The following is a 53,964-nucleotide window of genomic DNA, read 5'->3' as shown; positions in this document are numbered from 1 at the left end:
TCAGCTTCCGCGCGACGGCGACAAGGTGCATGTGGTCGGCCAGGTTGGTCGCGATGTCACATTGGAGGAGGCCAAGCGGGGCGCGCGGCTGGCGCTGATCCGCGGATTGGCCGCGATCAAGGCGCACCTGGGATCGCTCGATCATGTCACGCAGATCCTGAAGCTCACCGTGTTCGTGCACAGCGCAGCGGATTTCAAAGGTCAGACCGCGGTCGCCGACGGCGCATCGGAGCTCATCATCGAGCTGTTCGGTCCGGAACGGGGACTGCACACCAGGACGAGCGTTGGCGTCGCGCAGCTTCCGCGCAACGCATCGGTCGAGGTCGAATTGATCGCGGCGCTGGCGCGTTAGTGCATGATCCGGAACAGTGCGAAGCGGTTTTCCGAAAAGATCATGCTCAAAACAACAAGCTAAAGCGCGATGACGATTCAACTCAATCTCATCGCGCTTTAGGCCGAAGCGCGTCTTCCTCTTCCCATGCCAATTTCGCGGAGCAGCTCAGCCAAAAGCTGCACACTTACGCGTCTGTGTATTGACGGCTGCTGAACTTCGGGACGACACTGATGCCAACAAGCAAAGAGCTCGTAGGCATCTGGTCTAAGTTCCCGGAGAGGACACCATGTCGAAACGCAGCGACTCGCGCCGCACAGGCGCGCTCGATCCCGGCCGCCGAAATTTCCTGAAGGGCGCAACCGTCGCCGGTGCGGCGGCTCTGGCGGCCCCTGCCGCCGCCAACACCGTGCCGCCAGGCATTTCCGAACAACGTCCCAAAGCCGCGCCCCCGGGCCCGAGGCTTGCGGCTGCGGATGCGCTGCCGCCGCCGGCCGATCCGGTCAATCAGACCTCGAGCGGCGGCGACTTCATGGTCGACGTGCTCAAGACGCTCGACATCGATTACCTCGCGATGAACTGCGCCTCGAGCTTCCGCGGATTGCACGAGGCCGTCATCAATCACGGTGGCAACAAGAAGCCGGAGATTATCTCCTGTCCGCATGAAGAGATCGCGGTGCATATGGGCCAGGGCTACGCCAAGATCGAGGGCAAGCCGCTCGCCATGATCTGCCACGGCGTAGTCGGCCTGCAGCATGCATCGATGGCGATGTACAACGCCTGGTGCGACCGCGTCCCCGTCATCGTGATGGGCGGCAACATCATGGAGGCCGACAAGCGTGCGCCGGGCGCCGAATGGCCGCATTCGGCGATCGATCCCGCGGCGCTGACACGGGACTTCGTCAAGTGGGACGACCAGCCGGCCTCGCTGCAGCATTTCGCGGAATCGGCACTGCGCGCCTACAAGATATCCACCACGCCGCCGATGGCGCCGGTGATGCTGTCGCTGGATCAGGAGCTGCAGGAGAACCCGGTCGAGAATCGCGACCGCCTGCGCATCCCGAAATTCGCTCCGGCGCTGGCGCCGCAGGGCGACGACGCAGCACTGGCCGAGCTCGCGATGATGCTGGTCGCGGCAGAGAATCCGGTGATCCTGTGCGACCGCATGGCGCGCACGCCCGCCGGCATGCCGCGCCTGGTGGAGCTTGCGGAAACCCTGCAATGTGCCGTGATCGACAATTACGGGCGGATGAATTTTCCCTCGCGCCATCCGTTGAACCAGTCGTTCCGCCGCTCCATCCTGTCGCAGGCCGATCTGATCCTGGCGATGGAGGTCAACGACATCTGGGGCTCGCTGAGCGATTTCCACGATCGCATCGTGCGGACGTCCGAGCCGCGCTACAAGAAGACGGCCAAGATCGTCACGCTCGGCACCCGCGGCCTTTACATGAAGGCCAACTACCAGGACCTCGGTCGCTATCAGGAGGTCGATCTCGACATCGCCGGTGACGCCGAGGCGAGCCTGCCGGCCCTGACCGAGCAGGTCAAACGCCGGATCGACGAGGGACGCAAGGCCGCGTTCGACGCGCGCGGCAAGAAGCTCGCGGCGGCCAAGCTCGCCGCCGTCGAGCAGGCGAAGCTTGACGCCACGATCGGCTGGGACGCGAGCCCGATCACCACGGCGCGGCTGTGCGCCGAGCTCTACAGCCAGATCAAGGATGAGGACTGGTCGCTGGTCGGCACCTCGATCGGCCTGTCATGGCCGCATCGGCTGTGGAATTTCACCAGGCCGTATCAATGGAACGGCGTGTCCGGCGGCGGCGGTGTCGGCTACACCCTGCCGGCCTCGCTCGGGGCTGCGCTCGCCAACAAGCGGCATGGCAGATTGACGGTTGCGATCGGCGGCGACGGCGACTTCATGTTCGTGCCGTCGACGCTCTGGACGGCCGCTCACCATCAGATCCCGATGCTTTATATCGTGCACAACAACCGTGCCTATCATCAGGAATACATGTATCTGCAGGCGATGGCCGCACGCCATGGCCGTGGCATCACCAACGCCGATATCGGGACCACGATCAAGGATCCCTCCGTCGACTACGCGACCGTCGCGAAGGGGTTCGGCGTCTATGGCGAAGGACCGATCAGCGATCCGACTGCGCTGGCGCCCGCGCTGAAGCGCGCCATCGCCATGGTCAAGAGCGGCCAGCCGGCGCTGCTCGACGTCGTGATGGATCAGCGGTGAAGCGGAGATGGCGATGATGAAGATTTCCGTAAAGCATCTTGCCGCCGTCGCAGCGATCGCGGGGGCTTTCGCGACTGGCAACGTCGTTGCATCGCGCGCCGAGGACGCGCCGGCCGGCGATGCCATCAACGGCAAGCGGCTTTATCTCGCCGATGGCTGCTTCGAATGCCACGGTCGCGCCGGGCAGGGCGGCCGCTTCAATTATCTGACGCCTGCGCTGGCGCAGATCGCGCTGCCGGTGGAGTCCTTCATCGCCTTCCTGCGCGAGGCGCCGAACGACATGCCGTCATTCTCCGCCGACGTACTGTCGGACAAGGATGCCGCCGACATCCATGCCTATCTCAGCTCGCTGCCGGGACCGAAGGCGGCCAAGGACATTCCGCCGATCCTGAATCAGTGAGGGAGTTCGCGAGGCGCTGGATCGTTCCGTCCGCTCTCGCGCGCTCTGGCTTCACCGGACGCGCTTCGCGCTTGCAGCCCATGCGTGGCGGCAGCACGCGAAGCAATACACGCCTGTTGATCAGCCTCCGCAATCGGCTGCGTTCGATAGCGTTCGCCTTGCTTTGACGAGGTGACGCGAAGCGAGCAGGGCGGTCGTCAAAGCGCTGAACGTTCAGTAAAATGGTCCACTAAACACCAGGCGGAGCCAGGCGCTGGGCGTTGTCGGCTATCAGCGTTGGTGCACTGCAGCGATTTACCTGCGAATAAGAGCGCAGCTAGCTCTTCCTCAAGCTCGCAAGAAACCCGCTTGACGGGTTCCTGAATTTAGTAATACGTTTAGTATTACAAAAACGATAAACATCGCGCATCGAGCTGATGCGTGGGAGGAGCCCCGCCATCCGGACCCCCGATGTCCGGACGCGTTCAGTCTCGCTCTCCGTCATCGCTCATCAACTCGGTTTTCGAAGTCTCGGCGTCAATCCGGCACCGGATACGGCGGGCGAGTTAGGTGCTTCAACGATAGGGAGGAAATGGATATGCGAAGATTGGGATGGTTACGCAGTACGGTGGCGTCCGCGGTCGTTGCGGCCGCAGCACTCGGTGGTCTCGGCGGCGGGCAAGCCGCAGCACAAGGCAAGCAGCTCACACTGTGCTGGGCGGCATGGGATCCGGCCAACGCACTGGTCGAACTGGGCAAGGACTTCACCAAGCAATCCGGCATCGAGATGAAATACGAGTTCGTCCCATGGACGAGCTACGCCGATCGCTTCCTCAACGAGCTAAACTCGCACGGCAAGCTCTGCGACCTGATCATCGGCGACAGCCAATGGATCGGCGGCGCCGCCGAGAACAAGTGGTACGTCAAGCTCAACGACTTCTTCGACAAGGAGAAGATCTCGATGGACGATTTCGTCCCGGCGACCGTCGTCGGCTACTCGCAGTGGCCGAAGAACACGCCGAACTACTGGGCGCTGCCGGCCATGGCCGATGCGGTGGGCTGGACCTACCGCAAGGACTGGTTCTCGCGGCCCGAGATCCAATCCGCGTTCAAGGCCAAGTACGGCCGCGACCTGGCGCCGCCGAAGACCTATGACGAGCTGAAGCAGATCGCGGAGTTCTTCCAGGGCCGCGAGATCGACGGCAAGAAGGTCTATGGCGCCTACATCTTCACCGAGCGCGGCTCGGAAGGCATCACGATGGGCGTGACCAACGTGCTCTACAATTACGGCTTCGCCTACGACAATCCGAAGAAGGCGTACCAGATGCAGGGCATCGTCAATTCCGCCGACGCGGCCAAGGGTCTCGAGTTCTACAAGGAGCTCTACAAGTGCTGCACGGCGCCGGGCATGACCAACGCCTACATGCAGGAAGGGCTTGATGCCTTCAAGTCCGGCCAGGTCGCGATGCAGATGAACTGGTTCGCCTTCTTCCCCGGCCTCTACAAGGACCCGAATGTCGGCGGCGACAAGATCGGCTTCTTCGTCAATCCGGCCGGTCCCAAGGGGCACTTCACGCAGCTCGGCGGGCAGGGCATCTCGGTGGTGGCAACCTCCGACCACAAGGACGACGCACTCGCCTACATCAAATGGTTCGCGCAGCCCGCCGTGCAGCAGAAGTGGTGGCAGATCGGCGGCTACTCGGCGCTCAAGGCGGTGGTCGACGCGCCCGACTTCCCGAAGAGCGCGGCGTTCGCGCCGCAATTCCTGGAGTCGATGGGTATCGTCAAGGACTTCTGGGCCGAGCCGTCCTACGCGCAGCTGCTGCTCGACATGCAGAAGCGGGTGCATGACTACGTCGTCGCCGACAAGGGCACGTCACAGCAGGCGCTCGATCTCCTGGTCAAGGACTGGACCAAGGTGTTCAAGGAGCAGGGCAAGGAAGTCGCCTCGCAATAGCGTCCGCCCACACTCTGAACTGGATTCCCCGAGGGCTGCCTCGGGGAATCCGAACCAGCCCAGCCCCGCTGATGGACACGATGACGACGATCCTCCAACCCGATCATGCTACGATCCCAGGCGTGAGCAAGCCTGTAAAATCCCGCGCCGCCCGGCGTGTCCACGGACTGTCGGACCGGGCGATCGCCTGGCTGTTCGTCGCGCCGACGATCGCGCTGCTGCTCGCGATCAACATCTTTCCGCTGATCTGGATGATCCGGCTGTCCTTCACCAACCTCAACCTCAGCATGTCCTATCTGCCGCTGCGGTTCGTCGGTCTCGACAATTTCAGGGACATCCTCACGGACGAGGACGTCTGGTTCCGGCTGCAGACCACGGCGCAGTTCGTGATCTCGTCGGTGGCGTTGCAGGTGGTCGTCGGCTTCGGCCTGGCGCTCTTGATCAACCGTCAGTTTCGCGGCCACAGCTTCTGGACCACGATCATCCTGCTGCCGATGATGCTGTCTCCGGCGGTGGTCGGCAATTTCTGGACGCTGCTGCTGCAGCCGCAGATCGGACCGTTCAACTATCTGATCAGCCTGTTCACCGGCGTGCCGACGAGCTCGTTCAGCATGACCGGGCAGGTGTCGCTGGCGCCGTGGACCATCGTGCTGGTCGATACCTGGATGTGGGCGCCCTACGTGATGCTGATCTGCCTCGCCGGGCTGCGCTCGATCCCCGATTACATCTACGAGGCTGCGGAAGTCGATCGCGCCTCGCCCTGGCGGCAGTTCTGGTCGATCACGCTGCCGATGACGGTGCCGTTCCTGATGCTCGCGGTGCTGTTCCGAGCCATCGAGAACTTCAAGATGTTCGACATGGTCAATCTCTTGACCTCGGGCGGGCCGGGCTCGACCACCGAGCTGGTGTCGATCTCGCTGAAGCGCGCGGCGTTCGAGAAGTGGCGCACCGGCTATTCCTCGGCGCTCGCCATCATCCTGTTCGTGACCGTATTCGGCGCCGCCAACATCTACGTCAAGACGCTCAACAAGGTGAAGCAACGATGACCGCTGCCGCCACCAGATCCACCGCGCATTCGATCGTCGAGGCCTCGCCGCGCACCAAGGCGTTCGCCGGCGGTCTCGTCATCCTGTATGCCGTGATCACGATCCTGCCGCTGCTGTGGATCGTCGCCACCGCATTCAAGTCGCAGAGCGACGCCATCGCCTATCCGCCCAAGGTGATCTTCGAGCCGACCCTCGAAGGCTATGTCAACCTGTTCACGGTGCGCACGCGCCAGACGCCGGACTTCATCGCCAAGCTGCCGCCGCCGGAGACCTGGTACGACAAGCTGGTCCGCAAGCGGGACATGGTGATCGCAGGTCCCTCCAAGGTCGTGCCGCGCTTCGTCAACTCGCTGATCATCGGCTTCGGATCGACCTTCCTCGCGGTCTTCCTCGGCACGCTCGCGGCCTACGCGTTCTCGCGCTTCCGCATTCCGCTGGCGGACGATCTGCTGTTCTTCATCCTGTCGACGCGCATGATGCCGCCGGTCGCGGTCGCGATCCCGATCTATCTGATGTACCGGCAGCTCAATCTGACCGACACGCGGCTTGGCATGATCCTGCTCTACACCGCCGTGAACGTCTCGCTCGCGGTCTGGCTGCTCAAGGGTTTCATCGACGAGATTCCGCGCGAGTACGAGGAGGCGGCGCTGGTCGACGGCTATACGCGGCTGCAAGCGCTGCGCAAGGTGGTGCTGCCGCAGGCCGTCACCGGAATCGCCGCGACTGCGATCTTCTGCCTGATCTTCTCCTGGAACGAGTACGCCTTCGCGGTGCTGCTGACCAGCGGCGAAGCGCAGACCATGCCGCCCTTCATCCCCTTCATCATCGGCGAGGGCGGGCAGGATTGGCCGGCGGTTGCCGCCGCGACCACGCTGTTCGTCGTCCCGATCGTCATGTTCACCGTGCTGTTGCGCAAGCATCTGCTGCGCGGCATCACCTTCGGAGCGGTGCGTAAATGAGCGGGTCTGCGGTTGCCAGGAATGGCGTAACTCGGAGCGGCGCAGCGCGCTGGTTTCGTCGCGGGCCGTGGGAGGCCATCGCGATGACCCTGATCGGAGGCGGCATCATCATGCTGGTGCAGCCCTGGTCGATCGATCTCTACAGCTACTCCTTCGTGACGATCCTGGCCGGCACGGTCGGCTTCGTCATCGTCAGCCATTTTCCGGAATAGCGCCATGGCACAGATCCGCATCGAAAACCTGCGCAAGTCGTTCGATCAGTTCACCGCGGTGGAAGGCTCGACCTTCACGATCGACGACGGCACGTTCTTCGCGATGCTCGGGCCGTCCGGCTGCGGCAAGACCACCACCTTGCGCATGATCGCCGGCCTCGAGCTGCCGACCGAAGGCAAGATCCTGCTCGATGGCGAGGACGTCACGTTCCACCGTGCCGCCGCGCGCGATATCGCCTTCGTGTTCCAGCTGTTCGCGCTCTATCCGCACATGAATGTCGGGGAGAACATCGGTTTTCCCCTGAAGTGCCAGGGCATGGCGAGGCGCGAGATTCGCGAACGCGTGCAGGAGACCGCGCGAATGCTGCGGATCGAGCACCTGCTGTCGAGCAAGACCTCGAAACTCTCGGGCGGCGACCGGCAGCGCGTCGCGCTCGGGCGCGCCATGGTGCGGCGGCCGAAGGCGTTCCTGATGGACGAGCCGCTAGGCGCGCTCGACGCCGAGTTTCGCCATCTGATGTGCGGCGAGCTGCGCGACCTGCACGATCGCATCAAGGCGACCACGGTCTATGTCACGCACGACCAGCTCGAGGCGATGTCGATGGCCGACCAGATCGCCGTCATGAACAAGGGACGTGTCGAGCAGATCGGCACGCCGCAGGAGGTCTATGACCGGCCCGCGAGCATGTTCGTCGCCGATTTCATCGGTTCGCCGCCGATGAACTTCCTGCGCTTCGAGGGCGGCCTGCGGTCCGGCGACCGCGCGATCAGCTTCCACGACACCCGGCTTGCGGTGCCGGAGATCCGCGAGGACCGCGCCAGCGCGCCGCTGGCGCTCGGCGTTCGTCCGGAGCATATCCGCTTCGCCGACGCGGGTGCCGTGCGCGGCGAGGTGTTCGGCGCGGAATATCTCGGCACCACCCAGATCGTCACCGTCGACACGGCCTATGGAAGAGTCGCCGCGCGGCTGCCTTCCAGCGCGTCGGTGCAGATCGGTGAAACCATCGGTCTCGACTTCGCTGCCGAGCGACTGGCGCTGTTCGACATCGGCAGCGGCCGTGCGATCCGGACCGCCAGTGCGGAGGGCGTGCGCCATGGCTGACGTCACCCTGCGCAACGTCAACAAGCGCTTCGGCGCGATCGAAGCCGTCCGCGACCTCTCGCTGACGGTGAACGACGGCGAGTTCCTGGTCCTGCTCGGGCCGAGCGGTGCCGGCAAGACCACGACGCTGCGGCTGATCACCGGACTGGAGAGCCCCGATACGGGCTCCGTGATGATCGACGGGCGCGACGTGACGCAGGATCCGCCCGGCTCGCGGGATATCGCCTTCGTGTTCCAGCAATATTCGCTGTATCCGCATTTGACGGTCTACGACAATCTGGCGTTTCCGCTGCGCTCCCCCGCCCGTCGGGTGGCGGAGCCGATCATCCGCAAGCGCGTCGAGCAGACCGCCGAGCTGCTGCATATCGCAAGCAAGCTGAACAACCGCGCCACCCGGCTGTCCGGCGGCGAGATGCAGCGCGTGGCGATCGGCCGGGCGCTGGTGCGCGATCCCTCGATCTATCTGATGGACGAGCCGCTGTCCTCGCTCGATGCAAAGCTCCGCGCGGAGCTGCGGCTCGAACTGAAACGGATCCAGATCGAGCTCGGCGCGACCATCCTCTACGTCACCCACGATCAGGTCGAGGCGATGACGATGGCCTCGCGCATCGGCGTGGTCAGGGACGGCCAGTTGTTGCAGCTCGGCACGCCCCGGGAGATCTACGAAAGCCCGTCCAGCAGCTACGTCGCCTCGCGGCTCGGCACGCCACAGATCAACTTCCTGCCGGCGCGCCTGCTCTCCGATGTCGCGATGCCGGCTGGAACCGAGACGGTCGGCATTCGCACCGAGCACCTGCAGCTCGCCGCGCGCAATGGCGGGCAGATGGTCGGCCGCGTGCATCGGGTCGAGCACCTCGGCGAGCAGAATCATATTCATCTGGACTATAAGGGCGAGACGCTGGTGACGCTGGCGGATCCGCATCAGCCGCTGCAGGCCGGCCAGGAGGTCGACTTGCATCTGGTGCGTCCGTTGTGTTTCGACCGCGCCGGGCAGCGCATCGCCGCGGCGGTTCATTAGAGGGGCGAGAGGATCGAGGAGATGTCGGTGCCATCAGAGACATTGAAGTCGTTGGTCAAGGCGGCCGCAGAGCAGGTCATCGCCAGCGCACCGGAGCTGACGAGCCTGGATCAGGCGATCGGCGATGGCGACCACGGGACCAACATGAAGCGCGGTTGCGAAGCCGTGCTCGGCAAGCTTGATGCGATCTCGGCGCAGCCGCTCGACGAAGCGCTGAAGATGATCGGCAAGACCCTGGTGATGACGGTCGGCGGCGCCTCCGGGCCGCTCTATGGCAGCTTCTTTCTCGCCGCGGGCGAGGCGCTGTCGCACGACAAGCAGTTGCCCGACGATCTCGCCGATGTGTTCGGCAGCGCCGTGAACGCGGTGAGCGCGCGCGGCCGCTCGCAAGTCGGCGAGAAGACGATGCTGGACGTACTGGTTCCCGTGCTGGAGACGTTGAAGACGGCGGCCGGCCAGCCGGATCTGATCGCGCGGGTGCGCACCACCGCGACCGAGGCGGTCGAACGGACGGCGCCGATGCAGGCCACAAAGGGGCGCGCTTCGTTCCTCGGCGCGCGCAGTGTGGGCCATGTCGATCCCGGTGCGCGGTCGAGCTGCGTGCTGGTGCAGGCGGTGTGCGCCGGCCTGGAGGCACGCCCATGACTGACACTGTGGGGATCGTGATCGTCTCGCATTCCAGCGACATCGCCAAGGGGACCGCCGACATGGTGCGGCAGATGGTCGGCAGCGAGGTCAAGGTGGCGTTCTGCGGCGGCAATCCGGACGGCGGATTGGGCACCAGCGTGCCGCTGATCATCGACGCCATCAATGACGCCTGGTCTCCGAAGGGGGTCGCGGTGCTGGTCGATCTCGGCGGCGCCGAGACCAACAGCGAAATGGCGGTGGAGATGCTGGAGCCCGCGCGGCGCGACCTCGTTGTCGTGTGCAACGCGCCGATCGTCGAGGGCGCCGTGATGGCGGCGACCGAGGCGGCGGGCGGCAGCTCACTGGCCCAGGTCAAGGCCGTGGCCGAGGAACTCTCTGCCGACTGAGAGGTCGGCGAAGCGATGATGGATGATGAGTATGCTTGATAAAGCGGACGGACAGATCTTCACCGGCAATGTGCGGCTGGTGCATGCGGTGGGCATGCACGCGCGCCCGGCGGTCAAGCTGACCAAGCTCGCCAAGAAGTTCGAGGCGCAGATCTCGGTGCGGGTCGCCGGTGCGCCCGAGTGGATCAATGCCAAGAGCGTAGCAAAGATCATGGCGATGCGCGCCGCGCACGGCAGCACGATCGAGATCAAGGCCTCCGGCAGCGACGCCGAAGCCGCCGTCGCGGCCCTGGTCGATCTGGTTGCCAGCGATTTTCCGGATGGAGCAGGCTAGCATGCAGGGCGGCGCTGCAGGATCGGCCTACCGCGGCAGGACCGCCTCGATCGGCTTTGCCCATGGTCCGCTGGTCCGCGTCGATGCGGGCGGCGGCGGCGAGCGGGTGGCCGGCACGCTGGTCGAGGAGGCGCTCGCCCTGCGCAAGGCGATCGATCTCGCGAGCGGACAGATCGCCGATCTTGCCGCCAGCGCCGGCGGCGAAGCCGCGCAGATCCTCGAATTCCAGGTCGCGTTGCTGGAGGATGAGGATCTGATCGAGGCGATCTTTGCGTCGATCGGCGAGGGGCGTCCGGCCGACGTCGCATGGCGATCGACGCTCGACGGGCAGATCGCGGAGTATAATTCGGCGGCGGATGAATATCTGCAGGCGCGTTCGTCGGACCTTGCGGACCTGCGCGACCGCGTGGTCCACATCCTGCGCGGCGACGAGGGCGAGCCGCTGAAGATTCCGAGCGGAGGCGTCGTCTGTGCCGACGACCTGCCGCCGTCGCGCTTCCTGGAGATCGATTGGTCCGGCGGCGGCGGCCTGGCACTGCTGCACGGCAGTCCGACCAGCCACGTCGCGATGCTGGCGCGGGCGCGCGGCATCCCGATGGTCGTGCAGCTCGGTGCTATTCCCGATGCCGGCGCCACGGCGCTGCTCGACGGCGAAGGCGCGACGCTGGAGCTCGATCCCAGCGCCGAGCAGGTGCGCGTCTTCGAGAAGCGGCGCGAGAGCCATCGCAAGAGCCGGGCATCCGCCCGCGCGATCCTGCGGCGGCCAACCGCCTCGTGGCGCGGCGAGCGCATCAAGCTTTTGATCAATATCCAGCGCGTCGACGACCTCGATGATGCGGACGCGCAATATGCCGACGGCATCGGACTGATGCGGACCGAGTTCCTGCTCGCCGGGCGGAGCGACCTGCCGGATGAGGACACTCAATTCCAGGCCTATGACGCGGTATTGCGTTGGGCCGGAGCGCGGCCGGTCACGATCCGCACCTTCGATGCCGGCGGCGACAAGCCGGTCCCCGGCTTCACATTCGACGGCGAGGCCAATCCGTTCCTTGGCGTGCGCGGCTTGCGGCTTTGCCTCGCCCGGCCCGAGATCTTTGCGGTCCAGCTCCGCGCGCTAGCCCGCGCCGCGGTGCGCGGCAATCTCAAGGTCATGTTCCCGATGGTGACGTCGGCGGACGAGCTCGAGGCGGGACGGAAGTTGTTCGCCGACATCGTGCAGCGCTTGCAGGCGGACGGCATTGCCGCGATGCTCCCCGAGCTCGGAATCATGGTCGAGGTTCCGGCGGCGGCCCTGGCGATCTCGAGCTTCAAGGCGTCGTTCTTCTCGATCGGCTCGAACGATCTCGCGCAATACGTGCTGGCCTGTGATCGTTCCAACGGAGCTCTCGCCCCCCTGATGGACCCCTTGCATCCCGCAGTGCTCGAATTGATCGCGCGGACCGCCGAGCATGGCCGCCGCGCCGGCGTCAGTGTCAGCCTGTGTGGCGACATGGCGGGTGATCCGCGCTGCGTTCCCGCGCTCCTGAACTGCGGCCTGCGCGAATTGTCGGTGAACGCATCGGCGCTGGCGCAGATCAAGCAGACTATCGACCGGCTGAGCAGCGGAGGCAGTGTTGGCTGACACGGCGGCCGATGAAGCGCCCGAAGCCGGCGCGGTTGCGGCCTACAAGCGCATCTTCAAGGAAGTGCTGGAGAGCCGCCCGTCCGGCATGCGGCTGCGCCTCGCCCATGCCATGGGCAAGAACCGCAGCTTCGTCAGCCAGATCAGCAATCCGGCCTATCCGGTGCCGATCCCGGTGCAGCATCTCAACACGATCTTCGATGTCTGCCACTTTCCGCCGCAGGCGAAGACCGCCTTCCTGCGCGCCTATGCGCGCGCGCATCCGCGCCGCGTCGGCCGGTTGAGCGAAGGATCGCATGAGCGGACGCTGACATTGCATCTGCCGGATCTCGGCAGCGCCAAGCGCAACGCCGAGCTCGACGCGCTGCTGCAGGAATTCACGCGGCGCCTGATCGGCATCATGCGGGAAAAATAGGCGAAAACGCCAACCAAAGCGTTTTCGAGCGAAGTGGATACCGGTTCGCGTGAAGAAAACGCGTCAAAACAAGAACTTGAAGCTTCGTCCCGATTGATCGGAACGAAGCTTCGGACGAAGCGGGGAGGACATCATGAAGAAGTTCATCAATGCGGTCGACAGTCTGCTGGGCGAAAGCCTCGACGGCTTCGCGGCCGCGCATGCCGATCTGGTCGTGCTCGGTGCCGAGCGCAAATTCGTGCGCCGCCGCGAGTTGAATCGCGGGAAGGTCGCGCTGGTCTCGGGCGGCGGCAGCGGGCACGAGCCGCTGCATGCCGGCTTCGTCGGCCACGGCATGCTGGATGCCGCCTGTCCCGGACAGGTGTTCACCTCGCCGACACCCGACCAGATCGTCGAGGCCGCGCAGGCGGTCGCGGGCGATGCCGGCGTGCTGTTCATCGTCAAGAACTACGCCGGCGACCGCATGAATTTCGAGATGGCCGCCGAGATCGCCGAGGGCCGCACCGCCACCATCGTGACCGATGACGATGTCGCGGTGGAGAAATCGACCTACAGCATCGGGCGGCGCGGCGTCGCCGGCACCTTGATCGTCGAGAAGATCGTCGGCGCCGCCGCCGAGAAGGGCGCCGATCTCAAGGCCTGCGTGGCACTCGGCGAGCGCGTCAACGCGCGGACGCGTTCGATGGGCGTGGCGCTGACCAGCTGCACCGTCCCGGCCGCCGGCACGCCGACCTTCACGCTCGGCGCGGACGAGATGGAGATGGGCGTCGGCATCCACGGTGAGCCCGGCCGCCGGCGCGTCAAGCTCGAAGCCGCCGATGCGATCGCATCGGAAATGACGACCGCCATAGCCGACGATCTCGCCGCGCCCGCAGGCTCGGAGGCGCTGCTGCTGGTCAACGGCTTCGGCGGCACCCCGACGATCGAGCTCTATCTGATGTACAACGCCGCGCGCCGCATGCTCGAAAGCCGCGGCCTGCGCATCGCGCGCTCGCTGGTCGGCAGCTACGTCACCTCGCTGGATATGGCCGGCTGCTCGCTCACCGTGAGCCTGCTCGATGCCGAGACGTCCGCATTGTGGGACGCCCCGGTGCGCACGGCCGCATTGAAATGGTGATCGCCGCCGCGGTCATCGGCATGGGGCTTCGTTGAGCCAGTCCGCCTTCGCCAAGGCTTCGGCGGGGCAGCCTTCGCCGCTTCGCACGGACAGAATGGCGCCTGGCTTGCCAAGCCGTAGCTGCGAAGCAGCGAAGGCTGGTGCCCCTGGCCGGAATCGAACCAGCACTCCTTGCGGAACTCGATTTTGAGTCGAGCGCGTCTACCAGTTCCGCCACAGGGGCATTCGCGATGATCCAGGCCGAGACGGGCCCGGGGTCGCGAAGCGCGGCGGACTATAGCGGGCGGCCCGTCACGGTCAACCCGCGCGGATGTGATTGTCCCGCGCCTCGACAGCGGTATTTTGGCGCGATACGACCCGGGCTGAGCATGGAGCAGGGACCATGACCCTGCCGGACGGTGCTCGCTGGAGGACTGCCGTGACGCTCGCCACCGCCCATCCGTCGGATGCTTCCGCCACCGGCAATCCGGCGCTGACCTCGGCCCTGGCGATTGCCGTGATCGCGGCTGCCACGCTGGCCGGCGCCTGGTTCTTCCAGCTCGTGCTGGAGATCATGCCCTGTCCGCTCTGCCTCGAGCAGCGCTATGCCTATTACCTCGCGGTCCCGCTCGGTGCCGTGGTCGCGCTCGCGGCCGCCCGTGGCGCGGCGCGCCCGGTGCTGCTCGCGGGCCTTGCGATCCTCGGCCTCGCCGCGCTCGCCAACGCCGGGCTCGGCGCCTATCACGCCGGGGTCGAATGGGGATTCTGGCAGGGGCCGACCGATTGCACCGGCCCGATGGTGGATTTCGGCAAGGCCGGCTCGTTGCTGGATCAGCTCGACAAGGTCAAGGTGGTCCGCTGCGACGAGGTGCAGTGGCGCTTCCTCGGCATCTCGCTGGCCGGCTACAACGTGCTGATCTCGCTCCTGATGGCCGCGATCGCCGGCTGGGGCGTGGCGAAGGCAGCCAAGGCTTGACTGAGTGGCCTGATTTACAGGCCCTGACCCAATCGATCTATTTCCTGCGATCTATTTCTTCTTCCCCGGCGTGAAGCTCGGCTGTCCGCCCTTCAGGCTGGGAGCCGCGGCGATCACCTTGATCTTCTCCTTCTTGGGCTTCTTGACCTCGCGGTTGCCGTGTCGCTCGCCTTTGGACATGTCGGTCTCCCTCTGTTTCTCGAGACAATCGACTCGGTCAGAACCCGCCTGCGGAGCGGGTCCGGAACGTCGACGTGGATTTGCTTTGCTTGAAGTGACGGTGATTGACCGTAGGCCGATCGTACCCGAATAGCGAGCGCCAAAGCGGTCTGCGGCGCGCTGCGGCAACAACACGCAGCATGCTGTGAGGAGCGGTCTTTGCGCCTCGTTCGGCGAGAAAGCCAGGAATGCCAGGAAAACCAATAAGAAAGCGGTGGCTATTGCCGCCGAAGCGGCGCATGCTGCCAATGGGGCCGCGCACCGGCGCAAGGCGTTTCGCAAAAGGCTGGCCCATGACCATGCGCTCCCGACGTGAAGTCGTCACCTTCCAGCATCCATTCCGGATCAGAGGCATCGATCGTGAATTGCCCGCAGGCGCCTATGACGTCGTTACCGATGAAGAGGCGATCGAAGGGCTCTCATTCGCGGTGTTCCGCCGTGTCGCCACGATGATCATCGTCCCGGCAGAAGGCTCGCGCGGATTGACGACGGAGATGGTGTCGATCGGCTCGGTCGATCTGGCGGACGCCCAGCGCATCGACGCGAGCGCATCCCATGACTGACGAGCCGCTCGACCTCGATCGCCACCGCGGTATGGCGGCGCAGAAGGCCACCGATATTCGCCGTGCGCTGGCGGAAATCGAGACCCATGCGAGGGATCTGCGCGAACGGCAGGCCTCGCTCGAAACCGGACTACTGGCGGTACCCGCGACGTCGTGGCCGGAGGTCGCCGCCAAGGCGCGCTATGTCTTGAACCTATACGCAGCCAGCCTGCCGCCGGAAGACACAAGGCATCGCGATCTGGTCACGGCCATCCTCGAGGATTTTGTCCGGCTCACCGAGCCGCGATGAACCAGAACCACTTCGCGGCTTTGAAGGAGCTGGTCACATGACGCTTACCCAGGGTCGTTTCATCAGCTACGAATACGACAGGATGGTCGTGCTGTTTTCGATGCATGACGACGAGAAGGAAATCTGTTGCGCGATCTCGACCTCCGCCATGGATGAATTGGAAGGCGGGGCGCTCGGGCGCGCGGGCCACCGCGAGACCCAGTTCATGCGGCTGCGCGAGCGCATCGAGGCCTGCGCCGATGGCAAGTATCAGGCGAAGGAGTTTGAGGGGGCGCCGCCCCGGATCATCCTGCGCAGCATCGATTTCCGCAAGCCAAGATAGCGGCTGCCCTGTGCGAAGGCCCTGACGCGCGTGTCAGGTGTTCCAAGGTGGAGGCGATCCCGCCGTCACCGTCCCGATCATGCGCGACAGACGAGCCATGCTGATCATCGTGCACCGCGTCCCCGTCGAGTTGTTGCTGTTGGCCAATGAGACGTTGTTGCGCCTCAAGAGCCGACGCAATCTCGTCGCTACGTTGATGAGCGAACAGCGCCCGCGATATACGATTTCCGAAATCCATGGTGCGAGCCGCCGGCTGACCGCGTTGTGGCGCGCAGTCACCAGGGAGCGGCTCGAGGAATGGAACGAAGCTCAGCCCGATTCGGTCTATGTCCGGATCACCGGGCCGTTGTGGCACGCCGCAGCCGTCGCGAAACTGCAAATGGACCGGGACGAGGAGCTGTGGTTCGATCCCGGCGAACTGGTGGCGCTGGCGCGATCGTTCCGCGATCAGCCGGAGCAGCCAGCGTCCGAAGTGTGACGCGCCCCTTGTCCGGTCGATCCGTCATGCTGAGGAGGCCGCGCTTGCGGCCGTCTCGAAGCATGCACGGCCACCAGCCGGGCCGTTTGTCCTTCGAGGCTCACTCCGCTCGCACCTCCAGCGACAAAGGCGAAGCCTTTGCACGGGGATGACGGAATTAACAGGTGAGCCTTGGCCTAATCGTCGACGTCGTCCTGCGGCCGTCCGAACAGATGGATGATGCCCGGCGTCGAGATGGTGACGAACAGGAACCGTGACAGATGATGCGCGCCGACGAAGATCGGGTCGATGTGCAGTGTCAGCGCCAGCGCCAGCATCGCGTCCATCGCACCGGGCGCGAAGGCGACCACGACGTCGGCGAGCCGCACATGGGTGGTGAAGGCGATCACCGCGACGAACACGGCCGAGATCAGGATGGCGATCGCAAACGAGCCGAGCCCGGCATTGACGTGGCTCAGCAGGGTCGAGGTCTTCATCCGCGCGAAGCGGGTGCCGATCAGCGCTCCGATGCCGACCAGTGCGATATTGCGGAGCCAGGGCGGCAGGCCGCCATCGACCAGGCCCGAGCCATGCAGCAGGCTGGAGGCGAGCATTGCGCCGAACATCCAACTGGCGGGGAATTTGATCCAGCGCAGCAGCAGCGAGACGCCGATCGACCCGGCGACCAGGGCCGTGAGGCCGAACGGCGAGGCGACCGTCGTCGGCAATGGCGGCGGCGCCGCATGCGTCACGCCGGTCAGCGCCAGCACGAGCGGCAGCGCCGCGGTCAGGATGATGACGCGCATGGTCTGCACCACGGCGATCGCCGCGACGTCGGCGCCCTTTTCCGCGGCGAGGATCGTGATCTGCGAGAGCGCGCCGGGGCTGCCGGCCAGGAAGGCCGAGGTCTGGTCCCAGCCATGGATGCGCTGCAGATAGACGCTCGAGCCGAAGGTCGAGCAGAACGTCGCCAGCGCTAGCAGGGCGATGGTGAGCGGGTAAGAGCTCATGTGCTGCAGCAATTGCTGCGACATCAGCGAGCCCAGCGAGATGCCGAGCAGCAGCAGCACCGATTGCGTCAGCACCGGCGGCACCGCGAGCGGCCGTCCGGCCAATGCTGCGATCCCGACCGCGCACATCGCACCCGAGATCAGCCCACCCGGCAATCCCGCCCATAAAAACAGCAAGCCGCCGCCGGCGCCGATGACGAGTGTCTCGAGCCCGTTCAGAACTTTGCTGCGGTCGGGAATGGCGGTCGCCATCGAAGCGCGGATCAGGGTCACGCCGCCTTATGGCAAATTCGCAACCACGGGACAATTGCATCTCGCGATTGCAGCATTGCGCCTCGGCTCGCCCCCGGCGCGCAGATTTTCACCCTCCCCGGCGGGGAGGGTGAAGGAGGTCAAAATACGTCTACGCGTTACTTCGCGGCCGGCGCTGCGGCAGCGCCGCCCGCCTTCTTGCACTCGGAGCGGAATTTCTTGCGCTCCTTGCCGTGCAGGCCCTTGGCATCGGCTTGCTTCGAGCACTCGAGCGACTCGGCGGTGCGCGGCTTGGCTTCCTTCGCCATCTTGCCGTCGGCCTTCGGAGCGGCCTCCTTGGCGGCGGGCGCGGCGGTTTGCGCGAAGGCTCCGCCCATCAGCAGCAGGGAGGCAAGGGCGGTTGCGGTCGCGAGCTTGGAAATCGTCATCATGGGGCACCTCGTGAGGAAAGGAGCCGAAACGTTGCGCGGCGATGATGAACCGTGGATGAATATGCGGTGGTCGCGCCGCCACAATATTTTAACGGCCAAGGGCGTCCGCACGTTGTCGCAAGTCGGGGTTGCGCTAGGATAATGGTCTTACACCAATGCCCCCAAGGGAAGCCCCAAGGGGAAGCCCCACGGGAAACCAGGGATGACGGGAGACCAGGGATGACCATTCAGACCAGATTGTTGTGTGTGATTGCGGTGTCGGGCTTTGCAGCCTTTGCGGCGAGCGCGCCGGCGCAGGCCCTGACCGCGCAGGAATGCAGCGCCAAGTACCAGGCGGCCAAGACGGCCGGCACCCTCGGCGGCCAGAAGTGGAATGATTTCCGCAAGGCCCAGTGCGGCGCCGACGCGACCCCGGCTGCGGCGCCCGCCGCTCCGCCGCCCGCTGCCGCCGCGCCGGCTCCGGCCGCGCCGAAGGAAGCCAAGCGGGAAGCAGCTCCGGCCGCGGCACCGGCGATGCCGGCTGGACCCGCCGTGTTTCCGAACGCGGTCGATCCCAAATACGCCCAGGAGACCCCGGGCAAGCAGCGCTTCAAGACGTGCGACGACCAGTACAAGGCCAACAAGACCACCGGCGGCAATGGCGGCCTGAAGTGGATCCAGAAGGGCGGCGGCTACTGGAGCGAGTGCAACAAGCACCTGAAGGGCGCCTGAGCCAGCTGAAGCGAATTTGACGGGCGGCCGGCGCAAGTCGGCCGCTTTTCTTTGCGCGAACGCTATTGGCTTTCCGCGAGCAGCGTGTCCGCCGATTGCGCCAGCAGTTGCGCGCGCTTGCGCGGGCCGCGTTCGAGAAACAACAGGCTCTGGCCGAAGATGAAGCAGTAGAACAGGAAGGCCTGCGCATCGGCTTCGTCGGCCGAAAGCCCGGTGGCGCGATAGAGCTGGCCGACCTGCTTCAGCCGCGCGGCATCGACGCTCGCGGCGGCGGCTGCCGCGGCTTCGTCGGTGCGCGCCCATTGCCGGATCGCGAGTTCGACGGCCATCGCCTCGGTGTTCATGCGCTCCGAATAGAGCGTGATGATCGCCTTCAGCCGCTCGCGCGCGCTGGCGCCGTCGAGCGCGGTCTGCTTCTCGATCGCGGCGATGCGGCCGTCGCGCCAGCGCGTCAGCATGGCCTCGAGCAGCGCGGCGCGATCCCTGAAGCGGCGGTAGAAGCCGCCCTTGGTGACGCCCAGATTCTTCGCCAGCACCTCGACTCGCACGCCGTCGACGCCGCTATGCGCCAGTTCGGCAAAACCGGCCGCGACCCAGACGTCGCCCTTGCCTTCAGTCATGAGATCTCCGCGGAGCAGTCCCGATACGGCAGCGTATTGCTAGCCCGCTTCGCCAGTGATACGCTACCGTATCAAAAGTCGAAGGAGGGGATGATGGAGGGCGAAGCGACTTATCGCGGCACGGTCTATCCCTGGCACTGCGATCACATCGGCCACATGAACGTCATGTGGTATGTCGGCAAGTTCGACGAGGCGAACTGGAACATGTTTGCGCGGCTCGGGCTGACGCCGAGCTATCTGCGCGAGTCTGGCCGCGGCATGGCCGCCGTGCAGCAGAACATCTCCTACCAGCGCGAATTGCTCGCCGGCGACCTCGTCGAGGTCAAGAGCCGGCTGGTCGAGTTCCGCGACAAGTCGGTCCGCATCCTGCATGAGATGCGCAATGCGGAGACCGGCGAGATTGCCGCGACCTGCGAGATCGCGGCCGTGCACATCGATCGCACCGCGCGCAAATCGGCGCCGTTCGCGCCGGCGATCCGCTACGCCGCGATGCCGCACCTCGTGCCGTCTGAACCCGTGACCGCGTGATCGCCATGCCCCGCTTCGAGCCGAAGAATCCCGACTTCCGCGCGGTCGCCGCCGCCACATTCGCGCGCCAGCGCGCGATGCAGACGCTTGGTATCTCGATCGCGCGCATGGAGCCGGGCGAGGTCGATCTCGCGATGCCCTACGCGGCGGATTTCTGCCAGCAGAACGGGTTCGTGCATGCCGGAATCATCACCGCGGGGCTCGACAATGCCTGCGGGATCGCCGCCTTCACGCTGATGCCCGACGGCGCCGACATCCTGACGGTGGAGTTCAAGACCAATCTGCTGGCGCCGGCCCGCGGCGAGCGATTCATGTTCCGCGGCGTCGTGGTCAAGCCAGGCCGGACGCTGACGGTGTGCGACGGCCGCGCCTACGCCGTGCAGGACGGCATCGAGACGCTGGTCGCGACCATGAGCGGTACGCTGATGGCGCTGCAAAGGCGGGAGGGGTAACCGCGCCAAACTATCCCCGTCATGCTGAGGAGCCGCGCAGCGGCGTCTCGAAGCATGCACGGCCCGGCCGGTGGCCGTCGACCCTTAGAGACGTGCTGCGCGCTCCTCAGGGTGACGGGCTTGATAGGGCGCGATGGATTTGTGCAACGCGCCCAACATCTGCGCACGCGCTTGAGTCCCGCGCATTGACAAGGCCCCGCCACACCGACCTGATACGCGCATGCTTCGCGTGAGCGCCTTGTCATGATCGCCAGCCTCAGTCTGATCCTGCTCTGTCAGTTGGTGGGCGAGGTTGCCGTGCGGGCGCTGGCCGTGCCGGTGCCGGGCCCGGTGGTCGGGCTGGTGCTGCTGCTGTTGCTGCTGCTGGCACGCGACCGTTTTCCGGCGCTCGCGCGCGGGCCGCTCGGCAATGACGGGGTCGAGAGCACAAGCCGCGGCATGCTCGCCAATCTCTCGCTGCTGTTCATTCCGGCCGGCGTCGGCGTGGTGCAGAAGCTCGATCTGCTCGCCGAGCATGGCATCGCGATCCTGGTGATCCTCGCGGTTTCGGTCATCGTCACGCTGCTGGCGACGGTCGCGACCTTCGTGGCGGCGAGCAGTATGTTTGCGCGCGAGGAGGATAACCCGTGAGCGACAATCCGTTCTCGCTCTGGGTCTATCTCTCGCAGTCGCCGCTGCTCTGGCTGACAGTGACGCTGCTGACCTATGCCGTGACCGATGCGGTGTCGCTGAAGACAAGGCGTCACCCGCTCGCCAATCCCGTGCTGCATTCGCTCTGGATCATCGGCGCATTCCTGCTGCTGACCGGGACCTCCTACACCACCTATTTTGCCGGTGCGCAGTTCGTGCACTTCCTGCTCGGGCCGGCGACGGTGGCGCTCGCAGTGCCGCTCTACGAGAACCGCAGGCGGGTTGCGGCTGCGGTCCTGCCGATGCTGGTCGCGCTCGCGGTCGGCTCGCTCACGGCAATCGTCTCGGTGGTGCTGCTGGCGCGGGCCTTCGGTCTGCCGCGCGAGATCATCCTGTCGCTGGCGCCGAAATCGGTGACCGCCGGCGTTGCGATGGGCATCAGCGAATCCCTGCATGCCGATCCCTCGCTGACGGCGGTCGCCGTGATCCTCACCGGCATCATGGGGGCGATCATCGTCACGCCCTTGATGAACTTCACCGGTATCACCGACTTTCGTGGCCGCGGCTTTGCCGCCGGCATCGCCGCCCATGGCATCGGCACCGCGCGCGCCTTCCAGGTCGACGAGGTCGCGGGCGTCTTCGCCGGGATCGCGATGAGCCTGAACGCGCTGGTCACCTCGCTGCTGGTGCCGCTGGCCGTGACATATCTGCTGCGCTGAGCATGATCCGGAAAAGTGGGGACCGGTTTTCCCTCGCGACAAACGCAGCGCGTTTGTGCGGAGATCATGCTCAAAATAAAGAGACGCCTCCTGCAGGGCAGTTTTGTGCTATTGGTATGGTGTTGAGCAGCAAATCCTTCTAGGGTTGCCGTCGCAAACGCGAGTCTGTTCCCTTTGGTCTTCTCCGCAACTCAGAGCCTGCTTGGGCTGGCATCGGGCATGCTGGTCGGTTTTTCGCTGGGCCTGGTCGGCGGCGGCGGGTCGATCCTTGCCGTGCCGCTGATGGTCTATGTGGTCGGGGTGCCCCAGCCGCATGTCGCGATCGGCACCTCGGCGATCGCGGTCGCCGCCAATGCCGCGATCAACCTGTCCAATCATGCCCGCGGCGGCACCGTGATCTGGTCCTGCGCACTGGTGTTCGCGCTGTCAGGCATGTTCGGCGCTTTCGGCGGCTCGATCCTCGGCAAGATGCTGGACGGACAGAAGCTGCTTGCCCTGTTCTCGATCGTGATGCTGGTCATCGCGGGCCTGATGCTGAAGACCCGCGCGCGGGTCGGGCTGACCGACGTCAAGATCTCGGTGTCCAATACGCCCGCGATCGTAGGTCTCGGGCTCGTGACCGGAACCATGTCGGGCTTTTTCGGCATCGGCGGCGGCTTTCTGATCGTGCCGGCCCTGATGCTGGCGACCGGGATGCCGATCATGAACGCGGTCAGTTCCTCGCTGGTGGCCGTCACCGCCTTCGGCGTGACCACGGCCTTGAGCTATGCGTGGTCCGGGCTGGTGTCGTGGGGCCTGGCGGGGCTATTCGTCGCCGGCGGCATCGCGGGCGGCCTCCTGGGCACGAGGAGTGCCCGGCATCTGTCGGAACGGCGCGGCGCGCTAAATATCGTGTTTGCGACTGTGATTATCGTCGTGGCGATCTATATGCTGCTGCGTAACATCGATGTGTCCTGAGCGTAGAAGGGCGAGGAGCCCTTCCGGAAACGAGCTATGAACCACCTGACGAAATTCCCCCTCGACAACGCCGGCGCTACCCGCCGCGGCGCGCTCGGCCTCATCGGAGCCGGCATTGCGCTGCTGGCCGCCGGAGGCGCCCGCGCCGAGGACGACAATGTCCTGACCGAGGCCCAGGTGCTGCGCGATCCGGACATTCCGGACATAGGCAATCCCAAGGGCGACATCACGATCGTCGAATGGTTCGACTACAACTGCCCGTATTGCCGCAAGCTGGCGCCGGAGCTGCGCCAGGTGGTGCAGGACGACGGCAAGGTTCGCCTGGTGCTGAAGGATTGGCCGATCCTCGGGCCGGTGTCGAAGGTCGCGGCGCGGATGGCGCTGGCGGCGAAGTACCAGGACAAGTTCGAAGCCGCCCATGAGGCCATGATCTCGGTCAATTCGCGCATCACCGAGCCGCGCATTGCCGAACTGCTCTCGGGCGCCGGCCTCGATATGGACCGCCTGAAGAAGGATCTCGACGCCAACGCCAAGGCGATCGACGCGGTCTTGGCGCGCAACAACGAGCAGGCGATGGCGTTCGGCTTCAACGGCACGCCGTCATTCATCGTCGGCAAATATCGCGTGCCGGGCGTGCTCAGCATCGATCAGTTCGAGCAGGTCATCGCCGACGCGCGCAAGGCCAATATGGGCCGCAAGACCGAGCAGAACTAGCTCGCGACGTCGCTTCCCTCGCGACCAACATGGAGCGCGTTTACGTCGAGCCTTTCCGCTTGGCATAGGCGCGCCGCGCGCGCTCGCGATTGCCGCACACTTCGCTCGAGCACCATCTGCGCGTCCGGTTCGGGCTCTCGTCGACGAAGAACCAGCCGCAGCCGTGAGCCTCGCAGCATCCGATGCGGCTTGCGTCGTCTGACGCCAGCAGGGCCGTGAGTGACCACAGCACCGGCCACAACGGCTCCGTCACGTCGGTTCCCGCAAACGCATGGCGATAGCCTCGCTCCTGTCGCACCAGGTCGGGCTGTCGAGGAGCCCGCGCCAGCATCTGGTTGACGAGACGGAGGTCCACGCTGCGGCCATCGCGGAGCGCGTCGGAAATCGCCCAGATGTCGCGACGCATATCATGCGCCTTCTGCATCGCGGCTACGGCAGTGCTGCTCGCCGAATGCGCCTTCAGCTTCCTGATCGCGGCGGGCGGCAAGGTGCCGCGGCGTTCGCTCCACGACAACAGCGCAGCATAATCCGGGATCAGCTCCTGTGGCTCGTTCGAGGTCCGCCAGTCAAGCGTGTTCGCGAAGTCGAGGCAGACCCGTCCTCCGAAGAACTGTGTCGCTGCCCGCGCGGGATCCCTTGACATCACGGCCTCTCACCAAGTTTAATCTAATGATCATGACCATTACAATCACCCAGCCGTCTCGACGCCTCCCAACGATGACGGCCGCCGGATTCAGGCGCGGCCTGGTTGCGGCCTTGCCGTTCCTGCTCAGCAACGGCGCCGCCGGCCTGGTGATGGGACTGACCTACAAGGGGCTTGGACTGGGGGCATCGCATGCGATTCTGTTCAGCCTGCTCGTCTACTCCGCCACCGCCCAGGCGATCACGCTGAGCATGTGGGCGAGCCCGTTGCCGGTTGCCGCCATGGTTGTTGCCTGCATCGCCACCAATTCACGATATTTACTGATGGGCGCTCATCTGCGCCAGCTGTTTGGCGGACTAGCCCCCCGGAAGATATTGCTCAGCCTGTTTCTGCTCGCGGACGCGTCGTGGCTGATGACGAGTTCGGATGCGGACCGCAACGGACCCGACGCGGGCTATCTGCTCGGATCGAGCATCCCCATGGCGATCGGCTGGGTCGGCGGCACCGCGCTTGCCTATGCCGCCCCGCTCGCAACCAACGGACCGCTGAAGCTCGCCGCCGCGCTGCTGCCGACGATGTTCATCGCGACCCTGCTTCCCAGCCAGTGGAAAAACGCGGCGTCTCCGTGGCCGTGGCTGATCTCGGCGGTCGTCGCGCTGCTGGTCAGCCATTTCGTGGATCCCAGCTGGTCCATGCTGATCGGGGGCGGGTGCGGCACGCTCGTCAGCATGATGGAGCGGACTGATGCATGACCTGGATGTTCTCGGCGTGATCTTCATCCTCGGGCTGACATGCTATGCCATGCGAGCCGGTGGATACGTCCTTGCCGCGTCGATGCGCGACGACGGCATCGCCGCGCGGTTTCTCCGGCTCGCGCCCGGCAATCTGTTCATCGCTTTCATTGTCGGCGGTTGCCTGTCCGGCGGGCTGGCAGGTCTTGTCGGGACGATGGTCGCGCTGGTGACGATGGCCGTCACGGCCAGGGAATGGGTGGCGCTGAGCGCAGGATTCGGTGCGGCGATCGCGACATCCGCGATCGCGCCGTGACGCCGGCAGTTACTTCGCGGCGACCCTGGTCCATTCCTCGTGAACACGCGTCTTCAGCAGGTTCCAGTCATGGGCCGCAACATCCCAATTCACGATGGTGCGGGTATCCTGCGCCACTTCGCCATTGGCGACGCTCGACGTCCGTATCGAATCATAGACATAGACGCCGCAAACCAGCAGCAGCGCGCCCAAAATCATGCCGAAAAACGTCCGCATCGCTCAATCCCTCCGGTGTCGGGAGGATAACGTCGTAGGGTTCGCTGTGGTTCCGGATGCTGACGCGGCGGATCATCAACCTCCACGAAGGGCCGTTCTGCGTGGAAAACGCCGCTTGAATCAGCTATAATGGGCCATGACGGCAACAGGCTTACCGAGCGATCTGTTGGAGCAATTTCGCCGCAAGTATTTGTGGTGGGGGCCGGTGGATGGACAGCCGTTTTCCGAGGAGCGTGTCATCGCCCAAACGATGAATCTCGGAACGTATGACGACATTCTTTTGCTCGAGGATGCAGTCGGCCAAGCTCGTCTGGTCGCGATCATGCGCAGCGCCGAGCCGGGCTGGATCAATGATCGTTCGTGGGAATTCTGGCGGGGGCGGCTGACATTTGCCACGGGCTTGGCAGTTCCGGACAGCGCCCCCCGCAGGGGATTCCATGCCGCAGTTTGAGCCGCGACTTGATATCCTTCCGGCGGCGCAACGCGAGATGTGGCCGAGCCTTATTTCAGCGCAACGAATGAAGTTCGTTCTGTACGGGGGAACGGCCGTCGCGCTCCAGCTTGGTCATCGTGAATCGCTCGATTTCGACTTCTTCTGTTCCGAGCACCTGGACAAGGGGCGACTTCGCGCCGAATTAGCGTTCATCGCCGGCGCTGCGATCCTGCAAGACGCGCCGGACACGTTGGTCGTGCTGGCTGAGATGCCATCGGGCCCGGTCAAGGTTTCGTTCTTTGGTGGCCTCAAGCTCGGCCGTATCAACGACCCGCTTCAGACCTCCGATGGCGTGCTGCTCGTCGCGTCGCTCGACGATCTAATGGCGACCAAGCTCAAGGCGACGCTCGACCGCGCCGAGGCCAAGGATTATCGGGATATTGCTGTAATGTTGTCCGCGGGCGCTTCGTTGCCGACAGCCTTGAGCGCTTTCAAGACGATGTTTCACGGCGAGCCCGCGCAGGTGTTGCGGGCAATCGGATTCTTTGGCGACGGAGATCTGAACTCAGTGACTGCGGTTGACCGGACTATCCTGTCGAACGCGCGAGATCGCGTGGGCGAGTTGCCTGAGCTCCATCTGAAGGACGGGCTTTGCTGACCGGCATCCGGCGATCCATCAACGGCGCGCGAACACCCGCATCACATAATCGATGAACACGCGCACCCGCGGTGACAGCTGGCGGTTGCGCGGATAGAGCAGGGACACCGGCACCGACGGCGGCGGGCATTGCTGCAGCACCGGGATCAGCGTGCCGCTCGCGAGATCGGCTTCAGCGTGAAAGCGCGGCACCTGCACCAGGCCGAGGCCGAGCCTGGCGCTCGCGAGATAACTCTCGGGGCCGGTCACCGACATCGGCGCGGGCAGCGGAAACTGTTTCAGCGTGCCGTCGATCACGAACTCCATCGGGCGCAAGCGCCCTGTCGTCAGCGAGCGGATGCCGATCATGCGATGACCATCGAGCGCGAATGGATCGGTCGGCACGCCGAAGCGAGCAAGGTAATCCGGCGTCGCACAGGTCAGCCGCTCCAGCATCGTCACCTGCCGCGCGATCATGTCGCTGTCGGGCAATTGGCCGAAGCGCAGCACGCAGTCGACGCCTTCGCGGATCAGATCGACCCAGCGGTCGCTCTCGCTCATGTTGATCTCGATATCGGGATATTGGGCGAGGAAGCCGGGCAGGTTCGGCAGCAGGAAATGCCGCGCCAGGGTGCCTTGCACTTCGAGCCGCAGCAGCCCCTTCGGCCGGGCCCCGCCGAACGCGCCCTCGGCGTCTTCGAGGTCCGCGATCAGCGACAGGCAGCGGCGGTAATGCGCCTCGCCGTCGAGCGTCGGCCGCACCGTGCGCGTAGTGCGCTCGAGCAGCCGCACGCCGAGCCGCGCCTCCAGCCCCTTCACCGCGTCCGTCACCGTCGAGCGCGGCAAAGCGAGATCGTCGGCTGCCAGTGAGAAACTGCGCCGCTCCACCACCCGGGTGAACACGCGCATCGCGTCGAAGCGGTCCATCTATTGTCCGACAATTACGAATAGTGATGCCGGAAGATGCATGATTATCCGGCTGACGCCAAGGCCTAGTGTCCTCTCATCGAACGCGGCCCTGGCCGCCCAACTGATGGGAGACTAAAAATGACCAACCAGACCAACAAGGTAGCGCTGGTGACGGGCGCCTCGCGCGGGATCGGCGCGGCGGTCGCCGAACGCCTCGCCAAGGACGGCTTCACCGTCGTCATCAACTACTCCGGCGATGCCAGGCCCGCCCAGGCGGTGGCCGACCGGATCGAGGCCGCCGGCGGCCGGGCGCTGACGGCGAAGGCCGATGTCAGCGATGCCAATGCGGTGCGCGGCCTGTTCGACGCGGCGGAGGCGGCGTTCGGCGGCGTCGACGTGCTGGTCAACAATGCCGGCATCATGAAGCTCGGCAGGATCGCCGACAGCGACGATGCAGTCTTCGACCAGCAGGTCGCGGTCAACCTGAAGGGCAGCTTCAACACCATGCGCGAGGCGGCACGCCGGCTGCGCAACGGCGGACGCATCGTCAACTTCTCGACAAGCGTCGTCGGCACCAGGCTCGAGACCTACGGCATCTATGTCGCGACCAAGGCCGCGATCGAGTCATTGACCGCGATCCTGTCCAAGGAATTGCGCGGCCGCGGCATCACGGTGAATGCGGTCGCGCCCGGCCCGACCGCGACCGATCTGTTCCTCAACGGCAAGTCGGACGAGCTGATCGATCGCTTCGCCAGGATGGTCCCGCTGGAGCGGCTCGGCACGCCCGAAGACATCGCCAATGCCGTGTCGTTCCTTACCGGTCCCGATGGCTCCTGGATCAACGGCCAGACCCTGCGCGCCAATGGCGGCCTGGTCTGACGCCTCCACACCTCCAACCCAACGCTCGTTCAATCCGACATCACAAGGATACGTGTCATGAAACAGGTCATCGTCATCACCGGCGCTTCGAGCGGCTTCGGCCGCCTCACCGCCAACGCGCTCGCCAGGGCCGGCCACACCGTCTACGCCTCGATGCGCCACACCACCGGCCGCAACGCCGCCGCGGTTGCCGATATCGAGGAGTTTGCCAGAGACAACAATGTCGATCTGCGCTCGCTCGAACTCGATGTCGGCTCGCAGGCGTCGGTCGATGCGGCGATCGCGCAGATCGTCGCCGAGGAGGGCCGCCTCGACGTTGTCATGCACAATGCCGGCCACATGGTGTTCGGACCGGCGGAGGCGTTCACGCCCGAGCAGCTTGCCGAGCTCTACGACGTCAATGTGCTCTCGACCCAGCGCGTCAACCGCGCGGCGCTGCCGCAGCTGCGCAAGCAGGGCAGGGGACTTGTGGTCTGGGTGTCGAGCTCCAGCTCGGCCGGCGGCACGCCGCCCTATCTGGCGCCGTATTTCGCGGCGAAGGCCGGCATGGATGCAATGGCAGTGATCTATGCCCGTGAGTTGTCGCGTTGGGGCATCGAGACCTCGATCATCGTGCCCGGCGCCTTCACCGGCGGCACCAACCACTTCGCGCATTCCGGCCGTCCCGCCGATCAGGCGCGGGTTGCCGAATATGAAGCCGGTCCCTATGCCGGCTTCGGCGACGAGATCATGAAGGCGTTTTCGGCGATCGTGCCCGAGGATGCCGACGCGTCGTTGGTTGCGGACGCCATCGTCAAGGTGGTCGACACGCCGTTCGGCAAGCGGCCGTTCCGCGTCCACATCGATCCGACCCAGGACGGTGCCGAAGTTGCATTCGGCGTGATCGACCGCGTCCGCAACGAGATGCTGCACCGGGTCGGGTTCTCCGATCTGCTCAAGCCGCGGGTGAATGAGTAACTCGCGCTCTTCGATTCAGGGCAGGGGATGGATAGTGCCATGCGCACTATCCATCCCGTCACCCTTCGAGGCTCGCTTCGCTCGCGCCTCAGGGTGACGGGGATACAGTCTTTCAAGCGCCGTCAGTTCGTTCACTATCCAGCCACTGGAATATCTCCGCATTGATCTCGCGCGGATAGGTGTGGCTGAGATCGTCGATCTCGCGATAGATCACCTTCGCTCCCGCGGCCGACAGCAAGCCCTGCGTCTGCCGCGCGGTCTGCACCGGGAACATCCAGTCGAGCCGGCCATGGGTGATGAAGATCGGCAAGCCGCGTAGCCGCTCGGCATCGGCCATCTCGGCCATCAGCGGATGGAAGGTCGCCGCAACCGGAGCAAGATGGGTGAAGCGAGAAGCGCCGTCGAGCCCGCTCACATAGCTGAACGTGCCGCCGTCGCTCATCCCGGTCAGCAGCATGCGCGTGTCGTCGATGCGCCAGCGCGCGCGCACCTGGTCGATGATGCGGTTGAGGTTCGGCGTGTCGGTGTCCTCGCCCATCAGCGCCCAGGTCTGGCCGGTCGCGGTCGGCGCCACCAGGATAGCGCCGCGGCTGCGCGCATCGCGTAGCCAGCTCCACAGGAAGCCGCGGCCGTTGCCGCTGCCGCCGTGCAGCGCCATCACCAGCGGCCAGGTGCTTTCAGGCGTGTAATATTCCGGTACATACATCGAGAAGCCGCCGCGGCTGCCCGGCTCGTTGCGCTCATGGAAGATGCCGGTGTCGGCATTGGGCGTCGCCGCGAGCTTCGCCTGCAGCGCGGCATCCTCGCGCAAATCGGGCGCGATGAAGAAGCCGCTGACCGGCGGCAGCTCGGTCAGCGGGTAGAGCGCCTCCTGCGCGCGCGGCAGATAGCGCAGCGCGCGGAACACGCTGACCAGATCGCCTTCGCCATTCTGCACCGCGCGCAGGCCCGCATAGCCGGCCAATGCTGGTTCAATCGCAGCTTCCAGCGCGGTCTTGATGTGCGCGAACTTCTCCGGCCAATCGGCAAGCCGCGGCCGCACCGCCTGCAAGGCCTCCTCGGGCTCGCCCGCGATCTGCATCACGCGATCGAAGTCCGGCGGGTTGAGGTGGCGCGCGACAAAGGACAGCGATTCCAGCGTCTGCAACAGTGGCGGCAGCACGGCCACAATGTCGTCAACCACGGCCTCGCTCATCGTCGACATCCTCTCGATTGTTAGATCGAATATGTAGCCGCGCGGAAGCTGCGCCCCCTCTCCCGCTTGCGGGGGAGGGGAGGGGTGGGGTGGGGGCTGCCGCGCGCGAGAACCTCTGAGCGAAGGGAGCCCCCACCCGCCACGCTGCGCGTGGCGACCTCCCCCGCAAGCGGGAGAGGTGAAGGGAGCTCGCCGAGCAACAGCGCCGCCATCTAATGCAGCCGCGGCGCTTTCAACAGCTTCATGCGGTCGATCGAGGTCAGCGTCACGTCGAAGGTGACGCCCTCGTGATAGATGGTCAACGGAACGTCGACGCCGGCCGCGCCGAGCGACCAGAGCTTTCTGTAGAAGCCGGTCTGGCTCGTCACCTTGTCGCCGTCGACCGCGAGGATCACGTCGCCGGTCTTCAATTCGGCGCGCGCCGCCGGTCCCTTGCTGGCGACGCCAACGACCACGAGGCGGTTGTCCATCTCGGTCGTGTACATGCCGAGCCACGGCCGCGCCGGCCTGTCGACCCGGCCGAACTTGCGCAGGTCGCTCAGCACCGGGTTGAGCAGGTCGATCGGCACGACCATATTGACATGCTCGGCGCGGCCCGAGCGCTCGCGTTCGAGCTGCAGCGAGCCGATGCCGATCAGCTCGCCGGCATTGTTGATCAGTCCGGCGCCGCCCCAGTTCGGATGCGACGGATAGGTGAAGATCGCCTCGTCGAGCAGATATTCCCAGTAACCTGCGAATTCCTGCTTCGCCGCAATCTGGCTTGCCACCGAGCGCGTGCGGCCGCCGGCGCCGCCGAGCACGACATTGTCGCCGACCTGCGTCGCCGCGGACGAGCCGATTGGCAGCGGATCGATGTCGAGCTTGCCGAGTGCCTGCACCAGGCCGAAGCCGGATTCGAAATCGAAGCCGAGCGCGTGGCCCTCAACCGCGCGTCCGTCGCCGAGATGCAGCCACACCGTGGCGGCCTCCGTGATCAGATATCCGATCGTCAGCACCAGCCCGTTGTCGATCAGGACGCCGTTGCCGGCGCGCTCGGTGCCGAGCGTCTCGGCGCTGAAGGCGTCCGGCGGAATGATCGAATGCAGCCCGACCACGCTCATCAGCGCACGATCGAGGTCATAGCGGTAGTCTTCGGGGCGCGGCTGAAAGGCCGCCGGCACTTTCCACTCGGTGATGGAGGGCATCAAGGATCTCCTGGCGTGCAGGGCGCTGGAACCTCAAGGTAATCCGAGGTTCTGCCGGCAGGGAAGATGGAATGATATACCTTGCGCGGCGGCCTGCACAGCTCATCTGGCGTGCAGACCTGCCCCTCGCAAGACAGAATGAACTTATTCGCTTCTTGCTGCGCGCGCCGGCATGATGCGGAAGGCGCGGTCTTGCTTGATCCATGCGGCGCGCTCGTCGCGCAGCATGGTGCGGCGAACCTTTCCGGAATCATCGCGCGGTGCCGTGCCGACGCGTTCGAAACTTTCCGGATGCTTGTATCGGCTGAGCCGGTCCTTCAGGAAATCGCCCATGCCGTCGGCGATCTTCTGTGCGTCGGCGCTGTCGGCGAGCTCGAGGATCGCATGCACGCGCTGGCCGAATTCCGGATCAGGCAATCCGACCACGACGCAGGAGCGGACCTCGGGATGCTCGCTCACCGCCGCCTCGACCTCGGCCGGATAGATGTTGGCGCCGCCGCGCAGCACCATGTCGGCGAGCCGGTCGCCGAGATAGAGATAGCCTTCCTCGTCGAGCCGGCCGATATCGCCGAGCGATTCCCATCCGTCGGTGCGCCGCTTCGGCGTTGCGCCGAGATAGTGATAGGTTGAGCCGGCGCCGTCATTGGGCAGGAAGTAGATCTCGCCGGTCTCGCCGGGCGCGACGTCGTTGCCGTCCTCGCCGATGATACGCAGGCGCGCGGTCTCGCCGATCCTGCCGACCGAGCCCTTGTGCGCCATCCACTCGACGCCTGAGATCACGCAGGCGCCCTGCCGCTCGGTGCCGCCATAGAGCTCCCAGACCCGCTCCGGCCCGAGCCATTCGATCCACTTCTCCTTCAGCCAGGGCGGCATCGGGGCTGCCATGTGAAACACGATCTGCAGGCTGGAGACGTCGTAGCGGTTGCGCACCTCCTCGGGCAGCGCCCAGATCCGGTGCATCATGGTCGGCACGAAGTTGACCCATTGCACGCGCTCGCGCGCGATCAGCCGCAGCGTCTCCTCGGCGTCGAACTTCACCATGCCGGTCAGCCGTCCGCCGCCGAACAGCGCGGAGTGCGACAGGATGAACGGCGCGTTGTGATAGAGCGGGCCCGGGTTGAGCAGCGATGCCTCAAACGGAATCCCGAGCATCAGCGGCGTCGTGGTTTCGATCACGGCGGGGTTGTGATCGAGGATCACCTTCGGCCGCCCGGTCGAGCCGCCGCTGGTCATCGCCTTCCAGTAGCGCGCGACCGGTGCATCGAGCGGCTCTTCCGAAAATCCTTCCGGGACGAAATCCACCGGCAGCGAATTCGGCGCATTCCAGTCGGCCTCGCCGCCGACCACCAGCGACGGTTTCAGGATCTCGAGCACTGCGGCGGCCTCGCCGCGCGGCAGCCGCCATGACAGCGAGGTCGGCGTCGCGCCGCATTTCCACACCGCGAAAGTGGTCTCGAAGAATGCGTTGCTGTTCGGTAGTCCGATCGCGACGAAGTCGCCGGGCTTGACGCCCTTGGCGGCGAAGGCGCGCGCCCGCGCATTGGCGCGGCGCTCGAGCTCACGCCAGGTCAGCGCATCCGCGCCGTGACTGACGGCGATCGCGTCTGCGGGCTTGCGTTCGGCATACCAGCGCGGCACGTCGGCGAGGGGGATCAGCATGGGGCGTTTCCGGAAGACTGAGGCGGCTTGAAGCGCTCTTGTTGCAGGGATGTGGCCAAGCCACCGTTGCCACTTCACCAACTATGCGGTCCCCATGTCAAGCCGATGGTCGCCGAGGCGACCGGTATCCCGCTGATGGAATTGCGGAATCCTCGTTTGCTAAAAGCCGGGGCAAGATTCCGGTAAAGTTCAAGCGATCGCGCTAAGCCGGACTTTACGGGGGGACGGCATTGTGGCCGTTGTGGTTGTGTGCCGGGCGCGTCGGTCGATCTGCGCGGCCTCCAATTTCTTTTCAAGGACGCAAGATATTCAACGGCAAATGTCTTCAAGGACGACGACGATGGCGAGCAATGGAGCACGGATCAAAATCAGTCGCGAGCCGCGGCGCCAGCTCAACAATCGCGCGGCGTGGATCACGGTCGATGACGGCGTGACCGAGAACGCCTGCGCCGTGGTCGACATCTCGCCCGGCGGCGCCAAGATCACGACCGAGGTCGAGTTCGACGTGAAGGACCGCCTCGCGCTGACGCTGCTCGCCGATCATGCCAAGCGCTATCCTTGCGAAGTGGTCTGGCGTCGCGGCAAGACCTATGGGCTCAAATTCGTGACCGCCGACGCTGAGCCCGATGAACCGGCCGCGGAGCCGGTCGGCGCGGCGTAGCCGAAAGGCGCGGCTGCCTGACCGCCGGTTCGATGCGGCGCCATCGCACCCAGCGGTTCAGCGATCAATCCGATAGAGCTTTGCGAACTCGCCGTCATGCAGCGGCGAGAGCTTCTCGACCGCCTGAAATCCGGGCTTTGGATCGATCAGCAGCACATAGTCGAAGTCCGCGCGCCAGTCGACCAGGTAGCGCGACCACCGCAGGGTTTCCGCCGAGAACGTCGCATTGGCCAGCACCTTCCAGTCGACCGGTTCGGTCAGCGGATGAGACATGCGATCGAACGGCGGTAGAATGCTCACTGGCTGCTGCGCCGGGTCGGCAAACAGCAATGGCCAGAACGCCCTGCGATCGATCAGGAGCAATGCCGGGAGGTGGTAGGTCAGCCGGTAGACGCCGGGCAGCGTGCGTCGCGCCGGAGGCGCCATGGTCCGTTCTCTCGACGAGCCCGTCGCGACCAAGACGCGCGCACCGGGCTCGACGCCGGCGATTGCGGCGCGCAGATCGGCAAGATCGTCCCGGCTCTCAATCCATGTCGCAGCGACATAGGCCGAGCGGACAAGAATCAAGGCTGCAAAAACGACACCGAACATCATCGCCTCGCGCCGCGCGATCCGTGGCTGCACGCCCGCAAACAGCAGCAATGCGATCATCACCGCGGCCCGCAGATCGATGTAGGATCCGCCCTTCATCCGCACGGGCGCGGCGATGTAGACGACTGCCAGCACGGCAATCGCAAGCGGCAGCCCCGGTGCAAAGGCGAGATGACGACGCATGGCGACCAGCGCGACGATGACGGCGACGGCGGTCACGATCGTCAGGTCCATGCTCGGTATCGTGAACGCACTGAACAGCCTCATTAACTTGACGATCGCATGCCACGCGCCGAGCGACGTGGCAGTGTCGCCGAACGGACTGAGCCGATACAGCACGATCGCCGGAGCGAGCGCGATCAGGATCGGGATCGCGGCCTTCATGAAATCGCGCGCGGTGACCGTACCCGACGACCAGCGGTTCCGCAGTTCCGCGGCCTCTTCGGCACCGATCAGGAGGAAGAGAAAGGCGAGCCCGAAGATGTGAGTAAAGAAGGTCGCGACCGCGGCGCTCGCGCCGGCCAGCGTCTTCCACCCGGAACGCTGCCGCCTGCGCAGCGCGATCCAGGCAGCCGCGCCGACCAGCGCCAAGCCCAGCGAGAGCAGGAAATTCATGAAGCCCATGAAGAAGGCTGCGTTGTAGGCGACCAATCCCGACGCCAGCGGCCAGTAGGAACGGCAGCCGAAAGCGACCCGATGGTAGACGACCGCGCCGCCGACCGGCGCGAGCAGGCTCAGCGCCAGCAATATTCGGCCACCCGTGTGCGGATCGGTGATGCGCAGCAGCCCTGCCCCGATGACGTCCATGCCGAGATTGGGCAGGATCGTCCAATGCGGCGCATACATCTTCGAGAGGACCGGATCGTCCGGATGGGCCAGGATGAAGAACCGCGCGAGGTGATTTGGATAGTCCGAGAGCGGCGGCACGTCGATGACGAGAAGGGGAGCCAGCAGCACGATCGCAAGCACCACCGCCGTCGCCCGCCACGGCCAGGCCGCTTCGCGCATCGATCGAACGTGAGTGGCGGACGTCTTGGCCAGGGGCGCGTGCATCGGCGGCTATCCCAGCTCGTCCGCCGGCGCGTTTTCGGGCGAAGTGGATACCGGCCGCATACGAAATCCTCTCGCGACGACCGCGAGAAGCACCGTGCACATCGTGCCGAGCGTTCGGCTTTGGTTGTGGTATTCTGTTGCGTTACCTGTGGTTGTCACGCGGCCATGTCGCGTGCAGGTCATTAACAATCAATTACGTTTGGAAACGTTTGGTAACATACAACCTCTGGGTTTGAAAAAATCGACTCTCAAACCCTGCGGGTGCCGCGCGAACTATGCTTTCAGCTTACGACCAAGGTCGCGTTCGACGTGAAGGTGGCGCCGGCACGCGTGCGATCCCGCAGGTCTTGCGGCGACGCGTCACTGCGAGGTTCCACCGCTCCGTAGCGTGGCTCACATCAGCGTCCCTGCGCGCTGTTGGCATTGCCGGTCGTGCTCACCGAACCGCCGGGAGCGGCCGGCGCCGCACTGAAATTGCCGCCGGAGGACGGTGCATAGCGCTGGCCGCTCTGGGCTGGAAGCGCGGTGCCGCCCACGCCGTCCGACGGCGCGGCGCGGTCGCCCGGCCTCGGCGGCAACGGCGTGCCCCCCGTGCTCTGCGCGAGAAGCTGGGCCGGCGCGAGCGTCAGGCCGGCGGCGACGATGATGGCGAATGTGTTTCTGAACATGGGCTGGTCCGGATGGTGCGGCGAGGCTCGAGCGGTGGCAGGATCCGCCAAGCCCGCTGGATTGCGTCTGCAATAACGTAAGCGGTGTTGGTCTCGTTCCCAGAGGCTACGGCCGTACCGCAAAGCAAATATCCGTGTGGTGGATCGCGGCGGCGATGACGGTGTCGCGGCCGCGCCGCTAAGCCCGATAGCGCAGCGCATCGACCAGCAGCGCGAACGCCGGCGAGGATTGCCGCCGGCTCGGGTAATAGAGGTGATAGCCTGGAAACGGCGCGCACCAGTCGTCGAGCACCTGGACCAGTTGGCCCTTGGCGAGCTGCGCCTGCACCTGATCCTCGGCGACATAGGCAAGCCCAAGCCCGGCCAGCGCCGCCTTGATCCGCAGCGCCGTGCTGTTGAACACCAATTGTCCGTCGACGCGGACCTTGATCGGGCGTCCGCGCTTCTCGAATTCCCAGGCATAGATGCCGCCAAAGGTCGGCAGGCGGATGTTGATGCAGGCGTGCTGGGTCAGGTCCTGCGGCCGCTTCGGATGGTCGCGCCGTTTGAGGTAGGACGGCGCGCCGACCACCACCATGCGGAAATCCGGCGCGATCCGCACTGCGATCATGTCCTTGGCCAGCTGCTCGCCGAGGCGAACGCCGGCGTCAAACCGCTCCGCGACGATGTCGGCAAGCCCGTTGTCGATGGTGATCTCCACCTTGATGTCGGGATAGCGCGGCAGGAACTTTTCCAGCGCCGGCCACAGGATGGTCTCCGCCGCGTGCTCGCCGGCATTGATGCGGATGGTGCCGGCCGGCTTCTCGCGCAGCGCGTTGAGTGCCGTCAGTTCGGCCTCGATCTCCTCGAAGCGCGGCCCGATGCCCCGCAGCAGCCGCTCGCCAGCCTCGGTCGGCGCCACGCTGCGGGTGGTGCGGGTCAAAAGCCGCACGCCCAGCCGCTCCTCCAGCGCGCGCATGGTGTGGCTGAGCGCCGATTGCGACACACCGAGCCGCGCCGCCGCGCGGGTGAAGCTGCGCTCACGCGCCACCGCGAGGAAGGCGATCAGGTCATTGACGTCGTGCCGCGGCATTGATGAACCCTGCTCATAAGTCCATCCCGATTTTTACGTCTAATGGGACGCCCGTGCACGCCCTAAATCCCGCAGCGGCAGGTTCCAGTCCTTGATGCGGAGAGATGTCATGCAGAAGCGTAAACTCGGTAACAGCAATCTGGAGGTATCGGCGATCGGCCTGGGCTGCATGGGCCTCAGCTTCGCCTATGGTCCGGCGGTCGAGAAGGCCGCAGGCATCGCGCTGCTGCGCGGCGCCGTCGAGCGCGGCGTCACCTTCTTCGATACCGCGGAGGTCTACGGTCCCTTCGTCAACGAGGAACTGGTCGGCGAGGCGCTGGCGCCGGTCCGCAACGACGTCGTGATCGCCACCAAGTTCGGCTTCGATATCGGCACCATGGCCGAGCGGCACCGGTCGCTGAACAGCCGGCCCGAGCACATCAAGGCGGTTGCGGACGCCTCGCTGAAGCGGCTGAACATCGATGTGATCGATCTGTTCTATCAGCATCGGGTCGATCCCAACGTACCGATCGAGGATGTCGCCGGCGCGGTGAAGGACCTGATTGCCGCCGGCAAGGTCCGGCATTTCGGCCTGTCGGAGGCCGGTGTGCAGACCATTCGCCGGGCGCATGCGGTGCAGAAGGTCACGGCATTGCAGAGCGAATATTCGCTGTGGGAACGCGGACCGGAAGCGGAGATCCTGCCGGTGCTGCAAGAGCTCGGCATCGGCTTCGTGCCGTACAGCCCGCTCGGCCGCGGCTTTCTCACCGGTGCGATCAGCGCGTCGACGACGTTCGCCAGCGACGACTTCCGCAACCTCGTGCCGCGCTTCACGCCGGAAGCCCGCCGCGCCAATCAGGCGCTGGTCGATCAGCTCGGCCGCATCGCTACCGGCAAGGGCGCGACGCCGGCCCAGATCGCGCTGGCCTGGCTGCTGGCGCAGAAGCCGTGGATCGTGCCGATCCCGGGCACCACGAAGCTCAATCGGCTCGAGGAAAACATCGGTGCCGCGCGGATCGAACTGAGCCCCGCCGATCTCGCCGACATCGGCAAGGCCGTCGCCTCAGTCGAGGTGCAGGGCGCGCGCTATCCGGAGCAATTGCAACAGATGGTCGGGCGCTGAGGCGGAGCTGCACACGCATCGTCGTCCCGGGGCAAGCCCGCGACGACGATTGTGGATGCAGGCCGTACCACACACTCGCTGTCGTCCCGGCGAAGGCCGGGACCCATTACCCCAAATCTCGATTGTCGCCTAACGCTGGGGCCACCAGCCCTCTTCAACAACGCAGCCCTGTGGTCATGGGTCCCGGCCTTCGCCGGGACGACGGATAGTTGGTGCCGTACTGGTTGGCTGCCGCGGCGCTACCTCTCCGTCAGCTTCAGCTCGATGCGGCGGTTGCGCTTGTAGGCGTCTTCGGTCTGCGCGGTGTCGAGCGGCTGGAATTCGGCGAAGCCGGCGGCGACGAGGCGCTGCGCCGGCACGCCGAGCGAGACCAGATACTGCACCACCGAGATCGCGCGCGCCGAGGACAATTCCCAGTTCGACTTGAACAGCGGGCTGTTGATCGGCCGTACGTCGGTGTGGCCGTCGACCCGCAGCACCCAGGCGATCTCGGCCGGGATCTGCTTGTCGAGATCGATCAACGCGTTCGCCACGGTGTCGAGCTCGGTCTTGCCTTCCGGCAGCAGCGTCGCCTGGCCGGTATCGAAGAACACTTCGGACTGGAACACGAAGCGGTCGCCGACGATGCGGATATCGGGGCGGTTGCCGAGGATCGCCCGCAGCCGGCCGAAGAATTCCGAGCGGTACTTCGACAATTCCTGCACCCGCTGCGCCAGCGCGACGTTGAGGCGCGAGCCGAGATCGGCGATGCGGTTCTGCGATTCCTTGTCGCGCTTCTCGGAGGCGTCGAGCGCCTCCTCGAGCGCCGCGAGCTGGCGGCGCAGCGCGCTGATCTGCTGGTTCAGCACCTCGATCTGCGCCAGCGCGCGCGACGACACGCTCTTTTCCGACTCCAGCGCCTTGTTGAGCTCGTTGGCGCGGCCCTGCGCGTCGTTGCCGGAATTGGCGAGCCCCTCATAGAGTCCTTTCATGCGGTCGCGCTCGCCCTCGGCAGAGGCGAGGCCGGCGCGCAGCTGCGACACCTGGTCGTCGAGCGTCAGCTTGGAGAGCTTCTCCAGCGACAACAGGTCGTTGAGCTGGGCGATCTTGGCGTTGAGCTGCTCCAGCGCCTTGTCCTTGCCGGTGACCTCCTGCGACAGGAAGAACTGCACGACCAGGAACACCGACAGCAGGAACACGATCGACAGCACCAGCGTCGACAGCGCGTCGACAAAGCCGGGCCAGTAGTTGAAGCCGGATTCGCTGCGGCGCGAGCGGGCGAGGGCCATCAAGCATTCTCCTCAACTCTCGTGTCCCGGACGCGGTGCAGCGTGCAACGCTGCGGCGCTGAGCCAGGACCTATGAATCTCCGTGGGCGCCGGCGCTGCTGCGGATCACTTCGTGCTGCGCAGCGTCCGGGCGCGCGTTCCTAGTTCTTCTCGGGCTGGCGGGCGAGGCGCTCGAGCAGCCGCTTGATCTCGCGGTTCTGCTCGCCCTGGCCGTCGGCCCATTCGCGGATCATCTGCTGCTCGGTGCGCATATGCGCAACCAGCCCCTGGATCGCCTCGGCAAGATTGGCCATCGCCGCCGTGGTGCTGCGGCCGCCGCCTGTGGCGCCGCCTTCCTCGAAGGTCGCACGCAGCCGGTCGATCGCGCCCTGCAGATCGGCACCGCCGTCGCCGGAAATGCCGCGCACGGTGGTGGCGAGCCAGTCTTCGAGGTCGGTGTAGAAGCGGTTCTGGGCCTGGCTCGATTGCAAATCGAGGAAGCCGAGGATCAGCGAGCCCGCGAGGCCGAACAGCGAGGACGAGAACGAGATGCCCATGCCGCCGAGCGGGGCGGCAAGGCCTTCCTTCAACGTGTCGAACAGCGCGCCGGCATCGCCGCCGACCTTGAGGCCGTCGATCACCTTGCCGACCGAGCCCACCGTCTCGATCAGGCCCCAGAAGGTGCCGAGCAGGCCGAGGAATACCAAGAGGCCGGTCATGTAGCGCGAGATGTCGCGGGCTTCATCGAGGCGGGTTGCGATCGAATCGAGCAGATGCCGCATGGTCTGCTGCGAGATCGACATCCGCCCGGTGCGCTCGCCGCCGAGAATGGCTGCCATGGGAGCAAGGAGCGTCGGGCGGCGCTCGATCGCAAGGCCGGGATCGGCGATGCGGAAATTGTTGACCCAGGCGACCTCGGGATAGAGCCGGATCACCTGGCGGAACGCCAGGATGACGCCGATCAGCAGCACGGCGCCGATCAGGGCGTTCAGCCCGGGATTGGCGAAGAAGGCGGTGACGATCTGCTTGTACAGCACGACCCCGACCAGGCCGCAGAGCACCAGGAACACCAGCATCCGCACCAGGAAGATCCTGGGCGAGGACAGCTTGCTCAGTTCGATCTCCATCTCGGAGCGGGAAGGGGGCATTGCCGGGTCATCCGTTCGCGAAGGCCGCATCTGCCTGCAATATGGCACAGCGGCGGAGTGAGGAAAGCCGAATCCAAAGGCTGTCAGCAGAACCTTGGGTTGAGACCGGGCAGAGTGTTGCCGCTTTGCGCAGCATTCCGGCGCTTCGGCGCATCAGCCTGTTCGGAAGGTGCCGATCCGACGCGCGGGTCGCGAGACCAACTCGGGTTGCACGCATCGCTGGGCGAGGCGCGCCGCGATCGGCGATTCGCGCGCCGCGCATTACCACTTTGCAATCTGCGGCATTCCCGCACAGGCGAAAGGCGTATTCCCGCTCACGCAGTCCTTAACGCATTCCCACAGCCTGCGATGGAACCCGCTCACAATGCGGTGACCCGATAAAACATGTTGCGAAATCAGGGCGATAGCGTTCTGTGACAATGAGCCGCCGAAATACGCATTGCGTCGCAGCAACGAGATTTTATTTTCATCCGAGCAACGCGAGCGCTGTCGCCGTGACACCGCCGTTCGTTTGTTCAAACCTCTCAGGGGCGATCATCTCAATGTCTGGACTTCGCGCGCAATCGGCATGCATTGCTCTGATGCTGGCCGTGACGGCGCCACTGCTTGCTGGCTGCGACGAACCGAATTCGGCAACAGCCGCCGTACAAGCACCCGAGCCGGACGTCAGTGTCGTCACTGTGAAGCAGCAGGCGCGGGCGATGGTGCGCGAGCTGCCGGGCCGCATCGCGCCGACCCGTGTCTCCGAGGTGCGCCCGCGGGTCTCGGGCATCGTCGTCAACCGCATGTTCCACCAGGGCAGCGAGGTGAAGGTCGGCGATCCCCTGTATCAGATCGATCCGCGCCCGTTCGAAGTCGAATTGCAGTCGACCGAGGCGGCGCTGGCGCGCGCCAAGGCGGTGCTCGAGCAGACCTCGCTGCAGGCGCGCCGCATCGCCACCCTCACCAACCAGCGCGCGACCTCGGAGGCCGAGAACGAGAAGGCGATCGCCAACCTGAAGCAGGCCGAAGCCGACGTGCAGGGCCGCGAGGCCGACGTCGCGCGCGCCAAGCTCAATCTGGACTATGCGACGATCCGCGCGCCGATCGACGGCATCATCGGTGCGGCCGTCATCAGCGAAGGCGCGCTCGTCGTGCAGAACGACGCCGCGAGCCTTGCAACCATCCAGCAGCTCGATCCGATCTATGCTGACTTCCAGCAGTCGGTCACCGAGATGAACCAGCTCCGCCGCGCCTTCGAGAACGGCGATCTCGACCGCATCGAGTCCGACGCGATGAAGGTGCGCCTCGTGCTCGACGACGGCTCGATCTATCCGCTGCCGGGCAAGCTGTTGTTCTCCGACGCCAAGGTCGACGCCCATACCGGGCAGGTCACCCTGCGCGGCGAGTTCCCGAACCCGAATCGGGTCCTGCTGCCTGGCATGTATGTCCGCGTGCAGATCGAGCAGGGCATCGACACCGATGCGATCGCGGTGCCGCAGCAGGCGATCCAGCGCAATGGCGGCGGCGGCAGCGAGGTGTTCGTCGTCAAGGACGACAATCACGTCGCGGTGCAGCCGGTGCGCACCGGTTCGCTGCAGGGCGGTTCCTGGTTCGTGACCGAAGGCCTCAAGGCCGGCGACAAGGTCGTCGTCGAGGGCTTCCAGAAATTCGCCGCCGGCGACAAGGTGCGGCCGCTGGCCTGGCGTGAGATCGACGCTGCTGCGGCACCGGATTCGCAGCAGACCGCGCACGCGGTGAAGTGATCCGAGATGCCCAACTTCTTCATCGACAGGCCGATCTTCGCCTGGGTCGTCGCGCTGTTCATCTGTCTGGTCGGCGCGATCTCGATTCCGCTGCTTGCGGTCGCGCAGTATCCGATCATCGCGCCGCCCTCGATCTCGATCTCGACGAGCTATCCCGGCGCGTCGCCTGAAAACCTCTACAACAGCGTCACGCGGCTGATCGAGGAGGAGCTCAACGGCGCCGCCAACATCCTGAACTTCGAATCGACCTCCGACTCGCTCGGCCAGGTCGAGATCATCGCCAACTTCAAGCCCGGCACCGACACCAGCCAGGCCTCGGTCGAGGTCCAGAACCGCCTCAAGCGCGTCGAGGCGCGGTTGCCGCGCGCCGTGATCCAGCAGGGTATCCTGGTCGAGGAAGCCTCGTCCGCCGTGCTGCAGATCATCACGCTGAACTCGACCGACGGCTCGCTCGATGAAGTGGGCCTCGGCGACTTCATGATCCGCAACGTGCTGGGCGAGGTGCGCCGTATTCCCGGCGTCGGCCGCGCCACGCTGTATTCGACCGAGCGTTCGCTGCGCATCTGGATCGATCCGGCCAAGCTGGTCGGCTACGGCCTGTCCGCCGACGACGTCAACAAGGCGATCACGGCGCAGAACGCCCAGGTCGCCTCCGGCAGCATCGGCGCCGAGCCGAGCACCGACACGCAGAAGATCTCCGCGCAGGTCCTGGTGAAGGGCCAGCTGTCATCGCCCGACGAGTTCGGTGCGATCATCCTGCGCGCCAATGCCGACGGCTCGACGGTCCGCCTGCGCGACGTCGCGCGGATCGAGATCGGCGGCCTCAGCTACCAGTTCAACACCCGCCTCGACGGCAAGCCGACCGCCGGCCTCTCGGTGCTGCTGTCGCCGAAGGGCAACGCGCTGGCGACCGCCAGCGCGGTCGAAGCCAAGATGAAGGAGCTGTCGCGCTTCTTCCCGGCCAATATCTCCTACGAGATCCCCTACAACATCACGCCCGTCGTGAAGGCCTCGATCGAGAAGGTCCTGATGACGCTGGTCGAGGCGGTGGTGCTGGTGTTCATCGTGATGTTCCTGTTTCTGCAGAACATCCGCTACACCATCATTCCGACCATCGTGGTTCCGGTGGCGCTGCTCGGCGCTTGCGCCACGCTGATGATCGCGGGTTTCTCGATCAACATGCTGACCATGTTCGGCATGGTGCTGGCGGTCGGCATCCTGGTCGACGACGCCATCGTCGTGGTCGAGAACGTCGAGCGCATCATGGCCGAGGAGGGCCTGCCGCCGAAGGAAGCCACCAAGAAGGCGATGTCGCAGATCACCGGCGCCATCATCGGCATCACGCTGGTGCTGATGGCGGTGTTCGTGCCGATGGCGTTCTTCCCCGGCTCGGTCGGCATCATCTATCGCCAGTTCTCGGTCACCATGGTGGCGGCGATCGCGTTCTCCGCGCTGCTCGCGCTGTCGCTGACGCCGGCGCTGTGCGCGACCTTGCTCAAGCCGGTCGAGAAGGGCCACGGCCATGCGCGCAAGGGCGTGTTCGGCTGGTTCAACCGCGTGCTCGACAGAAGCCGTGCCGGTTACGTCAGCACCGTGCAGGGCGGCCTGAAGCGCACCGGCCGCCTGATGCTGATCTATCTCGTGCTGTTCGCGGGCGTCGCCTACGGCTTCGTGCGGCTGCCCGGCGGCTTCCTGCCGGTCGACGACCAGGGCTTCATCACGACCGACGTGCAGACGCCGTCGGAGTCGTCCTATGCGCGGACCGAAGCTGCGGTCGAGCAGGTCGAGAAGTACCTGAAGGATCGCGCCGGCATCGAGAATGTCACGTTCCTCACCGGCTTCAGCTTCCTCGGCCAGGGCATGAACACCGCACAGGCCTTCATCACGCTGAAGGACTGGTCGGAGCGCGGCGCGAAGGATTCCGCTGCGGCCATCGTTGCCGACATCAACCGCGACCTGTCGTCGACGATCCGCGATGCCAGGATCTCGGCGCTGCAGCCGCCGCCGATCGACAACCTCGGCAACTCGTCGGGCTTCTCGTTCCGCCTGCAGGACCGCGGCCAGAAGGGCTATGCGGCGCTGATCGCGGCGTCCGACCGCCTGATCGCGGAGGCCAATGCCAGTCGTGTGCTGCAGAAGGTCTATGTCGAAGGCCTGCCGCCGGCGCCGCAGGTCAATCTGATGATCGATCGCGAGAAGGCCGGCGCGTTCGGCCTCACCTTCGAGGACATCAACAACACGATCTCGACCAACCTCGGCTCGAACTACATCAACGACTTCCCGAACCGCGGGCGGATGCAGCGCGTCATCGTGCAGGCCGACAAGACCAGCCGCATGAACGCGGACGACATCCTGAATTACAACGTCAAGAACAGCCGCGGCCAGCTGGTGCCGTTCTCGGCCTTTGCCACCATCGAATGGACGAAGGGGCCGACGCAAATCGCGGGCTTCAACTATTATCCGGCGGTGCGCATCTCCGGCGAAGCGAAGCCCGGCTTCACCTCGGGTGACGCGATCGCGGAGATGGAGCGGCTCGCCGACAAGCTGCCGCGCGGTTTCGGCTATGAGTGGACCGGCCAGTCGCTGCAGGAGAAACTGTCGGGCTCGCAGGCGCCGTTCCTGCTCGCGCTGTCGGTGCTGGTGGTGTTCCTGCTGCTCGCGGCTCTCTACGAGAGCTGGACCATTCCGCTCGCGGTGCTGCTCACGATTCCGCTCGGCATTCTCGGCGCCGTGGTGGCGGCGACGCTGCGCGGGCTGTCCAACGACGTCTATTTCACGGTCGGCCTGATCACCATCATCGGCCTTGCCGCCAAGGACGCGATCCTGATCATCGAGTTCGCCAAGGATTTGCGCGCCCAGGGCAAGCCGCTGGTCGAAGCGACCATCGAGGCGTGCAGCCTCCGGTTCCGTCCGATCCTGATGACCGGTCTCGCTTTCGTCTGCGGCGTGCTGCCGATGGCGATCGCCACTGGCGCCGGCGGCGCTAGCCAGCAGGCGCTCGGCACGTCGGTGATGGGCGGCATGATCGCGGTCGTGATCCTGGCGCTGCTCCTGGTGCCGGTGTTCTTCGTCAGCGTGCAGCGCGTGCTCGCCGGCGATCGCGAGAAGGCCGCGGCGAACGCCGAGGTCTATGGCCCGCCTGCGCCGGCGAGGATTGGTCATTGATGTCAAAGATCGGCGGCGCCTTGCTTTCGCCAGCCGGCCAATCCAGATTGCATCTCTGGATTGAACGGGGAGCGTGGAGGCAACCCGGGGATTGAGGGCATGTGATGCGGCCGACCGACATTGCGATCTCGAACTATCGCTCGATCCGGCGGCTTTTGATGCCCATTCAACCGCTGTCGGTCTTCGTCGGCGAGAACGGCGTCGGCAAATCCAATCTCTACAAGTCCCTGTCGCTGTTGCGCGACGCGGCGACCGGCCGGATCACGCGCACGATCGCCGACGAAGGCGGATTGAACTCGGTCTGCTGGTCAGGGCTTCGCAGGCGCGGCGAGGATGGACGGCTGCGGCTGGCGGCCAGATTCGAACACGTCAATTACGCGATCGAGCTCGGACATCCCGGCCCGGTCGAGGCGGCGTTTCCCGGCGAGCCGATGATCAAGTCCGAACGCATCGAGGCGATCCACGGCAAGCGAAAAGTCCTGATGATGGAGCGGACCAATTCACACGTCAGCGTCCGCGGCGAGAGCGGCGCCTGGAGCGAGCACAAGAATGCGGTGCTGCCGTCGGAAACCGCGCTCGCGGATTTCCTCGACGGCAAAGCGTGCCCCGAAATCGACCTGGTCCGAAACGCGCTGCAAAGCTGGCGCTTCTATCACGATTTTCGCACCGATCCGGCATCGCCGATCCGAAAGCCTTGTCTGGCGATCACGACGCCGTCGCTGAGCGCCGATGGCAGCGATCTGGCTGCCGCTTTGGCGACGCTCAGCGCGATCAGGCAGGACGCGGCCGACCTGCAGGATGCGATCGAGGATGCGTTCCCGGGCGCCGAGCTGCGCGCATGGGCAGAAAACGGGCGGTGCGAATTCGAGCTGCAGCAGGCGGACGTGCCGCGTCCGTTCAAGGCGCACGAACTATCCGACGGCACGCTGAAATATATCTGCCTGCTCGCCGTGTTCATGGGCTACCGGCTGCCGCCGTTCATCGCGCTGAACGAACCCGAGACCAGCCTGCATCCATCGCTGCTGGCGCCGTTGGCGAGGCTGATCGCCAAAGCGTCGCGCCGCGCCGACATCTGGATCGTCACCCATTCGGAGCATCTGATGGAGGCGTTGCGCAGCGAGAGCTCGGTTCCGCTGCGCCGGGTGATCAAGACAAAGGGCGCCACCACCATCGAGGGTCTGACGCTCGGCGGTGAATTTCGTGACGGGGAAGACGACGACGAAGACGATGACAGTGACGACGATTAGATCGCGCCGTCGCGTTACTGTCCGAGCGGCTTCAGGATCTTGATCAGCTCGCCGTGCACGAACTCGTTGCCGCAGACGACGTGGCCGGTTTGCAGCGGGTCGTCATTGCCCTGGATGCCGGAGACGGTGCCGCCGGCTTCGCGGACCATCAAGAGGCCGGCCGCGACGTCCCAGGACTGCAGATTGCGTTCCCAATAGCCGTCGAGGCGGCCGGCCGCGACGAAGGCGAGGTCGAGCGAGGCGGCGCCGAAGCGGCGGAAGCCCGCGACCTTGCTCTGCAGCGCGGCCAGCTCCTGCAGCGCCAGCTGATGGTTGCCGCGACCGATATGCGGCAGGCCGCAGGCGACCACGCATTCATTGAGCTGGCGGCGGCCGGCGACGCGCAGCCGCTGGTCGTTGAGGAACGCGCCCTTGCCGCGCTCGGCGATGTAGAGCTCGTCATTGGCGGGATTGTAGATCACGCCGGCGATGATCGTGTCCTCGCGCTGAAGTCCGATCGAGATCGCGAATTGTGGGATGCCGTGCAGGAAGTTGGTGGTGCCGTCCAGGGGATCGACGATCCAGGTGTGGCTCTTGTCCGAGCCCTCGCGCTTGCCGCCTTCCTCGCCGAGGAAGCCGTAACCGGGCCGGGCCTTTTCGAGGTCGGTGTAGAGCATCTCCTCGGCGCGCTTGTCGGCGAGCGAGACGAAATTCGCCGGGCCCTTCAGCGACACCTGGAGGTGTTCGATCTCGCCGAGGTCGCGCTTGAGGCTGCGGCCGGCGCGGCGCGCGGCCTTGACCATGACATTGATGAGGGCGGAGTAGAGCATGATGAGCGGTTTTCTTCGGTGCGATTGTGCTGGGACGGCAAGTTCAAACGTGGCCCCGTCATCCTGAGGAGCGCGTAGCGCGTCTCGAAGGATGAACGGCCACTAGGCGGGCCGTTCATCCTTCGAGGCTCGCCCAGCGGCGCAATAGCGCCGCAAGGCTCGCACCTCAGGATGACGGGAAACGGCCTGCGGCGCCTTCGGTTGCCGGACTGGGTGCCCTCTGGAGGCCGCCCCGTCAAGGCGTCATTTGACGTTGTTTCCGATCCATTTTCGCGCCGCTGCCTCGCCCTTGGCGCGGTCTTCCGGGCTCATATCGGCGAGAATGTCGTCGAGATCGGGGTCGCCCTTGCCGGCGGTCTTGGCGACCGTGTGCCATTTCAGCGCCTCGACCTTGTCGACCGGGGCGCCGGCGCCGGTCGCCAGCACATGGGCGAGGCGGTTTTGCGCGATCGCGCTGTTCTGACGGGCGGCCTTGCGCAGCAGCGCCACGGCCGCCGGCACGTTCCGCGGCGTGCCGGCGCCGTTGTAGAGCGCGATGGCATATTCGACCTCGGCATCGACGTTGTCGGCCAGCGAGGCGGCCTGCAGCAGCCGGGCCGCCTTTTCGAGGTCCTTCGGCACGCCGGTGCCTTCCTTGTAGAAGGTCGCGAGCGCGTATTGCGCCTCGGGGCTGCCGGCATCCGCGGCCATCCGCAACAGCTCGGCGGAGCGCTTGAGGTCCTGCGGCAGGGTCTGGCCGTCGAGATAAAGCAGCGCGAGGTTATAGGCCGCTTTGGGCTCGCCGAGCTTGGCCGACGAGGCCAGCAGCTTGACCGCGGAATCCTTGTCCACCGTGCCGCCACGGCCCGCGATCCGCATCATCGCGAGCGCGAACATCGCCTCGCGGTCGCCGGCGTCGGACGCGCGCTTGTACCAGTCGTCGGCCTTGGCGTAATCGCGCTTGACGCCGAGCCCGTTGGCATAGAGCTCGCCCAGCATCGTCATGGCCTTGGCATCGTTGTTGTTCTGCGCGCGCACCATCGCCAGTTCGAACGCGGTCTTGTACAGGCCGCGCTGATAGGCGCCGTAGACCAGGTCGACATTGGGATCGTCAGGCGTCGGGGTCGGTGAGGGCGTCGGGGTGGCCGTTGGCGTGGCGGCAGGCTTCGGCGCGGGCTTCTTCGCGGCGGGCGCATGCACCTTCGGCTTCTCTCTCGGCGCTTCCTTCTTCGCGGGCGGCGGCGTCTGTGCCGGCGGCGTGATCGAGAGCTGCGCCATCGCGCCGCTCGCCAGCATCGTGCAGCCGAGCGCAACACCTATCGGACGCAGGCATTTCATTCCGCCGTCATCCCTCGGCCTTGGCCGTGCCGAATGCGCCGGCATGCGCCTGCGCGATCGCTTCGCCGATCTCGACGAGTGCGGCCTTGGCGCCGCGCGGGTCGGACCAGATGAAATCTCCGACCAGCACGAAATCGGCGCCGGCCGCGGCGAATGCCTCGGCCTCCTCGCGCGAGGTCGCAAAGCCGACGCAGGGCGGCTCGAACAACTCGTCCCACCATTGCAGCCGCTCGGCGATCGCCTCAAGCGAGGGGCGCTGTCCGTTGGCGTCGGGCTCGCCGAACAGCACATAATCGGCACCGGCTTCGCCCGCGGCCATGGAATCGTGGCGCGTCGCGAGCCCGCCGACGCCTGCGATGCGGTCGGGCCTCAGCGCAGGCATCGCCTCTTCCATCGCGGCGATGCCGGTCAGATGCGCGCCGTCGGCGCCGGCACGGGCCACGATGTCGGGATGGCCGTCGATCAGCAGCGCCGCACCCGCGTTCTGGATCGCAGGCGCCAACGCCTTGATGGTGGAGATCATGCTGCGCGGATCGGTCTCGCGCAGCCGCACCAGAACGGCCGCGACGTCGGCCGCGGCAAGCAGCTCGGCGAGCTCGGTCGCAAGCTGCAACGGCTGGTCGACCGGCGGTGTTGCCAGATAGAGGCGCGGCGCCGGCCGCGGCGGAACGGGCTTGGTGGCCAACTATGCCGCCTGTTTCTCGAGGCCGGCTTCCCAATTGCCGGTGCTCGCCAGCCCGTTCATCCGGGCGCGATGCGAGAAGGCGCGCTGGCCCGCGGGGACGTTGTCTGGTTTGCCGGACCACGCCTTCTGCGGCGCGGCCTGCAGCGCACGGCCGTAGGAGAAGGTCAGCCGCCAGGGCAGATGGCCGATCTTGTTCATGGCGTCGAGATGCGCGGTCGCTTCCTCGTCGCTCTGTCCGCCGGAGAGGAAGGCGATGCCGGGCACCGCGGCCGGCACGCAGCTCTTGAGCAGGCGGATGGTCTTCTCGGCGACTTCCTGCACCGACGCCTGCTTCGGGCACTTCTTGCCCGAGATCACCATGTTGGGCTTCAGGATCATGCCCTCGAGCGCGACGCGCTGCACCCGCAATTCCTGGAAGGTACGGTTCAGCACGCGCTGCGTCACCTCATAGCAGCGGTCGATGTCGTGATCGCCGTCCATCAGCACCTCGGGCTCGACGATCGGGACGATCTGCGCGGCCTGGCACAGCGCGGCATAGCGCGCCAGCGCGTGCGCGTTGACGCGGACCGCGGTCTGGGTCGGGATGCGCGGCCCGATATCGATCACGGCGCGCCATTTCGCAAATCGCGCACCGCGCTCGTAATATTTCTTCAGGCGCTCGGCGAGCTTGTCGAGGCCGACGGTGACGAGTTCACCCGGGCAGTTCGGCAGCGCCTGGGTGCCTTCGTCGACCTTGATGCCGGGAATGCTGCCGGCCTGCTCGATCAGCTTGACCAGCGGCGTGCCGTCCTTGGCATTCTGCCAGATCGTCTCGTCGTAGAGAATGACGCCGGAGATGTACTTGCTCATCGCCTCCTGCGAGCGGAACAGCATCTCGCGATAGTCGCGGCGACTGTCTTCGGTCGAATCGACCTTGATGGCGTCGAAACGCTTCTTGATGGTGCCGGAGGATTCGTCGGCGGCGAGGATGCCCTTGCCCGGGGTGACCATGGCGAGTGCAATTTTGTTGAGGTCAGCGAGGTTCATCGGGGGCGTCCTCCGGAGCCATTGCCTTTGCAAACCAAAATAGGCGGTTCTCGGGCAAATGCCTAGAAAACGTTCGTCGCGGCCGATGTTTGTCGCAGCCGGCGATCAAGCCCCGGGACACCGTTTCCGACTGCATCAGAACCGGTGTCCCGCCTTAATGATTCAGGCGAGAAGTTGTCAGGCGGTTTCTCAAGCGACCTTGGGGTCGAGCGCGCCGGCGGCGTAGCGCTTGGCCATTTCGGCGGTGGTCAACACCTTCTTGATCTTGCTGGCCTGGCCCGCGGTGTTGAACTCCTGCAGGCGCTGCTTGCACAGCTTGGTCATCGCCTCCATCGCGGGCTTCAGGTATTTGCGCGGATCGAACTCTTCCGGATTGTCCTTCAGCACCTTGCGGATCTGGCCGGTCATCGCCATCCGGTTGTCGGTGTCGATGTTGATCTTGCGCACGCCGTTCTTGATGCCGCGCTGGATCTCGGCGACCGGCACGCCCCAGGTCGGCTTCATCTTGCCGCCATTGGCGTTGATGATCTCCTGCAGCTCCTGCGGCACCGATGAGGAGCCGTGCATCACGAGATGCGTGTTCGGCAGCTTGCGATGGATCTCCTCGATCACGTTCATGGCGAGGATGTCGCCGTCGGGCTTGCGGGTGAACTTGTAGGCGCCGTGCGAGGTGCCCATCGCGATCGCCAGCGCGTCGACCTTGGTCTCCTTGACGAACTTCACGGCCTCGTCCGGATTGGTCAGCAGCTGGTCATGCGACAGCTTGCCCTCGGCGCCATGGCCGTCTTCCTTGTCGCCCATGCCGGTCTCGAGCGAGCCTAGCACGCCGAGCTCGCCTTCCACCGAGATGCCGCCGAGATGGGCCATGCCGGTCACGGTCCTGGTGACGCCGACATTGTAGTCCCAGTCGCCGGGGGTCTTGCCGTCGGCCTTCAGCGAGCCGTCCATCATGACCGAGGTGAAGCCGGCCTGGATCGCGGTCATGCAGGTGGCGGGCTCGTTGCCGTGGTCGAGATGCACGCAGACCGGGATCTGCGGATAGATCTCGGTGACGGCGTCCATCATGTGCTTGAGCATGACGTCGTTGGCGTAGGACCGTGCACCGCGCGAGGCCTGGATGATGACCGGCGCGTCGACCTCGGAGGCCGCCGCCATGATCGCCAGCGCCTGCTCCATGTTGTTGATGTTGAAGGCAGGCACGCCGTAGTCGTGCTCGGCCGCGTGATCGAGCAGTTGCCGCAATGTTATGCGAGCCATTCCATTTCTCCCTGTAATGCGCGTTCGCGGATTGACCTAAATCAACGGTTTTTCAAAACTTCGACGCCCGGCAGCGGCTTGCCTTCCATCCATTCAAGAAACGCGCCGCCCGCGGTCGAGACGTAGGAAAAATCACCCGCCACGCCCGCCTGGTTGAGCGCCGCGACGGTATCGCCGCCTCCGGCGACCGAGATCAGCTTCCTGGCTTTGGTGCGCTCGGCGGCATGCTTGGCCGACACCACGGTGCCGCGGTCGAACGGCGTCAGCTCGAAGGCGCCGAGCGGTCCGTTCCAGACCAGCGTCGCGGCATCGTCGATCGCGGCATGGATGCGCGCGATCGATTGCGGGCCGACGTCGAGGATCATGCCGTCGGCCGGTATCGCGTCGAGGCCGTAGGCATGCGACGGCGCGTTGGCGGCGAACTGGTTGGCGACGACCGCATCGACCGGCAGGATGATCGCGCAATTGGCCGCGTTGGCCTTCTCCATGATCCGCAGCGCAGTCGGCGCGAGGTCCTTCTCGGCGAGCGACTTGCCGACGCCGATGCCCTGCGCGTGCAGGAAGGTGTTGGCCATGCCGCCGCCGATCACCAGCGCGTCGACCTTGCTCACGAGGTTTTCCAACAGGTCGATCTTGGTCGAGACCTTGGCGCCGCCGATGATCGCGATCACGGGCTTGGTCGGCGCTTCCAACGCCTTGCCCAGTGCGTCGAGCTCGGCCTGCATGGTGCGGCCGGCATAGGCCGGCAGCTTGTGGCCGAGGCCCTCGGTCGAGGCGTGGGCGCGATGCGCGGCGGAGAAGGCGTCGTTGACCCAGATGTCGCCGAGCTTGGCGAGCTCGGCGACGAAGCCGGCGTCGTTCTTTTCCTCTTCCTTGTGGAAGCGGGTGTTCTCGAGGCAGAGGATGTCGCCATCCTTGAGGGCCGCGACGGCCTTGGCCGCCGGCTCGCCGATGCAGTCCTCGGCGAAGGCGACCGGGCGCTTGATGACTTTCGACAGCGCTTCCGCGACCGGCTTCAGCGAATCCTTGGCATCGCGCCCCTTGGGCCGGCCGAAATGGGCGAGCAGGATCACCTTGCCGCCCTTGTCGGAGATTTCGGTGATGGTGGGAGCAACGCGCTCGAGCCGTGTGGCGTCGGTGACGCGGCCGCCTTCCATGGGGACGTTGAGGTCGACGCGCAGCAGCACGCGCTTGCCCTTCACGTTGACGTCGTCGAGGGTGCGGAACGATTTGGTCATGGGCGTTTCCTGTGCGGCCGGACACAGCCATCCAACGGACGGCGTCGCTTTCGCTTGCCGATGTCGCGGCCGTCAAGGTCGCGAATGCGGGGGCAAACACGCAGATGCCCGGCGCTGGGCCGGGCATCACGGGTGGTCGGTGTTAGATCAGCTTGCCGATCGCAACGGCGGTGTCGGCCATGCGGTTCGAGAAGCCCCACTCATTGTCGTACCAGGCCATCACGCGCACCAGCGTGCCGTTCTGCACCTTGGTCTGGTCCATGTGGAAGGTGGCCGAGTGCGGATCGTGGTTGAAGTCGATCGAGACGTTCGGCGCGGTGGTGAAGCCCAGAATGCCCTTGAGCTGCTGCTCGGAGGCGCGCTTCATCGCCTCGTTGATTTCCTTGGCGTCGGTTGAGCGCTTGGCGACGATCTTCAGGTCGATCACCGAGACGTTCGGGGTCGGCACGCGGATCGAGACGCCGTCGAGCTTGCCCTTCAGTTCCGGCAGCACCAGACCGATGGCTTTCGCCGCACCGGTCGAAGTCGGGATCATCGACATCGCCGCGGCGCGGCCGCGATAGAGGTCCTTGTGC

60 protein-coding genes, 1 tRNA gene and 1 pseudogene (1 of these 62 only partly in view) are annotated in these 53,964 nt (G+C 65.5%); 38 read left to right on the top strand and 24 right to left on the bottom strand.

Translation table 11 applies throughout. The features are described 5' to 3' along the window. The 15 genes from CO675_RS20530 to dhaK form a co-directional block, all read left to right on the top strand. Window positions 1-352, top strand: partial view of a RidA family protein gene (locus CO675_RS20530; RefSeq protein ID WP_097673701.1) — the 3' portion only. 113 nt of this gene lie to the left of the window's left edge; the window shows 352 of its 465 coding nt (coding positions 114-465); the start codon falls outside the window, past its left edge; the stop codon is at window positions 350-352. Window positions 353-620: 268 nt separating this feature from the next. Continuing rightward, entirely contained in the window at window positions 621-2,576 is a 1,956-nt protein-coding gene (locus tag CO675_RS20525) for a thiamine pyrophosphate-binding protein (RefSeq protein WP_097673700.1), read from the top strand. 13 nt (window positions 2,577-2,589) lie between these two features. Then, a complete protein-coding gene (locus CO675_RS20520; protein ID WP_158231281.1) occupies window positions 2,590-2,976 on the top strand; it encodes a c-type cytochrome in 387 nt (128 codons plus the stop codon). A 577-nt stretch (window positions 2,977-3,553) separates the two neighbouring features. After that, complete coding sequence (locus CO675_RS20515; protein ID WP_092118707.1) at window positions 3,554-4,912, top strand: ABC transporter substrate-binding protein; 1,359 nt, start codon at window positions 3,554-3,556, stop codon at window positions 4,910-4,912. 71 nt (window positions 4,913-4,983) lie between these two features. Continuing rightward, window positions 4,984-5,958, top strand: coding sequence for a carbohydrate ABC transporter permease (locus tag CO675_RS20510; RefSeq protein ID WP_097673698.1), 975 nt, complete (start codon window positions 4,984-4,986; stop codon window positions 5,956-5,958). Further along, window positions 5,955-6,917, top strand: coding sequence for a carbohydrate ABC transporter permease (locus CO675_RS20505; RefSeq protein WP_050405521.1), 963 nt, complete (start codon window positions 5,955-5,957; stop codon window positions 6,915-6,917). The genes CO675_RS20510 and CO675_RS20505 overlap by 4 nt, the downstream gene beginning before the upstream one ends. Then, window positions 6,914-7,129, top strand: coding sequence for a hypothetical protein (locus CO675_RS20500; protein ID WP_097673697.1), 216 nt, complete (start codon window positions 6,914-6,916; stop codon window positions 7,127-7,129). Before CO675_RS20505 ends, CO675_RS20500 begins: the two co-directional genes overlap by 4 nt. Window positions 7,130-7,133: 4 nt before the next feature. Further along, on the top strand, window positions 7,134-8,231 hold the full coding sequence (locus CO675_RS20495; RefSeq protein ID WP_097673696.1) for an ABC transporter ATP-binding protein: 1,098 nt from the start codon (window positions 7,134-7,136) through the stop codon (window positions 8,229-8,231). Then, window positions 8,224-9,249 carry an ABC transporter ATP-binding protein gene (locus CO675_RS20490; RefSeq protein ID WP_097673695.1) on the top strand — a complete coding sequence of 342 codons (1,026 nt, stop codon included), beginning with the start codon at window positions 8,224-8,226 and terminating at the stop codon, window positions 9,247-9,249. Before CO675_RS20495 ends, CO675_RS20490 begins: the two co-directional genes overlap by 8 nt. Window positions 9,250-9,270: 21 nt before the next feature. Then, window positions 9,271-9,894, top strand: coding sequence for a dihydroxyacetone kinase subunit DhaL (dhaL, locus tag CO675_RS20485; RefSeq protein ID WP_097673694.1), 624 nt, complete (start codon window positions 9,271-9,273; stop codon window positions 9,892-9,894). Continuing rightward, window positions 9,891-10,283 carry a dihydroxyacetone kinase phosphoryl donor subunit DhaM gene (gene dhaM, locus CO675_RS20480; RefSeq protein ID WP_092118687.1) on the top strand — a complete coding sequence of 131 codons (393 nt, stop codon included), beginning with the start codon at window positions 9,891-9,893 and terminating at the stop codon, window positions 10,281-10,283. The genes dhaL and dhaM overlap by 4 nt, the downstream gene beginning before the upstream one ends. 31 nt (window positions 10,284-10,314) lie before the next feature. Then, complete coding sequence (locus tag CO675_RS20475; RefSeq protein ID WP_374707951.1) at window positions 10,315-10,617, top strand: HPr family phosphocarrier protein; 303 nt, start codon at window positions 10,315-10,317, stop codon at window positions 10,615-10,617. Window position 10,618: 1 nt separating this feature from the next. Continuing rightward, window positions 10,619-12,238: a phosphoenolpyruvate--protein phosphotransferase gene (gene ptsP, locus CO675_RS20470; protein ID WP_097673693.1), complete on the top strand. Its 1,620-nt coding sequence runs from the start codon at window positions 10,619-10,621 to the stop codon at window positions 12,236-12,238. Beyond that, window positions 12,231-12,653 carry a hypothetical protein gene (locus tag CO675_RS20465; RefSeq protein ID WP_050405512.1) on the top strand — a complete coding sequence of 141 codons (423 nt, stop codon included), beginning with the start codon at window positions 12,231-12,233 and terminating at the stop codon, window positions 12,651-12,653. The genes ptsP and CO675_RS20465 overlap by 8 nt, the downstream gene beginning before the upstream one ends. A gap of 133 nt (window positions 12,654-12,786) precedes the next feature. After that, the gene (dhaK, locus tag CO675_RS20460) at window positions 12,787-13,770 is read left to right on the top strand and encodes a dihydroxyacetone kinase subunit DhaK (RefSeq protein ID WP_097673692.1); all 984 of its coding nucleotides are present in this window, start codon (window positions 12,787-12,789) and stop codon (window positions 13,768-13,770) included. Window positions 13,771-13,908: 138 nt separating this feature from the next. Here the strand turns inward: dhaK and CO675_RS20455 are convergent. Continuing rightward, window positions 13,909-13,993: transfer RNA gene (locus CO675_RS20455), tRNA-Leu, on the bottom strand. A 159-nt stretch (window positions 13,994-14,152) separates the two neighbouring features. Between CO675_RS20455 and CO675_RS20450 the strand changes: the two genes are divergently transcribed. Continuing rightward, on the top strand, window positions 14,153-14,725 hold the full coding sequence (locus tag CO675_RS20450) for a disulfide bond formation protein B (RefSeq protein ID WP_245452831.1): 573 nt from the start codon (window positions 14,153-14,155) through the stop codon (window positions 14,723-14,725). 51 nt (window positions 14,726-14,776) lie between these two features. Here the strand turns inward: CO675_RS20450 and CO675_RS41770 are convergent, their stop codons facing one another. Together CO675_RS41770 and CO675_RS40030 are read right to left on the bottom strand one after the other, a co-directional pair. Beyond that, a complete protein-coding gene (locus CO675_RS41770) occupies window positions 14,777-14,905 on the bottom strand; it encodes a hypothetical protein (RefSeq protein ID WP_275948968.1) in 129 nt (42 codons plus the stop codon). A 37-nt stretch (window positions 14,906-14,942) separates the two neighbouring features. Then, entirely contained in the window at window positions 14,943-15,239 is a 297-nt protein-coding gene (locus CO675_RS40030; protein ID WP_143279056.1) for a hypothetical protein, read from the bottom strand. Between CO675_RS40030 and CO675_RS20445 the strand changes: the two genes are divergently transcribed. Genes CO675_RS20445 through CO675_RS20430 form a run of 4 tightly spaced genes read left to right on the top strand, consistent with a single transcriptional unit; the run spans window position 15,238 to window position 16,596 of the window. Then, on the top strand, window positions 15,238-15,507 hold the full coding sequence (locus tag CO675_RS20445) for a hypothetical protein (RefSeq protein WP_097673876.1): 270 nt from the start codon (window positions 15,238-15,240) through the stop codon (window positions 15,505-15,507). The two genes, CO675_RS40030 and CO675_RS20445, sit on opposite strands and share 2 nt — an antisense overlap. Then, a complete protein-coding gene (locus CO675_RS20440; RefSeq protein WP_097673691.1) occupies window positions 15,500-15,796 on the top strand; it encodes a hypothetical protein in 297 nt (98 codons plus the stop codon). The genes CO675_RS20445 and CO675_RS20440 overlap by 8 nt, the downstream gene beginning before the upstream one ends. 37 nt (window positions 15,797-15,833) lie before the next feature. Further along, complete coding sequence (locus CO675_RS20435; protein WP_097673690.1) at window positions 15,834-16,118, top strand: DUF1488 family protein; 285 nt, start codon at window positions 15,834-15,836, stop codon at window positions 16,116-16,118. A 37-nt stretch (window positions 16,119-16,155) separates the two neighbouring features. Continuing rightward, complete coding sequence (locus CO675_RS20430; RefSeq protein ID WP_143279055.1) at window positions 16,156-16,596, top strand: hypothetical protein; 441 nt, start codon at window positions 16,156-16,158, stop codon at window positions 16,594-16,596. Window positions 16,597-16,772: 176 nt separating this feature from the next. Here the strand turns inward: CO675_RS20430 and CO675_RS20425 are convergent, their stop codons facing one another. After that, complete coding sequence (locus tag CO675_RS20425) at window positions 16,773-17,858, bottom strand: AbrB family transcriptional regulator (RefSeq protein ID WP_097673688.1); 1,086 nt, start codon at window positions 17,856-17,858, stop codon at window positions 16,773-16,775. Window positions 17,859-17,995: 137 nt separating this feature from the next. Then, a complete protein-coding gene (locus tag CO675_RS20420; RefSeq protein ID WP_097673687.1) occupies window positions 17,996-18,268 on the bottom strand; it encodes a PsiF family protein in 273 nt (90 codons plus the stop codon). A gap of 219 nt (window positions 18,269-18,487) precedes the next feature. On the opposite strand from CO675_RS20420, the gene CO675_RS20415 reads away from it, so the two are divergent. Further along, the gene (locus tag CO675_RS20415; RefSeq protein ID WP_097673686.1) at window positions 18,488-18,979 is read left to right on the top strand and encodes a hypothetical protein; all 492 of its coding nucleotides are present in this window, start codon (window positions 18,488-18,490) and stop codon (window positions 18,977-18,979) included. A 62-nt stretch (window positions 18,980-19,041) separates the two neighbouring features. On the opposite strand, the gene CO675_RS20410 is transcribed toward CO675_RS20415, so the two are convergent. Next, entirely contained in the window at window positions 19,042-19,599 is a 558-nt protein-coding gene (locus CO675_RS20410; protein ID WP_097673685.1) for a TetR/AcrR family transcriptional regulator, read from the bottom strand. 93 nt (window positions 19,600-19,692) lie between these two features. On the opposite strand from CO675_RS20410, the gene CO675_RS20405 reads away from it, so the two are divergent. The 6 genes from CO675_RS20405 (at window position 19,693) to CO675_RS20380 (ending at window position 23,599) form a co-directional block, all read left to right on the top strand. Then, entirely contained in the window at window positions 19,693-20,127 is a 435-nt protein-coding gene (locus tag CO675_RS20405; RefSeq protein WP_097673684.1) for an acyl-CoA thioesterase, read from the top strand. A 5-nt stretch (window positions 20,128-20,132) separates the two neighbouring features. Next, on the top strand, window positions 20,133-20,579 hold the full coding sequence (locus tag CO675_RS20400; RefSeq protein WP_097673683.1) for a PaaI family thioesterase: 447 nt from the start codon (window positions 20,133-20,135) through the stop codon (window positions 20,577-20,579). 243 nt (window positions 20,580-20,822) lie between these two features. Beyond that, on the top strand, window positions 20,823-21,209 hold the full coding sequence (locus CO675_RS20395) for a CidA/LrgA family protein (protein ID WP_097673682.1): 387 nt from the start codon (window positions 20,823-20,825) through the stop codon (window positions 21,207-21,209). Continuing rightward, the gene (locus tag CO675_RS20390) at window positions 21,206-21,928 is read left to right on the top strand and encodes an LrgB family protein (RefSeq protein WP_097673681.1); all 723 of its coding nucleotides are present in this window, start codon (window positions 21,206-21,208) and stop codon (window positions 21,926-21,928) included. Before CO675_RS20395 ends, CO675_RS20390 begins: the two co-directional genes overlap by 4 nt. Window positions 21,929-22,147: 219 nt before the next feature. Continuing rightward, window positions 22,148-22,885 carry a sulfite exporter TauE/SafE family protein gene (locus CO675_RS20385; RefSeq protein WP_097673680.1) on the top strand — a complete coding sequence of 246 codons (738 nt, stop codon included), beginning with the start codon at window positions 22,148-22,150 and terminating at the stop codon, window positions 22,883-22,885. Window positions 22,886-22,921: 36 nt separating this feature from the next. Further along, complete coding sequence (locus CO675_RS20380) at window positions 22,922-23,599, top strand: DsbA family protein (protein WP_097673679.1); 678 nt, start codon at window positions 22,922-22,924, stop codon at window positions 23,597-23,599. Window positions 23,600-23,639: 40 nt separating this feature from the next. Here the strand turns inward: CO675_RS20380 and CO675_RS20375 are convergent, their stop codons facing one another. Then, window positions 23,640-24,242, bottom strand: a complete 603-nt coding sequence (locus CO675_RS20375) for a CGNR zinc finger domain-containing protein (RefSeq protein WP_097673678.1) — start codon at window positions 24,240-24,242, stop codon at window positions 23,640-23,642. Between the two features lie 26 nt (window positions 24,243-24,268). On the opposite strand from CO675_RS20375, the gene CO675_RS20370 reads away from it, so the two are divergent. Then, on the top strand, window positions 24,269-24,994 hold the full coding sequence (locus CO675_RS20370; RefSeq protein ID WP_097673677.1) for an AzlC family ABC transporter permease: 726 nt from the start codon (window positions 24,269-24,271) through the stop codon (window positions 24,992-24,994). Then, entirely contained in the window at window positions 24,987-25,289 is a 303-nt protein-coding gene (locus CO675_RS20365) for an AzlD domain-containing protein (RefSeq protein ID WP_097673676.1), read from the top strand. The genes CO675_RS20370 and CO675_RS20365 overlap by 8 nt, the downstream gene beginning before the upstream one ends. 9 nt (window positions 25,290-25,298) lie before the next feature. Here the strand turns inward: CO675_RS20365 and CO675_RS20360 are convergent, their stop codons facing one another. Then, window positions 25,299-25,505: a hypothetical protein gene (locus tag CO675_RS20360; RefSeq protein WP_097673675.1), complete on the bottom strand. Its 207-nt coding sequence runs from the start codon at window positions 25,503-25,505 to the stop codon at window positions 25,299-25,301. Window positions 25,506-25,641: 136 nt separating this feature from the next. Between CO675_RS20360 and CO675_RS20355 the strand changes: the two genes are divergently transcribed. Together CO675_RS20355 and CO675_RS20350 are read left to right on the top strand one after the other, a co-directional pair. Further along, on the top strand, window positions 25,642-25,956 hold the full coding sequence (locus CO675_RS20355; protein ID WP_097673674.1) for a hypothetical protein: 315 nt from the start codon (window positions 25,642-25,644) through the stop codon (window positions 25,954-25,956). After that, window positions 25,943-26,596, top strand: a complete 654-nt coding sequence (locus CO675_RS20350) for a nucleotidyl transferase AbiEii/AbiGii toxin family protein (protein WP_097673673.1) — start codon at window positions 25,943-25,945, stop codon at window positions 26,594-26,596. Before CO675_RS20355 ends, CO675_RS20350 begins: the two co-directional genes overlap by 14 nt. An 18-nt stretch (window positions 26,597-26,614) precedes the next feature. Here CO675_RS20350 and CO675_RS20345 read toward each other — a convergent pair whose 3' ends face one another. Next, on the bottom strand, window positions 26,615-27,502 hold the full coding sequence (locus CO675_RS20345) for a LysR family transcriptional regulator (protein WP_097673672.1): 888 nt from the start codon (window positions 27,500-27,502) through the stop codon (window positions 26,615-26,617). 120 nt (window positions 27,503-27,622) lie between these two features. On the opposite strand from CO675_RS20345, the gene CO675_RS20340 reads away from it, so the two are divergent. Together CO675_RS20340 and CO675_RS20335 are read left to right on the top strand one after the other, a co-directional pair. Next, entirely contained in the window at window positions 27,623-28,363 is a 741-nt protein-coding gene (locus CO675_RS20340) for an SDR family oxidoreductase (RefSeq protein WP_097673671.1), read from the top strand. A gap of 57 nt (window positions 28,364-28,420) precedes the next feature. Continuing rightward, window positions 28,421-29,320: an SDR family oxidoreductase gene (locus CO675_RS20335; protein WP_097673670.1), complete on the top strand. Its 900-nt coding sequence runs from the start codon at window positions 28,421-28,423 to the stop codon at window positions 29,318-29,320. A 112-nt stretch (window positions 29,321-29,432) separates the two neighbouring features. Here CO675_RS20335 and CO675_RS20330 read toward each other — a convergent pair whose 3' ends face one another. The 3 genes from CO675_RS20330 to CO675_RS20320 form a co-directional block, all read right to left on the bottom strand. Beyond that, window positions 29,433-30,515, bottom strand: a complete 1,083-nt coding sequence (locus CO675_RS20330) for a carboxylesterase family protein (RefSeq protein ID WP_097673875.1) — start codon at window positions 30,513-30,515, stop codon at window positions 29,433-29,435. A gap of 212 nt (window positions 30,516-30,727) precedes the next feature. After that, window positions 30,728-31,699 carry a S1C family serine protease gene (locus CO675_RS20325; RefSeq protein ID WP_097673669.1) on the bottom strand — a complete coding sequence of 324 codons (972 nt, stop codon included), beginning with the start codon at window positions 31,697-31,699 and terminating at the stop codon, window positions 30,728-30,730. 144 nt (window positions 31,700-31,843) lie between these two features. Next, a complete protein-coding gene (locus tag CO675_RS20320) occupies window positions 31,844-33,358 on the bottom strand; it encodes an AMP-binding protein (RefSeq protein WP_097673668.1) in 1,515 nt (504 codons plus the stop codon). 340 nt (window positions 33,359-33,698) lie between these two features. On the opposite strand from CO675_RS20320, the gene CO675_RS20315 reads away from it, so the two are divergent. Continuing rightward, on the top strand, window positions 33,699-34,019 hold the full coding sequence (locus CO675_RS20315) for a PilZ domain-containing protein (protein WP_158231280.1): 321 nt from the start codon (window positions 33,699-33,701) through the stop codon (window positions 34,017-34,019). A gap of 57 nt (window positions 34,020-34,076) precedes the next feature. Here CO675_RS20315 and CO675_RS20310 read toward each other — a convergent pair whose 3' ends face one another. The 3 genes from CO675_RS20310 to CO675_RS20300 all read right to left on the bottom strand — a co-directional run bounded on the left by CO675_RS20310 (window position 34,077) and on the right by CO675_RS20300 (window position 37,403). Next, complete coding sequence (locus CO675_RS20310) at window positions 34,077-35,663, bottom strand: hypothetical protein (protein WP_245452830.1); 1,587 nt, start codon at window positions 35,661-35,663, stop codon at window positions 34,077-34,079. Between the two features lie 398 nt (window positions 35,664-36,061). Next, on the bottom strand, window positions 36,062-36,331 hold the full coding sequence (locus CO675_RS20305) for a hypothetical protein (RefSeq protein ID WP_097673666.1): 270 nt from the start codon (window positions 36,329-36,331) through the stop codon (window positions 36,062-36,064). Window positions 36,332-36,509: 178 nt separating this feature from the next. After that, the gene (locus CO675_RS20300; RefSeq protein WP_097673665.1) at window positions 36,510-37,403 is read right to left on the bottom strand and encodes a LysR family transcriptional regulator; all 894 of its coding nucleotides are present in this window, start codon (window positions 37,401-37,403) and stop codon (window positions 36,510-36,512) included. A 109-nt stretch (window positions 37,404-37,512) separates the two neighbouring features. Here CO675_RS20300 and CO675_RS20295 point away from each other — a divergent pair, with 109 nt between their 5' ends. Further along, complete coding sequence (locus CO675_RS20295; protein WP_097673664.1) at window positions 37,513-38,505, top strand: aldo/keto reductase; 993 nt, start codon at window positions 37,513-37,515, stop codon at window positions 38,503-38,505. 239 nt (window positions 38,506-38,744) lie between these two features. On the opposite strand, the gene CO675_RS20290 is transcribed toward CO675_RS20295, so the two are convergent. Together CO675_RS20290 and CO675_RS20285 are read right to left on the bottom strand one after the other, a co-directional pair. Then, a complete protein-coding gene (locus tag CO675_RS20290; RefSeq protein WP_097673663.1) occupies window positions 38,745-39,773 on the bottom strand; it encodes a peptidoglycan -binding protein in 1,029 nt (342 codons plus the stop codon). Window positions 39,774-39,913: 140 nt separating this feature from the next. After that, on the bottom strand, window positions 39,914-40,900 hold the full coding sequence (locus CO675_RS20285) for a flagellar motor protein MotA (RefSeq protein ID WP_097673662.1): 987 nt from the start codon (window positions 40,898-40,900) through the stop codon (window positions 39,914-39,916). A gap of 542 nt (window positions 40,901-41,442) precedes the next feature. Here CO675_RS20285 and CO675_RS20280 point away from each other — a divergent pair. The 3 genes from CO675_RS20280 to CO675_RS20270 all read left to right on the top strand — a co-directional run bounded on the left by CO675_RS20280 (window position 41,443) and on the right by CO675_RS20270 (window position 47,057). Next, window positions 41,443-42,645: an efflux RND transporter periplasmic adaptor subunit gene (locus CO675_RS20280; protein ID WP_097673661.1), complete on the top strand. Its 1,203-nt coding sequence runs from the start codon at window positions 41,443-41,445 to the stop codon at window positions 42,643-42,645. Window positions 42,646-42,651: 6 nt separating this feature from the next. After that, window positions 42,652-45,810, top strand: a complete 3,159-nt coding sequence (locus tag CO675_RS20275; RefSeq protein ID WP_097673660.1) for a multidrug efflux RND transporter permease subunit — start codon at window positions 42,652-42,654, stop codon at window positions 45,808-45,810. 104 nt (window positions 45,811-45,914) lie between these two features. After that, window positions 45,915-47,057, top strand: coding sequence for an AAA family ATPase (locus CO675_RS20270; protein ID WP_097673659.1), 1,143 nt, complete (start codon window positions 45,915-45,917; stop codon window positions 47,055-47,057). 14 nt (window positions 47,058-47,071) lie between these two features. On the opposite strand, the gene CO675_RS20265 is transcribed toward CO675_RS20270, so the two are convergent. The 7 genes and pseudogenes from CO675_RS20265 to CO675_RS20235 all read right to left on the bottom strand — a co-directional run. Continuing rightward, the gene (locus CO675_RS20265) at window positions 47,072-47,866 is read right to left on the bottom strand and encodes an inositol monophosphatase family protein (protein ID WP_097673658.1); all 795 of its coding nucleotides are present in this window, start codon (window positions 47,864-47,866) and stop codon (window positions 47,072-47,074) included. A 243-nt stretch (window positions 47,867-48,109) separates the two neighbouring features. Then, on the bottom strand, window positions 48,110-49,183 hold the full coding sequence (locus CO675_RS20260; protein ID WP_198964671.1) for a tetratricopeptide repeat protein: 1,074 nt from the start codon (window positions 49,181-49,183) through the stop codon (window positions 48,110-48,112). 7 nt (window positions 49,184-49,190) lie between these two features. Then, a complete protein-coding gene (locus tag CO675_RS20255) occupies window positions 49,191-49,868 on the bottom strand; it encodes a thiamine phosphate synthase (RefSeq protein ID WP_097673657.1) in 678 nt (225 codons plus the stop codon). Then, entirely contained in the window at window positions 49,869-50,894 is a 1,026-nt protein-coding gene (locus CO675_RS20250; protein ID WP_097673656.1) for a class I fructose-bisphosphate aldolase, read from the bottom strand. It lies immediately after the preceding gene. Window positions 50,895-51,083: 189 nt separating this feature from the next. Continuing rightward, entirely contained in the window at window positions 51,084-52,151 is a 1,068-nt protein-coding gene (gene fba, locus CO675_RS20245) for a class II fructose-bisphosphate aldolase (protein WP_097673655.1), read from the bottom strand. 41 nt (window positions 52,152-52,192) lie between these two features. Continuing rightward, on the bottom strand, window positions 52,193-53,389 hold the full coding sequence (locus CO675_RS20240; RefSeq protein ID WP_097673654.1) for a phosphoglycerate kinase: 1,197 nt from the start codon (window positions 53,387-53,389) through the stop codon (window positions 52,193-52,195). A 142-nt stretch (window positions 53,390-53,531) separates the two neighbouring features. Further along, window positions 53,532-53,964, bottom strand: a pseudogene (locus tag CO675_RS20235) (glyceraldehyde-3-phosphate dehydrogenase); the annotation flags it as partial.

Origin of the sequence: Bradyrhizobium sp. C9, from assembly GCF_002532045.1 — a bacterium.
In the GTDB taxonomy this organism is placed as follows: Bacteria; Pseudomonadota; Alphaproteobacteria; order Rhizobiales; family Xanthobacteraceae; genus Bradyrhizobium.
Note: the sequence above shows the minus strand (reverse complement) of the source record. Positions and strands in the feature narration are given on the sequence as shown.

Excerpts from the sequence above, each read along its gene's own strand:
- CO675_RS20525 (WP_097673700.1), top strand. The coding sequence starts at position 621 with ATGTCGAAACGCAGCGACTCGCGCCGCACAGGCGCGCTCGATCCCGGC.
- CO675_RS20520 (WP_158231281.1), top strand. The coding sequence starts at position 2,590 with ATGATGAAGATTTCCGTAAAGCATCTTGCCGCCGTCGCAGCGATCGCG.
- CO675_RS20515 (WP_092118707.1), top strand. The coding sequence starts at position 3,554 with ATGCGAAGATTGGGATGGTTACGCAGTACGGTGGCGTCCGCGGTCGTT.
- CO675_RS20510 (WP_097673698.1), top strand. The coding sequence starts at position 4,984 with ATGGACACGATGACGACGATCCTCCAACCCGATCATGCTACGATCCCA.
- CO675_RS20505 (WP_050405521.1), top strand. The coding sequence starts at position 5,955 with ATGACCGCTGCCGCCACCAGATCCACCGCGCATTCGATCGTCGAGGCC.
- CO675_RS20500 (WP_097673697.1), top strand. The coding sequence starts at position 6,914 with ATGAGCGGGTCTGCGGTTGCCAGGAATGGCGTAACTCGGAGCGGCGCA.
- CO675_RS20495 (WP_097673696.1), top strand. The coding sequence starts at position 7,134 with ATGGCACAGATCCGCATCGAAAACCTGCGCAAGTCGTTCGATCAGTTC.
- CO675_RS20490 (WP_097673695.1), top strand. The coding sequence starts at position 8,224 with ATGGCTGACGTCACCCTGCGCAACGTCAACAAGCGCTTCGGCGCGATC.
- dhaL (WP_097673694.1), top strand. The coding sequence starts at position 9,271 with ATGTCGGTGCCATCAGAGACATTGAAGTCGTTGGTCAAGGCGGCCGCA.
- dhaM (WP_092118687.1), top strand. The coding sequence starts at position 9,891 with ATGACTGACACTGTGGGGATCGTGATCGTCTCGCATTCCAGCGACATC.
- CO675_RS20475 (WP_374707951.1), top strand. The coding sequence starts at position 10,315 with ATGCTTGATAAAGCGGACGGACAGATCTTCACCGGCAATGTGCGGCTG.
- ptsP (WP_097673693.1), top strand. The coding sequence starts at position 10,619 with ATGCAGGGCGGCGCTGCAGGATCGGCCTACCGCGGCAGGACCGCCTCG.
- dhaK (WP_097673692.1), top strand. The coding sequence starts at position 12,787 with ATGAAGAAGTTCATCAATGCGGTCGACAGTCTGCTGGGCGAAAGCCTC.
- CO675_RS20450 (WP_245452831.1), top strand. The coding sequence starts at position 14,153 with ATGACCCTGCCGGACGGTGCTCGCTGGAGGACTGCCGTGACGCTCGCC.
- CO675_RS41770 (WP_275948968.1), bottom strand. The coding sequence starts at position 14,905 with ATGTCCAAAGGCGAGCGACACGGCAACCGCGAGGTCAAGAAGCCCAAG.
- CO675_RS20445 (WP_097673876.1), top strand. The coding sequence starts at position 15,238 with ATGACCATGCGCTCCCGACGTGAAGTCGTCACCTTCCAGCATCCATTC.
- CO675_RS40030 (WP_143279056.1), bottom strand. The coding sequence starts at position 15,239 with ATGGGCCAGCCTTTTGCGAAACGCCTTGCGCCGGTGCGCGGCCCCATT.
- CO675_RS20440 (WP_097673691.1), top strand. The coding sequence starts at position 15,500 with ATGACTGACGAGCCGCTCGACCTCGATCGCCACCGCGGTATGGCGGCG.
- CO675_RS20435 (WP_097673690.1), top strand. The coding sequence starts at position 15,834 with ATGACGCTTACCCAGGGTCGTTTCATCAGCTACGAATACGACAGGATG.
- CO675_RS20420 (WP_097673687.1), bottom strand. The coding sequence starts at position 18,268 with ATGATGACGATTTCCAAGCTCGCGACCGCAACCGCCCTTGCCTCCCTG.
- CO675_RS20415 (WP_097673686.1), top strand. The coding sequence starts at position 18,488 with ATGACCATTCAGACCAGATTGTTGTGTGTGATTGCGGTGTCGGGCTTT.
- CO675_RS20410 (WP_097673685.1), bottom strand. The coding sequence starts at position 19,599 with ATGACTGAAGGCAAGGGCGACGTCTGGGTCGCGGCCGGTTTTGCCGAA.
- CO675_RS20405 (WP_097673684.1), top strand. The coding sequence starts at position 19,693 with ATGGAGGGCGAAGCGACTTATCGCGGCACGGTCTATCCCTGGCACTGC.
- CO675_RS20400 (WP_097673683.1), top strand. The coding sequence starts at position 20,133 with ATGCCCCGCTTCGAGCCGAAGAATCCCGACTTCCGCGCGGTCGCCGCC.
- CO675_RS20395 (WP_097673682.1), top strand. The coding sequence starts at position 20,823 with ATGATCGCCAGCCTCAGTCTGATCCTGCTCTGTCAGTTGGTGGGCGAG.
- CO675_RS20385 (WP_097673680.1), top strand. The coding sequence starts at position 22,148 with ATGCTGGTCGGTTTTTCGCTGGGCCTGGTCGGCGGCGGCGGGTCGATC.
- CO675_RS20380 (WP_097673679.1), top strand. The coding sequence starts at position 22,922 with ATGAACCACCTGACGAAATTCCCCCTCGACAACGCCGGCGCTACCCGC.
- CO675_RS20375 (WP_097673678.1), bottom strand. The coding sequence starts at position 24,242 with ATGTCAAGGGATCCCGCGCGGGCAGCGACACAGTTCTTCGGAGGACGG.
- CO675_RS20370 (WP_097673677.1), top strand. The coding sequence starts at position 24,269 with ATGATCATGACCATTACAATCACCCAGCCGTCTCGACGCCTCCCAACG.
- CO675_RS20365 (WP_097673676.1), top strand. The coding sequence starts at position 24,987 with ATGCATGACCTGGATGTTCTCGGCGTGATCTTCATCCTCGGGCTGACA.
- CO675_RS20360 (WP_097673675.1), bottom strand. The coding sequence starts at position 25,505 with ATGCGGACGTTTTTCGGCATGATTTTGGGCGCGCTGCTGCTGGTTTGC.
- CO675_RS20355 (WP_097673674.1), top strand. The coding sequence starts at position 25,642 with ATGACGGCAACAGGCTTACCGAGCGATCTGTTGGAGCAATTTCGCCGC.
- CO675_RS20350 (WP_097673673.1), top strand. The coding sequence starts at position 25,943 with ATGCCGCAGTTTGAGCCGCGACTTGATATCCTTCCGGCGGCGCAACGC.
- CO675_RS20345 (WP_097673672.1), bottom strand. The coding sequence starts at position 27,502 with ATGGACCGCTTCGACGCGATGCGCGTGTTCACCCGGGTGGTGGAGCGG.
- CO675_RS20340 (WP_097673671.1), top strand. The coding sequence starts at position 27,623 with ATGACCAACCAGACCAACAAGGTAGCGCTGGTGACGGGCGCCTCGCGC.
- CO675_RS20335 (WP_097673670.1), top strand. The coding sequence starts at position 28,421 with ATGAAACAGGTCATCGTCATCACCGGCGCTTCGAGCGGCTTCGGCCGC.
- CO675_RS20330 (WP_097673875.1), bottom strand. The coding sequence starts at position 30,515 with ATGAGCGAGGCCGTGGTTGACGACATTGTGGCCGTGCTGCCGCCACTG.
- CO675_RS20325 (WP_097673669.1), bottom strand. The coding sequence starts at position 31,699 with ATGCCCTCCATCACCGAGTGGAAAGTGCCGGCGGCCTTTCAGCCGCGC.
- CO675_RS20320 (WP_097673668.1), bottom strand. The coding sequence starts at position 33,358 with ATGCTGATCCCCCTCGCCGACGTGCCGCGCTGGTATGCCGAACGCAAG.
- CO675_RS20315 (WP_158231280.1), top strand. The coding sequence starts at position 33,699 with ATGGCGAGCAATGGAGCACGGATCAAAATCAGTCGCGAGCCGCGGCGC.
- CO675_RS20310 (WP_245452830.1), bottom strand. The coding sequence starts at position 35,663 with ATGCACGCGCCCCTGGCCAAGACGTCCGCCACTCACGTTCGATCGATG.
- CO675_RS20305 (WP_097673666.1), bottom strand. The coding sequence starts at position 36,331 with ATGTTCAGAAACACATTCGCCATCATCGTCGCCGCCGGCCTGACGCTC.
- CO675_RS20300 (WP_097673665.1), bottom strand. The coding sequence starts at position 37,403 with ATGCCGCGGCACGACGTCAATGACCTGATCGCCTTCCTCGCGGTGGCG.
- CO675_RS20295 (WP_097673664.1), top strand. The coding sequence starts at position 37,513 with ATGCAGAAGCGTAAACTCGGTAACAGCAATCTGGAGGTATCGGCGATC.
- CO675_RS20290 (WP_097673663.1), bottom strand. The coding sequence starts at position 39,773 with ATGGCCCTCGCCCGCTCGCGCCGCAGCGAATCCGGCTTCAACTACTGG.
- CO675_RS20285 (WP_097673662.1), bottom strand. The coding sequence starts at position 40,900 with ATGCCCCCTTCCCGCTCCGAGATGGAGATCGAACTGAGCAAGCTGTCC.
- CO675_RS20280 (WP_097673661.1), top strand. The coding sequence starts at position 41,443 with ATGTCTGGACTTCGCGCGCAATCGGCATGCATTGCTCTGATGCTGGCC.
- CO675_RS20275 (WP_097673660.1), top strand. The coding sequence starts at position 42,652 with ATGCCCAACTTCTTCATCGACAGGCCGATCTTCGCCTGGGTCGTCGCG.
- CO675_RS20270 (WP_097673659.1), top strand. The coding sequence starts at position 45,915 with ATGCGGCCGACCGACATTGCGATCTCGAACTATCGCTCGATCCGGCGG.
- CO675_RS20265 (WP_097673658.1), bottom strand. The coding sequence starts at position 47,866 with ATGCTCTACTCCGCCCTCATCAATGTCATGGTCAAGGCCGCGCGCCGC.
- CO675_RS20260 (WP_198964671.1), bottom strand. The coding sequence starts at position 49,183 with ATGAAATGCCTGCGTCCGATAGGTGTTGCGCTCGGCTGCACGATGCTG.
- CO675_RS20250 (WP_097673656.1), bottom strand. The coding sequence starts at position 50,894 with ATGAACCTCGCTGACCTCAACAAAATTGCACTCGCCATGGTCACCCCG.
- fba (WP_097673655.1), bottom strand. The coding sequence starts at position 52,151 with ATGGCTCGCATAACATTGCGGCAACTGCTCGATCACGCGGCCGAGCAC.
- CO675_RS20240 (WP_097673654.1), bottom strand. The coding sequence starts at position 53,389 with ATGACCAAATCGTTCCGCACCCTCGACGACGTCAACGTGAAGGGCAAG.